This window comes from Pseudomonas alkylphenolica, from assembly GCF_016009175.1.
Lineage (GTDB): Bacteria > Pseudomonadota > Gammaproteobacteria > Pseudomonadales > Pseudomonadaceae > Aquipseudomonas > Aquipseudomonas alkylphenolica_B.
The window spans coordinates 171,721-226,136 of the sequence record NZ_JADUCM010000004.1 but is presented as its reverse complement, the minus strand read 5'-3'; the positions used below and the strand labels follow the sequence as shown (position 1 = coordinate 226,136).

The following is a 54,416-nucleotide window of genomic DNA, read 5'->3' as shown; positions in this document are numbered from 1 at the left end:
ACTCGCTGCGATCTCTCGTCAGCGGGAGGCGAATTCTACAGCGTTTCAATCCGCTGTCAACCACCTTTTTCACCGCTGCCGATCTTTCGATCGAAGCCCCTCCGGTACTACCTGGAACATCTAACTCGTTGAATCTCAAGGAGTTTTCCGTTCCGACTGCGCCGGAAGTGGGGCGAATTATAGACAGATCCACAGGGGCGTCAAGGGTTAATTAAGGAAACCATCAAAGAAAAGAAAACTGCGCACTATATTGCTCACTTTCCTGATATTCGCGCATCATACCCCGCCTACGCTGAACGTGCGCACCGCCTCGTCTATATATAAGGAACACTCGACCGTAATGAACGCCCAACCCCGTAGCCTGGCTGCCACGTTGTTTCCCATTGGCTTGCTGATGATTGCCATGGCCTCCATTCAATCAGGCGCCTCGCTGGCCAAGAGCATGTTCCCGATCGTAGGTGCGCAAGGCACAACGACGCTGCGGCTGGTATTTGCCAGCGTCATCATGCTGTTGCTGCTACGCCCCTGGCGTGCCCGCCTCACTGCCAGTACGCTGCGCACGGTAGTGATTTACGGCATGGCCCTGGGCGGCATGAACTTCCTCTTCTATATGTCGCTGCGTACCGTACCGCTGGGTATCGCCGTAGCCCTGGAGTTCACCGGCCCCCTGGCCGTCGCCATCTATGCCTCACGCCGTGCAGTGGACTTTCTCTGGATCGGCCTGGCCATCGTCGGTTTGCTGCTGCTGATCCCTGTAGGCCAGACCAACAGCGGTATCGACCTTGTCGGCGCCGGTTATGCGCTGGGAGCCGGTGTGTGCTGGGCGCTCTACATTCTCTATGGGCAGAAGGCCGGTGCCGAAAACGGCATTCAAACTGCTGCCCTGGGAGTAATGATCGCTGCGCTCTTCGTTGCCCCGATCGGAATCGTGCATGCTGGCAGTGCATTGCTCACACCGTCCCTGATACCAATAGCCCTGGGTGTCGCGATCTTGTCCACCGCCCTGCCCTACAGCCTGGAGATGGTGGCGCTGACACGCATGCCTGCCCGGACTTTCGGCACCCTGATGAGTATCGAGCCAGCCTTTGGCGCACTGTCCGGGCTGCTGTTTCTCGGAGAAGTACTGTCCACCGCTCAATGGTTGGCCATCGCCGCCATTATCATCGCTTCAGTGGGTGCTACCCTGACCATGCGCAAAGAAAGTCCCGCGCTGGTCGCTGCCGACTGACTTGAGAATTATTTCCATTTAAACCGAGAATTATCATTGTGCCGGGCATCTTCGGTCTTTAAGCTGTCATGCAACGACAACCTTGATGTTATCTAATAGGACGAGACAGGGACGCAAGGGAGCATCAGGACGACGCCACAGCTATCGGACCCGGATGACAGATCCGGCACGAATGTAAGGACGGGAATGAAACGAATTTTGCTCATCCTGGCCATATTGGCCATTGCTGGATGCGCGGCGACTGCCAAAACCGAAGTCAAGCGCGGCAAGAAAGGCCTGCACATCAGCTGCTCCGGCCTCTCGTCATCCTGGGAAAAATGCAACGAAAAGGCGACGACTGCCTGCGGCGCCAAAGGCTACAAAGTGATCGCCCGCTCTGGTAACGACGATGAAGAAGCCGGTGACTTCCTGTTTGGCCTCAATCCCGCCGGCTACACCAGCCGCAGCATGATCGTGATCTGCAAGTAACGAACTCCCCACTCAAAGGGCAGCCAGCAGGCTGCCCTTTGTGCACTGGCTACCGCCTTCAGATCGAAAGTGCTGCAGTTCGCTCATGCAACCATTGCAATGCAGCCCCACTGAGCAATGGCGATAGTCGTTCGCGCACCTGCTGGTGGTAGCCGTTGAGCCAGCCCAGCTCCTGTGCATTCAACAGCTCTGGCAACAGGCAACGGGTATCGATCGGACACAATGTCAGGGTCTCGAACGCCAGGAAGTCGCCAAATTCGCTGCGCCCCGCCTCACGGTTGAAGACCAGGTTTTCAATACGAACGCCCCAACGGCCAGGTCGGTAGGTCCCCGGCTCGATTGACGTGATCATCCCGGCCTGCATTGCCGTCTGAGGCGCAGCCAGCGCCTGATAGGCAATCACCTGCGGGCCTTCATGCACATTCATGAAGTAGCCGACACCGTGCCCGGTGCCATGACCATAATCCACGTGCTCAGCCCAGATTGGTGCCCGGGCGATAGCATCGAGCATCGGCGAAAGAATGCCGCGCGGGAAACGGGCCGCCGACAATGCAATCACCCCTTTGAGCACCCGGGTACAGTCCTGCTTCTGCTCCAGGCTAGGGGTGCCCACTGGCACCATGCGCGTGATGTCTGTGGTACCGCCCAAGTACTGACCGCCCGAGTCAATCAGCAACAGACCATCGCCTTCGATACGTGAATGGGACGCTTCGGTCGCACGATAATGCGGCATCGCACCGTTGGCATTGAACGCCGCTATGGTGGAAAAACTCAATGAAACGAAACCTGGACGACGGGCCCGGGCAGCACTTAGCTGCTCATCGATGGTCAACTCGGTGATCGTTTCCCGCCCTTGCGCCGCCTCCAGCCAGGCGAAAAACTCACACAACGCGGCACCATCCTGCTCCATCGCCCTGCGGATATGCAGCAGATCTTCTGTGCTCTTTTTCGACTTGGCCAGTGTCGTGGGGTTAAGCCCTTCAACCAATCGAACGTCGCTCGGCAAACTGTCGATCAACCCCCGGGTTACTCGCGCAGGATCCAGCAGCAGGCTGCTGCCCGCCGACACCTCGGACAAGCCCGTGTGTATATCCGCATAATCGCGCACCGCAATGCCATCGGCTTCAAGCACCTGACGCAGCGCTGCATCGAGTTTGCCAGGGGCAACGTAGAGCGTTGCCTGCGCCTGACCGATCAGGGCGAACGAGACAAACACCGGATTGTAGGAAACGTCGCTACCACGCAAGTTGAACAACCAGGCAATGTCGTCAAGGGTGGCAATGAAGTGCCAGTCGGCGCACCGTTCGCACATGGCCGCGCGTAACTGTTCGAGTTTATCAGCACGACTCACGGTCGCTTCGGGAGGCAGGTGCTGATAGACCGGACTCTGCGGCAAGGACGGACGGTCCTGCCACACCTGGCCAAGCAGGTCCCGAGTGGTGAGCAATCGTGCATTGCGGGCCTGAAGGCGCTCCTCCAGTTGACGTGCTGATGCCAGTGCCATTACCTCACCATCAACGGCCACCACGCCTGCCTCTGGCGTCTGCTCGGCCAGCCAGTCCAGCGGCCCCGGTTTTCCGGGTTGCAGCTTCATCAGTTCGATGCTGCTGCCGGCAAGCTCCTTCTCGGCCTGCTCCCAATAACGGCTATCGACCCACAGTCCGGCGAAATCTGGTGTCACGATCAAGGTGCCGACCGACCCATGGAAGCCGGACAGCCATTCGCGCCCTTGCCAATAGCCAGGCAAGTATTCGGAAAGGTGAGGATCGGCCGAAGGCACCAGCAAGGCGCTAACCCCTTCTTGCTCCATCACCTGACGAACTGCCGCCAGGCGTTCTTTCACCGCTCCCTGCGTTGAAGACTGAGTGTTCATGCTGACTCCTGCTACCACGGCATCCATCGATTAGGCGCAGATAATGGAACAGGTGTCAGCCTCCGGCAACTGCCCAGAACGGCTGCGGCTGCAACGAGGCCTTGATTGCCTGCACCGCCTGATCAACATCCTCTATCCGGGTGTAACGGCCCAGGCTCAGACGAATGCTCTGCCGTGCAGCCTGCGGTGTAAGTCCCAATGCAAGCAGCACATGCGAGGGCTGGCTACTGGAGGAGTTGCACGCCGACGTCGAGGAAAACGCCAGACGTTCGGCAAGGGCTGCAAGATCCGGCGCATCACCAGTAAAGGTCAGGCTAAGGGTGTGCTCAATGCGTTGATGGGGGCTGCCGTTGACGACCAGCCCGGGAATATCGCCAAGCAGGTCCAGCAAGTGTTGGCGCAACTGGCCTATACGCAGGACTTCGCCTTCGAGTAATTGGCCTGCGAGTTCGAAAGCTGTTCCCAGACCAACAATCTGGTGAGTGGCTAGCGTTCCAGAGCGCAAGCCACCTTCATGGCCACCGCCATGAATCTGTGCACAGAGCAAAGGCCTGGCACGCTCACCGACATACAAGGCACCAATGCCCTTGGGACCATAGACCTTGTGGGCAGAGAACGACATCAGGTCCACAGGCCATTGCTTGAGGTCGATGCGCAGTTTGCCAACGCCTTGAGCAGCGTCCACATGCAGCAACGCCCCGTGCTGATGTACCACTTCGCCAATGGCGGCAACATCGTTGACGGTACCCAGTTCATTGTTGACCAGCATCAACGAGACCAGCACGGTGTCATCGCGCAATGCTGCGGCCACCCCCTCCGGGCTGATGACACCTTGGCCATCGGGGACCAGGCGCGTCACCGAGAACCCGGCCTGCTCCAGCTGAAAGACCGTATCAAGCACCGCCTTGTGTTCAATCTGGCTGGTAATGATATGGCCACGCTGATGCCCCTGAGCCACCCCCTTCAGCGCCAGGTTGTTGGACTCAGTAGCACCCGACGTCCAGACGATCTGCCCGGCCTCGGCCCCCACCAGGGCAGCAACCTGGGCGCGCGCCCGCTCGACGGCCGTGCGTGCCAGCTGACCGTAGCGGTGCGAAGTGGATGCCGGATTGCCAAAGTTACCCGAGGCACCCAGGCACTCGACCATCACCTGTATGACTCGCTCGTCGACCGGTGTCGTGGCGGCGTAATCGAAATACAACGGGAGAGTATTCATTGCTGCAGGCCTCTGGTTGTCCATGCCTATATAGAGAAGACGCTGCCTGCATAAGCGCAGGCACGAATAACCCATAGTGCCTCACCGCCAATAGAACTATTAATTATATATTTCCATATACATATAACTTTAAGCGAAATAATTCGTACTCACTGAACTTCCGGGCGATGCGGCCTTCACAACAATACAGCCCGCCGAGGAAATACCATGCGCCGCGCCACCGACCATAAACAGGGTGTCGTGCTGCTCGATACGCGCGACCACACCCCGGAACACGAACACAGTGTGCACCTCAAGCTTGCCGAACGCCTGGCCCAATTGCTCGGTACGCAGGTCACTGAACCCGTGTACCCAGCTACGCACAGCGACAACTTCTATTTCCTGCCCACCGAAACCCTGATCGATCCGAATCGCTATCGGGATATGGGCATTACGTCGGCCCAGGATCTGTTCGGCGGAATGGTGAAAGCGCCTTACATGGCCACCAAGGCCATTTCCCACCCACTGCCGGCCAACGGTCGCTATCCCCTGGGCTGGACCGACGAATTTGCTCGCCGCGCAAGTGATGCGTTACTCAGTGGCTATACCGTATTCAGCCTTGAGGATGCCCACCGCGCTTCGGCACTGTTGTTGCGCGACGGGCCGCTGCGGATAAAGCCGGTGCGGGCCACGGCCGGGCGAGGACAAACGGTGATCACCTCGACCACCGACGTCGAGCAGGCGCTGGCAGGCCTGGACGAACGGGAGCTGGCGATCTGGGGCCTGACGCTTGAAGAAAACCTGACCGAGGTTCAAACCTTCAGTGTTGGCCAGGCCTTGGTCGCCGGCATTCTGTGCAGCTATTACGGTACCCAGCAATTGACCCGCGACCATACCGGCGAAGAGATCTACGGTGGCTCGGACCTGGTGCTGGTCCGCGGTGACTATGACGCCTTGCTGCAACTGGAGCTCGACGACCCGCTGCGCCTGGCCGTTACCCAGGCCAGGACCTACGAGCAGGCAGCCCTGCAGAGTTTTCCGGGCTTCATCGCTTCACGCCGAAACTATGACGTCGCCCGCGGCCTGAACAGTCGCGACAAGCCACGCAGCGGCGTGCTGGAACAATCATGGCGAATAGGTGGCGCCAGCAGTGCCGAGATTCTGGCCCTGCAGGCATTCGCAGCCGATCCGGCGCTCAATCGGGTGCGCGCCTCCACCCATGAAGTTTTCGAGGAGCCGGATCTGCCTGGGGATTCGACCATTTTCTATCAGGGGGACGACAGTGAACTCGGACGAATCTGCAAGTATGCACGCCTGCGCGACTATGACCATCCATAGCGAGTCCATCGAAATTCAGGTCGACGACGAACACATCGCCGCGACCATCGTCAGCCCCGGCGACAAGGTGCCCGGCATTTTATTCGTGCATGGTTGGGGCGGCAGCCAGCAGCGCGACCTGGCGCGGGCAAAACAGATCACCGGCCTTGGCTGTGTGTGCATGACGTTCGACCTGCGTGGCCATGAAAAAACCGAACACCAGCGCCTGAGCGTGACCCGCGAACAGAATCTGGCCGACCTTGTGGCCGCCTATGATCGACTGGTCAGCCACCCGGCAGTCGACACCAGCGCGATTGCCGTGATCGGCAGCAGCTACGGCGGCTATCTGGCGACCCTATTGACCGCCTTGCGGCCAGTTAAATGGCTGGCCTTGAGGGTCCCGGCGCTATATTGGGACGATGAGTGGACCACCCCCAAACAAGGCCTCGACCGGCAGAAGCTGAACGACTATCGCCGTCGCCCGTTGGGGCCCGCCGACAACCGAGCGTTAGGCGCCTGCGCCGAGTTTGCCGGCGACGTGCTGCTGGTTGAGTCGGAACAGGACGATTATGTGCCGCACAGCACACTGATGAGCTACCGCTCGGCATTCGTCAGCGCCCACTCACTGACCCATCGGATCGTCGATGGTGCGGACCATGCACTGTCCAGCGACCGCAGCCAGAAAGCCTACAGCTCGATTCTCAGCGCCTGGGTCAGCGAAATGGTCATCGGCGCGCGCCTTGATCGCTACCCTCACCATTCACCCTGGTATTCCTGAGCCTACGGCAATTGGCAATGCAATCCATCGGTGGCACTGCGCGCCAGGCTGCTCAGGGTTTGAAAGGCGGCGAAATTGACGCCTTTGGCCTGATGCTGCCGGATCAACTGCAAAAAGGGCTCCTGGGCAAAACTGCTGGCCGCCTTTTCCCAGGCATTGCGTGATTGCCACTGCAGGTACTGCAGTACGCGGCTGCCGTCATCGCTGGCCTGAACACTTGCGCCAATCAGGCCGACATGCTGTAAAGCCAACAGTTCGCTGCGTTCAGCCAGAGCCTGGGCCAAGGCAAGCTGATGCGCGGGTACGACCTCGAATTCGATCATCTGGGTAAAACACAGGCTGCGCTCTGGAGCCCTCATCGGCACGTTCTCCCTGTCAGTGAACTTGTGATGCAACGGCAGGCAGGGTAAAACCTCTAGTTAACTCAAGGTCAAGCGGATTTTTGTCATGATTACGCCCTGCACCGCCGAAAAGGTCCTGACCGTCGGCCAACTGGCAATCCGTAGCGGAGTGGCGGTGACGGCCCTGCACTTTTATGAAAGCAAGGGGTTGATCCACAGTACCCGCAGTAGCGGAAATCAGCGGCGTTACCCGCGTGAAACCCTGCGCCGGGTAGCAGTGATAAAGATGGCTCAACGCCTGGGCATTCCCCTGGCAACCATTCACGCTGCGCTGCAGACGCTACCCGTTGACCGCGCCCCCAGCGTCAGCGACTGGCAACGGCTGTCAGCCCAGTGGCGCCAGGACCTGAACCAGCGCATCGACAAGTTGCTGGCGCTGCGTGATCAGCTGGACGGTTGCATCGGTTGCGGCTGCATGTCACTGCAGAGCTGCCCGCTACGAAACTGCAATGACGAACTGGCCGAGCACGGTCCTGGTCCGCAACTGCTTGAGCCCGGTGCCGACGCTACGCCGTAGCCCCATTGTTGCGAAAGGCACCGGGCCTGATTTGTCGTTCGCGCCACCCCACAAGCGTACGGTTAACGCCTATAACTTTACCCACACCACAACGACGCCCTCCGAGAGGCCTCCGACATGAGCAAGCACGCACTGATTGTCATCGATATCCAGAACGACTACTTCCCCGGCGGCAAATGGACCCTGGAGGGCGCGGACCGCGCCGCCGACAATGCCGCCCGCATCATTGCCGCGAGCCGCAACAAAGGTGACCTGGTGGTTCATGTACGCCACGAGTTCGAGTCCAGCGATGCACCGTTTTTCGCCCCGGGCTCAGAGGGTGCACAGATCCACCCCAAGGTCGCGCCGCAAGGCAACGAGCCCGTAGTGCTGAAACACAAGGTCAATTCGTTCCTGAACACCAACCTCAAGGCGGTGCTGGATGAACACAACATCAATGCCGTAACCGTACTCGGCAGCATGAGCCATATGTGCATTGATGGCTTCACCCGTGCTGCCGCCGACCTGGGGTATGGCGTTACGGTGATCCATGATGCCTGTGCCAGCCGCGACCTGGAGTTCAACGGGCAAACGGTGCCAGCGGCGCAGGTGCATGCTGCCTACATGGCTTCCTTGGCCTTCGCCTACGCCCAGGTCATTTCGACCGAGGACTACCTGAAGAATTGAAGCATGCCGCAAAGGGCTGGCCTGGCAGCCAGCCCTGCACTAGATCACCACATTGCGCACAAAGCGTGTAGCCACTTCGCCGTCGTTGCGGTAAGCGTGCATGCGGTTGCTGGCAAAGCTGAAAAAGTCCCCTGACTGCAGGTGCTGTTGCTGGTCTTCGATGATCAGCGTCAGGCACCCTTCAAACACGTAGACCTGCTCACTCCAGCCATCGGCATCCGCCTCAGAAACGTAGGTCTCCCCTGGTTCCAGGCGCCATTCCCACAGCTCGACCTCGCGCGTAGCTGCAGAACTGGCCAGCAACACGGCTTTGCTTCCCGGCTGAACGCCGGTCCAGGCCAGCTCGTTTATCCGGCTCGGGTCGCGATTGTCTGGAGCCTGGATCAGGTCGGTAAAGGCAGCACCCAGCGCTTCGGCAAGGCGATCGAGCGTGGTCAGGCTGACGTTCTTCTCACCGGCCTCGATCGCCACCAGCATGCGTCGGCTGACGCCTGATTTTTCCGCCAGGGCAATCTGACTGAGGTCAGCAGCATGACGCAGACGACGAACGTTCTGGCTGACATGCTGCAACACGGACGCCCGTTGATTGAAATCTTTGTGCACTATATTGCTCACTGTCAGGGTTTGCGCAGTATACTGCTCACTTCTTCGCAATTGTGCGTTCCCTCTCATTTGTGTGCAAGTCCATGCCTCCAATCACTCCACCTGAGCGCCCTTCCGTTTCCTTCCGGCTGAGCAAGGCTGAACTGGTCCTGGTGTTTATCACCATGCTCTGGGGCGGTACCTTCCTGCTGGTGCACAACGTCATGACCGTCAGCGGCCCGATGTTCTTCGTCGGCCTGCGCTTTGCCGCCGCGACCCTGTTCGTTGGCCTGGTGTCGGCGCGTGTGTTGTCGGGGCTCACCGCCACCGAGTTCAAGGCAGGGGTTTTGATTGGGGTCTCGATCATGCTCGGCTACGGCTTGCAGACCTACGGCCTGCAAACCATCAGCAGTAGCCAGTCGGCCTTCATCACAGCGCTGTATGTGCCCTTCGTGCCGTTGTTGCAATGGTTCGTACTGGGACGCCGCCCGGGCCTGATGCCAAGCCTGGGCATCGGCCTGGCGTTTGTCGGGCTCATGCTGCTGGCCGGCCCCGAGGGGGGCTCACTGCAGTTCAGCGCAGGCGAAATCGCCACCCTGGTCAGCGCAGTGGCGATTGCTGCAGAAATCATCCTGATCAGTCGCTATGCGGGCAAGGTCGACGTACGCCGGGTAACGGTGGTGCAACTGGCGACGGCTTCGGTGCTGTCGTTCATGATGGTAGTGCCAACCCAGGAACCATTGCCTGACTTTTCCTGGCTGCTGTTGCTCAGCGCCCTGGGCCTGGGCGCCATGAGCGCCGCCATTCAAGTGGCCATGAACTGGGCGCAGAAGTCGGTATCGCCAACCCGGGCCACCCTGATCTATGCCGGTGAACCCGTGTGGGCAGGCGTCGTAGGGCGTATTGCCGGTGAGCGTCTACCCGGCGTCGCCCTGCTGGGTGGGCTGTTGATCGTGATCGCGGTGGTGATCAGCGAGCTGAAAATCAAACGCCGCGAGCAACCGGCCACGACACTGGACGTTCAGGAGCAAGGACGAGAAGCCTGAGCCCAGTGGGCAATATCCGTCTATTCTTTGAAAAAAACTGTTATAAAAAAAATGTTTGATACGCCGTGTTTGTAGGATTCTGCCACAGCTTCTCTGTTGGTGATCGACCGTACGCCACGTATGATCCCTTACAAACTCCTGCAGATTAGAAATCTATGTCCTTGATAGTGCTACTGCTTCTGCCGTTCATCGGCAGCTGCCTGGCGGCTGTCTTGCCGCACAACGCACGCAACAGCGAGTCGCTGCTTGCCGGGCTTGTCGCCCTGGCGGGCACCGTCCAGGTCGCTTTGATGTACCCGCAGATCGCCGACGGCGGCGTGATCCGCGAAGAATTCCTGTGGCTACCAAGCCTGGGCCTGAACCTGGTCCTGCGCATGGACGGTTTTGCCTGGCTTTTCTCGCTGCTGGTCCTGGGTATCGGCACGCTGGTGTCGTTGTATGCACGCTACTACATGTCCCCGCAAGATCCGGTACCACGGTTCTTCGCATTTTTCCTGGCATTCATGGGCGCAATGCTCGGCCTGGTGATCTCCGGCAACCTGATACAGATCGTGTTCTTCTGGGAACTGACCAGCGTTTTCTCCTTCCTGCTGATCGGTTACTGGCACCATCGCGCCGACGCCCGCCGCGGCGCCTACATGGCCCTGATGGTCACCGGTGCGGGGGGATTGTGCCTGTTGGCGGGGGTGCTGCTGCTTGGCCATGTGGTCGGCAGCTATGACCTCGACAAGGTCCTCGCTGCCGGCGAGCTGATTCGCAATCATGCCCTGTATCCCGTCCTGTTGCCGTTGATCCTCATCGGCGCATTGAGCAAAAGCGCACAATTCCCGTTTCACTTCTGGCTGCCCCACGCCATGGCGGCGCCCACCCCCGTCTCGGCCTACCTGCACTCGGCAACCATGGTCAAAGCCGGGGTGTTTCTCCTGGCGCGTTTGTGGCCGGTGCTCTCCGGCAGCGAAGAATGGTTCTGGATCGTCGGCGGGGCCGGTGCCTGCACCCTGCTGCTGGGCGCATTCGCCGCCATGTTCCAGAACGACCTCAAGGGCCTGCTGGCCTACTCGACCATCAGCCACCTCGGCCTGATCACTTTGCTGCTTGGTCTGAACAGCCCGCTGGCAGCGGTTGCCGCCGTGTTCCACATCCTCAACCATGCCACGTTCAAGGCCTCGTTGTTCATGGCCGCCGGCATCATTGACCACGAAAGCGGCACGCGTGATATCCGCCGTCTCAGCGGCCTGTTCCGGTTGATCCCGTTTACCGCAACACTGGCCATGGTCGCCAGCGCCGCCATGGCCGGCGTACCCCTGATGAACGGCTTCCTGTCCAAGGAAATGTTCTTCGCCGAAACCGTGTTCATCAGCTCCAGCGCCTGGATCGAAGCCTCACTGCCGGTCATTGCCACCCTGGCGGCCACCTTCAGCGTGGCCTACGCCTTGCGCTTTACCGTCGATGTGTTCTTTGGCCCACCCGCCACCGACTTGCCGCACACCCCACATGAACCACCCCGCTGGATGCGCGCGCCGGTCGAACTGCTGGTGCTGACCTGCCTGGTGGTCGGTATGTTCCCCGCCCAATCGGTCGGGCCGTTGCTGGCCGCTGCTGCCTTGCCAGTGGTGGGCGGTACGCTGCCCGAGTACAGCCTGGCCGTCTGGCATGGCTGGAACGCCCCGCTGATCATGAGCCTGATCGCCATGTGCGGCGGCGTCGTGCTCTACCTGCTGCTGCGCAACCAGCTCAAACTGGGCCGCTTCCCTTATCCACCACTGATCGAGCGCTTCAACGGCAAACGCCTGTTCGAACATGGGCAGGTGCTATTGATGCGCGCAGCCCGCCGCTTCGAGCGGGTAATGACCACCCGACGCCTGCAAAAGCAACTGTTCATGCTGGTACTGGTGGCCTTTCTGGCCGGCCTGCTGCCGATGCTGCACAGCGGCCTGAGCTGGGGCGACCGGCCAAAGATTCCGGGTTCCGGGGTATTCGTAACACTTTGGTTGATCGCGATTGCCTGCGCCCTGGGCGCCGCCTGGCAAGCCAAGTACCACCGGCTGGCGGCACTGACCATGGTCAGTGTCTGCGGCCTGATGACCTGCATCACCTTCGTCTGGTTCTCCGCACCGGACCTGGCCCTGACCCAGCTGGCGGTCGAAGTGGTCACCACCGTATTGATCCTGCTCGGCCTGCGCTGGTTGCCACGCCGGATCGAGGGAGTCTCGCCGCTGCCTGGCAGCCGGGAGCAGGCACGCCTGCGGCGCTTGCGCGACCTGATTCTGGCCGTCCTGGTGGGCGGCGGCATGGCACTGCTGTCCTATGCGATGCTGACCCGTCCGACCCCCAACGACATCTCCTCCTTCTACCTGAGCAGGGCCCTGCCCGAAGGTGGCGGCAGCAACGTCGTCAATGTCATGCTCGTCGACTTCCGTGGCTTTGACACCCTCGGTGAAGTCACTGTGCTGGTGGCCGTGGCGCTAGCGGTGTTCGCGTTGCTGCGACGCTTCCGGCCGCCCCGCGAGAGCATGCAGTTACCTGCCCAGCAGCGCCTTCTGGCACCAGACGTCGTCACTGACCTGGTCAACCCGCGCCAGGCGGCCGACACGGCCCTTGGCTTCATGATGGTCCCGGCGGTGCTGGTACGCCTCCTGCTGCCCATAGCCCTGGTGGTTTCGATGTACCTGTTCATGCGTGGGCACAACCAGCCGGGTGGCGGCTTTGTCGCAGGCCTGGTGATGTCGGTGGCGTTCATTCTGCAGTACATGGTCGCCGGCACACAGTGGGTCGAAGCACAGATGAGCTTGCGACCACTGCGGTGGATGGGTACCGGCTTGCTGTGTGCCACCCTCACCGGCGGCGGCGCAATGCTGCTCGGCTACCCCTTCCTGACCACGCACACCGCGCACCTGCACCTGCCATTGCTGGGCGACATCCATATCGCCAGCGCACTGTTCTTTGATATCGGCATCTTCACGGTCGTGGTCGGCTCAACACTGTTGATCCTCACCGCCCTGGCTCACCAGTCGGTGCGCGGACACCGTCCGGCCAGCCAACCCAAAGCCACCCCGACAGGAGCCGCCTGATGGAAGAAGTCATCGCAATTGCCATTGGTGTGCTCGCCGCCTCCGGCGTCTGGTTGATTCTGCGACCGCGGACGTTTCAAGTGGTGATGGGTTTGTGCCTGCTGTCCTATGGCGTCAACCTGTTCATCTTCAGCATGGGCAGCCTGTTCATCGGCAAGGAGCCGATCATCAAGGATGGCGTGCCGCAAGACCTGCTCAACTACACCGACCCCCTGCCGCAGGCCCTGGTACTGACCGCCATTGTCATCAGCTTCGCCATGACTGCCCTGTTTCTGGTGGTGCTGCTGGCATCGCGCGGGTTGACCGGCACCGACCATGTGGACGGCCGGGAGCCCAACGAATGAGTTTCATGAACCAACTGATTGTTGCTCCGATCCTGCTGCCCTTGCTGACGGCCGCACTGATGTTGCTGCTGGGCGAAAAGCGCAGGCCGCTCAAGGCCCGCCTCAACCTGCTTTCCAGCCTCCTTGGACTGGCGATCTCGGTTACCTTGCTGGTGTGGGTACAGGCTCAGGGCCAGGCCAGTTCGATCGGCGTTTACCTGCCGGGCAACTGGCAAGCGCCGTTTGGTATTGCCCTGGTGGTTGATCGCCTGTCGGCGCTGATGCTGGTGCTCACCGGGATCATCGGCGTCAGCGCCCTGATCTTCGCCATGGCCCGCTGGGACGGCGCCGGGGCGAGCTTCCATGCGTTGTTCCAGATCCAGCTGATGGGCCTGTATGGTGCCTTCCTGACCGCCGACCTGTTCAACCTGTTCGTGTTTTTCGAGGTACTGCTGGCAGCGTCCTACGGTTTGCTGTTGCACGGTTCCGGACGGGCACGAGTCAAGGCCGGCCTGCACTACATCGCGATCAACCTGTTTGCCTCGTCGCTGTTTCTCGTCGGTGCGGCCATGCTTTATGGCGTGACCGGCACCCTGAACATGGCTGACCTGGCCCTGAAAATCCCGCTGGTACCAGAGGCCGACCGCGGCCTGCTACATGCCGGCGCGGCGATCCTGGCCACGGCATTCCTGGCCAAAGCGGGAATCTGGCCGCTTAACTTCTGGCTGGTACCGGCCTACTCCGCAGCCAGCGCCCCGGTGGCCGCGCTGTTCGCGATCATGACCAAAGTCGGCATCTATACCGTGCTGCGCCTGTGGACCTTATTGTTCTCTGGTCAGGCCGGTGCTTCCGCGTTCTTTGGTGGTGAATGGCTGGTCTATGGCGGTCTGGCAACCCTGGGCTGCGCTGCCGTGTCGATCCTCGCCGCCCAACGCCTGGAGCGCATGGCCAGCTGGAGCATCCTCGCATCGGCCGGCACACTTATGGCGGCCATCGGCTTTGGTCAGGCGGCGCTGACGGCCGGTGCACTGTTTTATCTAGTCAGCTCGACCCTGGCGCTGTGCGCCCTGTTCCTGCTGGCCGAGCTGATCGAGCGCTCTCGCTCGGCCAACGAACAACCGCTTGAAGATGATGAATGCCAACCCCCACTGCTTGAATCGCTACACCCGCCGAAGGGCATCAACCTCGATGACGAGCAGAAAGCCGTTATCGGGCAAGTGATCCCCTGGACCATGGCCTTCCTCGGCCTGAGCTTCATCGCCTGCGCCCTGCTGATCATCGGCATGCCGCCGCTCTCGGGCTTCATTGGCAAGATCAGCCTGATTGCCGCACTGTTCAACCCTCAGGGCCTGGGCGTTGCCCCCGAGCAACCGCTCTCTGCTCAAGGCTGGGCCCTTGTAGCACTGCTGGTTCTGTCGGGTATGGCCACGATGATTGCCCTGACCCGCGTCGGCATCCAGCGTTTCTGGACACCCCAGGAGCGCCCTTCACCCGCGCTGCGCCGCTATGAATGCATCCCCATCGTGCTCCTGCTCGGGCTGTGCATTGCCTTGAGCGTGCGCGCCGAGCCGCTGCTGCGTTATACCCAGGACACCGCCGCCAGCCTGCAGGACCCTGAGCAGTACGTGAACGCAGTTCTCGGTACCCGCCCCATCCCCGGCCCTACCAGCCAGGCAGCCAGCGCGCAGGTGCAACCATGAAGCGCCTGTTCCCCGCACCGCTGCTGTCGTTGTCCCTGTGCCTGCTGTGGTTGCTGCTGAACCTCTCGGTGAGCCCCGGCAACCTGTTGCTGGCAGTGCTGCTTGGCATGCTTGCACCCTTGCTCATGGCGCCACTGCGGCCCGTGTCGGCACACATCCGCCACCCGTGGACCGTTGTGCGCCTGATCGTGCGTGTCGGTATCGATGTGCTGATTTCCAACCTGCAAGTGGCGCGCAGTGTGTGGACACTCAACCGTCGCCCACCGCGCTCGAAGTTCGTGCACATTCCGCTCGAACTGCGTGATGCTCACGGCTTGGCGGCCCTGTCGATGATCACCACCGTCGTGCCTGGCACCATCTGGTCGGAACTGGCACTGGATCGTAGCGTCCTGCTGTTACACGTGTTCGACCTGGACGATGAAGCACGCTTTATCGAACACTTCAAACAGACCTACGAGCGCCCTTTGATGGAGATTTTCGAATGACAGGACTGCTCGCCAACGCCATCCTCGCCAGCCTGTTCATTTTTGCCCTGGCCATGGCCCTGACACTGGTCCGGCTGTTTCGCGGCCCATCGGCACAGGACCGGGTCCTGGCACTGGACTACCTGTACATTCTGGCGATGCTGATGATGCTGGTACTGGGCATACGCTATGCCAGCGACACCTACTTTGAAGGTGCCCTGCTAATTGCGCTGTTCGGCTTTGTCGGCTCTTTTGCGCTGGCCAAGTTCCTGCTGCGCGGCGAGGTGATCGAATGAACAACCTGAACGAACTACCCCTATGGATTGAAGTACTGGTCGCCGCGCTACTGCTGCTGAGCAGTCTTTTCGCCCTGAGCGGTGCGCTGGGCCTGATCCGCCTCAAGAGCTTTTTTCAGCGCATGCACCCGCCGGCCCTGGCATCGACACTGGGCACCTGGTGCGTCGCATTGGCCTCAATCCTGTACTTCTCGGCGCTCAAGCACTCACCCGTGCTGCACGCCTGGCTGATTCCTATCCTGATGGCAATCACCGTCCCTGTGACCACCTTGCTCCTGGCGCGCGCCGCACTGTTTCGCAAGCGCATGGCTGGCGATGATGTGCCCGAAGAAATCAGCAGTGGGCGAGACAGAGGCCATTGATCACTGCCCGGTGAGCGCCTGCAACTCACGACGGACCATCGAGGCGTACTCCGGCGGGCTCAACTGATACAACTCAGTGGCAACCCAATTCAACCAAGCACCCTGCAGGCGCGCGCGTTGCGCAAACCAAAATGCCGCCTGTTCACGGGCCGGCCGTTGATACCGGGCATGAAAATCGGCACGACTCGACACGGGCTGGAACGACTCGCTCACTCGCTGGCCTTGAACGTCGTCAGCTCACCCTTGCGCCACTTGGCCGCTTTACCAGTTGCTGCCTTGAGGATCTTGCCCAAGCCTTCCTGCAACTGCTCGTGGGCAGCAAAGATCATCACCACGCCCTGGCCTTCGCGCAGCACAATACCTTCGCCTTCCGGTACCGAGACGAATGCGTAGTCGCCCAGGCCGTAAACTGTCAGTTTGATTTCACGAAAACGGACTTCCAGCTTGCCACCTTCGCGACTGGGTAATACGGCGGCTCGAAAGTGATCGCCTACCTTGAGTTCCAGTCGCTGTTTGTCGTCGACAACAAGGGCTGTTTCAGTGTCGATTTCGGCCATGTACAAGCCTTCCGCGTTTTGCTCGGTGACATAAACAAAACGCGATTGGAACTGTTTGACCAGTTTGGCCCGAAGATCGCCCAGCACAAACAGGGCATGTGTATCCAGATTACTGACTGCCAATGAAAAATTCCTCAAACCGATTACACGACGCTACCACGGGAACGGCATGGCTCCACGAAGGCAACGTCACTTCAATGTCGAAGTCTGAAAGACTAATAGGTAAAAGCATGAAGCGTCTGTGCGGGCGGGCGCCTCAGCGCGCAGGAACTGTCACTCCTGCACGTCAGCCAAAGCGACACAACAGGCACCCTGCGAATTTCCGTCAATGGAAACGTACTTTCTGACATCAAAACTGTCAGGAAAATGCGATAGATACATCCAGGCCCCTCGGCAGAACGGGGCTTCGGATCTCTTCTACATTTCACAGGGAAGGAATATGCACGAAAACACCGAAATCCGTCGAGAGGCTAGCAACATTTCTTACATCAACTACCGAAAAGCAAGCCTGGGCATAGACAGTGCTCGCTATGTTGTGATCCCTGCAGGGATCAACTTTTTTCACATCACCGAGCACGCGACCGGTCAGGTGAAAGGCTTTCGTTGCCGACACAGCGACGCCTGCGAACTGGCCCGCGCCCTGGAATGCTGAAATCAGCTGCAAACGGCCTGGCGCGCTGCCCCAGGTCGTTTATTGGCACGCAACTGCTCCTGCCAGGCAACCTGGCACTCAACGGCCTCGGCACGCGTAGCGAATGCCGTGCCCCGCCGCTCACCGTTGACCAGCACGACCCAACATACCCGCTTGCCGACCGCTTGCAAGGAAGCAGGTACTCCGCTCCCGATCATCACGGCGACATCGACTCGGCTATTCATAATTCCCTCCGGAATTTAGTTAGCAACCTAACGATATTGCCATCATACGCCCGATTTAGCTGCGGTAAAAGCTATTGCCGGTATAGCTGTGTTGCATCACAAGCAACAAATTCCGACGCTCATCCCCGACTGCAACCCTGCGTTTCACGCCGGATAGAAACGCCAAGGCCCCGAAGATTGCTCTACGGGGCCTTGGCGATAGTGCCGGTCAGAGTTGACGCTGGTGCTTGTCAATCTGCTCGTGGCGCTCTTGAGCTTCGATGCAGTACTTGGTGGTCGGGCTGATCAGCAAGCGTTTGAGGCCAATCGGCTCGCCGCTGTCATCACACCAGCCAAAGCTGTCGTCGTTGATACGGCCAAGCGCCATTTCCAGCTGCGGCAACAGGCGCTGGTCGCGTTCGATGGCGTTAACCAGCCAATGGCGCTCTTCCTCTACAGAGGCAGCGTCAGCCGGATCTGCAGGGCTGTCCAGGCTCTCGATGGTTATGCGGCTCTGTTCGATGCGCTCCTGGGTCTCGACTTTCATCGACTTCAGCAACTCGGTGAAGAACGCCAGTTGCTCGGCGTTCATGTAGTCATCGGCCGGCATGGCCAGCAACTTTTCCTTGGTCATCGATTTCTCTATGAAAATAACGTGCATTTAAGCGATTGGATTGCCATCACCGACAGTTCGCCGACAGCGGAATTCTTCAAGCACCCTTCGGCACTCTATTTACGAGGGGCGGCAGTCTAAGGCGCCACGTCCTGCTGGGCAACAAAAATGACAGTACAACGGTCCGAAACGGTCTGGAATCCGCCAATCAGTAGCATGGCAAGGTCCATCATGCTACCAAGGGATGCCAGTTTGGCCGGTACTGAAGCGAAAAGTGCATTACATGTAGTAACAATTCATGCTCAGCCAAGATCTACCCACACGTTTTTACGTGTAAGGCCCAAGCATCGGCAGCCACGAGCATTGTCACAGAGAGGACGCTGCGCAAACCATTGCAGGCTCGGCCAGCGCCCACTACGCAAAATCGCAGTGAGCGCTGTTTCAGCGTTTATCAGCGGTCTTTGAACTGAGCTTCGCGCTTGGCAACGAATGCTGCCATGCCTTCCTTCTGATCCTCAGTGGCGAACGCCGCGTGGAACACACGGCGCTCAAAGCGCACGCCTTCACTCAGGGTAACTTCGAAGGCACGGTTTACACTTTCCTTGACCATCATGGTCACAGGGATCGACTTGCTGGCGATGGTGGCCGCCACTTTCAAGGTTTCTTCAAGCAGTTCGGCTTGTGGCACTACCCGTGCCACCAGCCCTGCACGCTCGGCTTCCTCGGCGCCCATCAAGCGACCGCTCAGGCACAGTTCCATCGCCTTGGCCTTGCCGACAGCGCGGGTCAGGCGCTGGGTGCCGCCCATGCCGGGCAAAACGCCCAGGTTGATTTCCGGCTGGCCGAACTTGGCGTTGTCGGCGGCGAGAATGAAATCGCACATCATCGCCAGCTCACAGCCACCGCCCAAGGCAAAGCCGGACACTGCGGCAATGATCGGCTTGCGCCGGTTGGCAATACGGTCGGCATCGCTGAACAGGTCGTCGACGTAGATCTGCGGGTAGCGCAGGTCCGCCATTTCCTTGATATCGGCACCTGCGGCAAAGGCCTTGGCAGAGCCTGTGAGCACCACGCAGCCAATGTTCGGGTTGGCTTCAAGCTGGTCCAGCGCCTGGTTGATTTCACCGACGATCTGCGCATTCAGCGCGTTCAACGCCTGCGGCCGGTTCAGGGTGATCAGGCCGACCTTGCCATGGATGTCCAACAGGATGGTTTCGAATGCCATGCAGACTGCTCCTTCAAAGATTGCGCGCAATGACCATGCGCTGAATGTCGCTGGTGCCTTCGTAGATCTGGCAGACCCGCACATCGCGGTAGATCCGCTCCAGCGGGAAGTCGCTCAGATAGCCATAACCGCCGAGGGTCTGCAAGGCCTCCGAGCAGACCTTTTCGGCCATTTCCGAAGCAAAAAGCTTGGCCATCGAGGCTTCGACCAGCGCTGGACGCCCGGCATCACGCAGCGCAGCGGCGTGCAGAACCATTTGCCTGGCCACCGCTATCCGGGTAGCCATATCGGCCAGGCGAAAGGCCACGGCCTGATGCTCGATCAGGGGTTTGCCGAAACTCTGGCGCTCACGGGCGTAGTCACGGGCCACCTCAAACGCGGCGCGGGCCATGCCCACCGACTGTGAAGCGATACCGATACGCCCGCCTTCAAGGTTGGCCAGCGCAATCTTGTAACCTTCGCCCTCTTCGCCCAGGCGGTTGGCGAGCGGAATACGTACATCGTCGAATACGATCTGGCAGGTATCGGATGCATGCTGACCGAGTTTGTCCTCGACCCGAGCGACCTGGTAACCCGGCGAGTCCGTCGGGACGATAAACGCGCTGATGCCGCGTTTGCCGGCAGCAGGGTCGGTCACGGCAAAGACAATCACCACCCCGGCGTTTTGCCCGGAAGTAATGAACTGCTTGCAGCCATTGAGCACATAGTGATCGCCATCGCGACGGGCGCGGGTCTTCAGGCTGCTGGCGTCTGAGCCGGCCTGTGGCTCGGTCAGCGCGAAGGCACCGAGCATGGCGCCGCTGGCCAGCGGCGTGAGGAACTGCTGCTTCTGTGCATCACTGCCAAACTTGAGGATCGGCACACACCCCACCGAGTTGTGCACACTCATGATGGTTGAGCAGGCGCCATCGCCTGCGGCAATTTCTTCCAGCGCCATGGCGTAGGCGACGTAACCTGTGTCGCTGCCGCCCCACTGCTCGGGCACCAGCATGCCAAACAGGCCCAGACCGGCCATCTCCTCGATGGCTTCCTTGGGAAAGCGATGCTCGCGGTCCCATTGCTCGGCAAACGGACGCAGGCGCTCTTGTGCGAACTGACGGACCGCCTCGCTGATTTGCTGTTGCTCTTCATTGACTAGCATGGTGCACCTCAGTACAGACACTCGACGGCCATGGCTGTGGCTTCGCCGCCGCCGATGCAAATTGCTGCGATACCACGGCGCAGACCCTTCTGGCGCAACGCAGCCAGCAAGGTGACCAGGATACGCGCCCCTGAAGCGCCAATCGGATGGCCCAACGCGCAAGCACCGCCGTGAACGTTGACCTTGTCGTGGGGCAGGTCCAGATGTTTCATGGCCGCCAGGGTGACCACGGCAAAGGCTTCGTTGATTTCAAACAGGTCGACCTCGGCCAGGTTCCAGCCGGTACGCTTGATCAGTTTGTCGATGGCGCCGATCGGGGCTGTCGGAAACAGTGCCGGGGTGTCAGCAAACGCTGCATGGCCATGGATGACAGCCAGTGGCTTGAGCCCTTGTTTTTCAGCCTGGGAACGACGCATCAGCACCAGCGCTGCGGCGCCATCGGAAATCGAGCTGGAGTTCGCCGCCGTTACCGTACCACCGTCGCGAAATGCCGGCTTGAGCTGGGGAATCTTGTCCAGACGCGCCTTGGGTGGCTGCTCGTCGTCACTGATCAAGCGCTGGGTCTTGCCCTCGGTCACCTCAACCGGAACGATCTCACTGGCAAAACTGCCGTCCTTGATCGCCTGCTGGGCGCGGGTCAGCGAGGCAATGGCAAAATCGTCCTGCTGCTGGCGGGTAAAGCCGTTGTTCTCGGCGCAGTCTTCGGCAAAGGTGCCCATCAACCGGCCTTTGTCGTAGGCATCCTCAAGACCATCGAAGAACATGTGGTCGATGATCCTGCCGTGGCCCATGCGGTATCCACTGCGCGCCTTGTCCAGCAAGTACGGGGCATTGGACATGCTTTCCATGCCACCGGCCACCACTACATCGGCGCTGCCGGCCAGCAGCAGGTCGTGGGCCATGATGGCCGCCTGCATGCCCGAACCGCACATTTTGTTCAAGGTGGTACAGGTAGCGCTCTTGCTCAGGCCGGCGCCCAACGCCGCCTGACGCGCTGGCGCCTGGCCCAACCCCGCAGGCAGCACGCAGCCGAACAGCACCTGCTCGATGCTGTCCGGGGCAACGCCGGCACGCTCGACCGCTGCGCGAATGGCAGCCGCGCCCAGCTGTGGCGCGGTGAGGCTTTTCAGGTCGCCCTGCAGGCCGCCCATCGGGGTGCGTACGGCGCTGACGATTACAATCGGATCATTGGCGAGGGTCATGATAGGTACTCCTGCAATTACTTGGCGGCCATGCGCAAGGCGCCGTCGAGACGGATTACCTCACCGTTGAGCATGCTGTTTTCAATGATGTGGCGGGCCAGCGCGGCATATTCCTGCGGACGGCCCAGGCGTGGCGGGAACGGTACGCCGGCCGCCAGCGAATCACGGACCTCCTGGGTCATGCCAGCCATCATCGGGGTTTCGAAAATGCCGGGGGCGATAGTCATCACACGGATACCGAAGCGCGCCAGTTCGCGGGCGGCTGGCAGGGTCAGGCTGGCAATCGCGCCTTTAGAAGCAGCATAAGCGGCCTGACCAATCTGGCCGTCATAGGCGGCAATCGAGGCGGTATTGATGATCACCCCGCGCTCACCATCGGCGCTCGCTTCACCTTCGGCCATGGCCGCAGCGGCCAGGCGCAGCAGGTTGAAACTGCCGATCAGGTTGACGTTGATCACCCGGCTGAAGCTTTCCAGGCCATGCGGGCCATTTTTGCCGAGGACTTTTTCGGCGCCGACAATACCGGCGCAGTTGATCAGCCCATGGAGGCTGCCGAAAGCGCCTATGGCAGCATCCACCGCGGCTTTGGCGGCGGCTTCCTGGCTGATGTCAGCGACCGCAAATCGCGCCTTGCTCCCCAGTTCCTGAGCCTTGGCGGCGACGGCTTCGGCATTGAGGTCGACCAGCATGACCTGGGCACCAGCCTCGATGAGCATGTGTGCGGTGGCAGCACCCAGCCCCGAGGCGGCGCCGCTGACGATGAAGTTCTTGTTGGCAATCTGCATGATGGTTGTTCCTCAGGCGCTGGCAGTTGCAGCCGACGCAGCTTGTTGTTTGGCAATTTCCTGGTTGCGCAGGATGAAACGCTGCAGCTTGCCGCTTGGCGTCTTGGGCAGCTCGCTGACAAATTCGATTTCCCGTGGGTAGGCGTGGGCATACAGGCGCTGGCGGACATGCTGTTTCAGCGCTTCGGCTAGCTCCTCGCCGGGCAGCACACCGCTGGCCAGCACCACAAAGGCCTTGATCAGTTCGGTGCGCTCCGGGTCCGGTTTGCCGACCACAGCAGCCTCGATCACCGCCGGATGCTCGATCAACGCACTTTCAACATCGAAAGGCCCCACCCGATAACCTGAGGTAGTGATCACATCATCGCTACGACCGACGAAACTGATGCTGCCATCGGTGTTCAGCTCCACCGTATCGCCGCTCAAGTAGTACTTGCCGACCATGGATTTGGTTGGCACTCCGTGATAGCCGCCAAACCAGCACAGCGGGGACTGTTCGCGATCAACGGCAAGAATCCCGGGTTGCCCGGCAGGCAGTTCCTGGTTGTGCTCATCGAGTACCACGATGCGGTGGCCGGGAATGGCAAAGCCTGCCGACCCCAGGTGCACGGGGTGTTGCAAACCGTGGTGGTTGCACAACACCATGCCCAGCTCGGTCTGGCCGTAGTGGTCGTGAATGGTTACGCCGAGTTCGTCGGCAAACCAGCGGATGACCTCCGGGTTGAGCGGCTCCCCGGCACTGCTGACCACCCGCAGGCGTCCTTTGATCGGGCTGGAGAACGCATCGCCCGCAGCAATCAGCAGGCGGTAAGCAGTGGGCGAGCCGGCCAGGTTGCTGATCGCGTACTTGTCGATCACCCGGCAGGTGCTTTCGACACTGAACGGCCCATCGTAAAAGGTCGTGGCATGCCCCAACGCCAAGGGTCCGGTCACGGCGTAATACAAGCCATAGGCCCAGCCCGGATCGGCGAGGTTCCAGAAGTTGTCTTCATCACGCAGGTCGACGGCATCGCGCATGTAGCCCTGGAACGCGACGATGGCGCGCAGCGGCACCAGCAAGGGTTTAGCCGGCCCGGTCGTACCGGAAGTGAACATCATCAGGAAAGGGGCATCGCCATTGAGCAGTACCGGGTCGCACTGATCGCTGGCAGCATTCAGTGCAGGATGGAAGTCCAGGTCGGCGCTGTCGTTCTGGGCCCCGACGCAAATGATCGACGGACAATCGACAACATCGTCGAGCTTGGCCCGGTTGCCACGGTCGGTGATCACCACCCGCGCCTCGGATTGATGCAGACGATGTTCAATCGCCTTTGGACCAAACGCAGTGAACAGCGGTTGGTAGACCGCGCCCAGCCGCCAGCTGGCCAACACCGTGACCAGCAACTCGGGAGTGCGTGGCAACAGGCCGGCGACCCGGTCACCTGGCCCTACGCCCTGAGCGCGGAGCACATTGGCGAACCGCGCGGCCAGTTGCTGTAACTGTTCAAATGTGTACTGGGCATGCTCGCCGTCGCGGCTTTCCCAGTTCAACGCAACCCTGGCGTGGCCGACATGGCGGTCGCAGCACTCGACGCAGGCGTTGAGCGCATCGAGATCACCGTGCAGAGAAGCACCGGCCACCCGGGAATAGTCGAAGCCGCTGGCGGCCACGGAGTAATCACGCATTGTCAGACTCCTGGTTTGTTATTGTTGGAGTAGCACCATGAATCTGACGATAGTCGCGCCGCAGAGGCCTTGGGACAATGGCCAAAGCTGTCAAACTGGATGACTGGTTTGGCCGAAACCCTTAACTGGCTTCAGCGCCCTCCTGTATCTCCCTGATGGGTTTCCAGGGCCTCACGCGTCAAATCCAGCACCAGCGTCTCCACCGCCGACTCGCGCTCGCTGACCAGTTGCCTGGCGTGTGCCTGGACCTCGGCATCCTCCCCGGTTGCCAGCGCCTCCAGCCGATTCCAGAACGGTTGTTCGACTTCGTCAAAGCGTGCGCCATATTCGCTGCGCAGGTATTCCAGCCAAAAGTCCAGCTGGCTGATGTATGCGGCCAGGGCATCCGTGTTTTCGGCATCACGGACGGCCTGTGCAGCCTCCACCAACTGTTCATCACCTACCCCGGCAATGGCCTGAAATTGCATCGTAACGGGCTGGCCCGGCAACCTCAGTTCACGCGCCAAGCCGCTGCGATAGGCCAGGCTGACCTCGACTTCATCGACTCCTCGCCCCGCCGCCATGCGCGCGTTGATATCGTCACGCGCGATCTGCTCGACCCGGCTCAGTCGAAACAGTTGCCGGGCCAGGTCCAGACGAGCAGCCTGCGCCTGACCCGCTGCGCTGCGCTGTATCGCACGCGCGACGAAGACCCGCACTTCCAGCGCGCTGAAAGAGGAGGCGACACTGTCGACACAGGTACGCGGGACCGCCGCAAGGTTGAACAGCTCCTGACGTAACGCTGTGTTGTCCACCGCGGCGTCGAGCACCTCCCAGACACGACGTTCCAGGTCTTCCCGGGCCTGACGAAAATCACTGGTGCCCGTCAGTTCGCCGATCAGCTGGAAGAAATCCTCACTACCGGGTTCAGCCCGAATGCGATCCCAAGACACACGTCGTTGTTGCTGTACCCCGGCATCCGGGTGCTGAACCCATACCTCCCGGCCCACCCGCAAGTCAGACACGTAGGGGCGTGCTGACACCGGGTCGGGTGCACGCAAGCGCTCCAGGATGGCAACTGGCAGCGCATTGCCCTCTAACAGCAGTGTTCGGCGCAACCTGCGCGGCGCTTGCAGGATCTCCTCGGGGACGGTGGCGATCTGATTACCGCGCAGGTCGGCATGCTCAAGCATCGCGCACCAGATAAGCCCCGATGGCACGGTCTGCAGACTGCAATTGCGCATGTAAAGCTCACTCAATTGCGAAATGCTGTGAAAATGCAGGCTGATCAGTCCCAGTGGATTGTCGTTCAGGTTCAACGTACGAAGGCGTGGCAAGCTGACGAGCTGGGTGGCACTGAGCCCGGTCATTTGAATGCGATTGTTGTTCAGCCGCAACGCCTGCAAATCGCGAAGCTGTTCTAGCCCCGCAGGCAGTGTGGTAAACGCGTTACTGCTCAGGTTCAGCCAGCGAACCCCGCCAAAATGCTGCAGGAAACTCACCGGAAGCTGCTGCAACTGCAGGTTGACCAGCGCAAGGTCAGTGACATGGTTGAAATCAACGTGAGCAGGCAGTTCCGGCAATTCATGAATCGCAGCGCCGATCAGGCTAAGGCGCATGCCTTGAGGCAGGCCGTGGGCATCCACCACGGCCTCGCCCTGCAAGCGCCAACAACGCCGAAGCTCCTCTGCAACGGCCCGACGCGCGCGTAATCTGGATTGCTGGGTAGCGTCAATTTCCCAGTTGCTCAGGGCAACGTCCAGTTGCAGGTATTCATGTTCCTGGTTCAACAAGTTGTCGAACGCCGAGCCGTTGGCTTGCAGCAGGAGATTGAGGTAATTCTCCACTTCGTTTTCACTGAAGCCGACATACAGGGCACGAATACGTGCACGCAGCGTGTTTTCCGCAATGCTACGCGATTGCCCCCGCCCACTCAGTGGATAACCAACCCGGCCATCGGCAAGGCGCACGCCCGGATTGAACCACGGTTTGATCTCGCGCCAACCCATCATTCGCTCAAGCTGCTGCCGATCCGCAGGCATCCAGCGTAGCAAGTCGCGGCGCACCTGCTGAGCTGCTTCGGGCCCCTCCCACTTCAGGCGCGCGCGATCAGATGCCGGCAGCAATGCCAGGAGTACCTCCGGCAAATGCACCGGCTCAGCAATTTCAAGGTCTGACTCATAACCTTGAGGGCCGTACAGCCGAAAGCCCCCTTCGCGCCACACCAGGACATGTGTAACTGCATGCCGTGGGTCAAGTACGGTGAGCCGACGACCGCTTTCAGAACCTTCACGCAGTTCCAGATTAATGCTGCCAGGCCATTTCGCGTTTTTACGCAGCAGGTTGAACGCCAGTTCAATCGTATCGGCCTGATAACTATTGGTGAGAAACAGGCCTTCGCACATCCGGGTCAGCCTGGCCAGACGCAGCAGAGATCGCGCTTGCTCCGCCAGTGCCAACGGTAAGCGTTGCTCGTTGACCAGGCGTAGTCGTTGCACATCATCCGCCTGTTGCAACAGGTGCGCAGCGTAAGCATCCGGTAGCCCGGGAAAGTCTCGCTGGAGCACTGACTGCCCGTCTTCAGCCGACACGTAGCGGCTGGCGAAATGCTCAAATAGCGGTCCACGTAAACGATCCGCCTGGGCCAATACTTCGGTACGTTGCTCTGTGGCACCAAGGCCGTCCACATCAATCTGCTCAAGGCACCATGCGTAGTAAGGCGTATCACCTGGATCCGTTGAAGATTCCTCCAGCTGGGTAAAAAAACTGTTGATCTGCGCATCGACGTCGAAGCGCTCCAGCGTGTCGCGCAAGCTCACCGGCATAGGGCGGTTTTCCACCAGCAACCCACGCAGTGCTTCCTCGTCAATGCCTGCCACCTGCAGGATATGCTCGATTTGCTGCACGTCGAGGTTGGCCGCCTGCGGCCACAGCCGGCTCAGCAGCAATGCACTGCCTTGCCACTCAAGCGGGCGCTCGAAGCGTAAGCGCCAGCTGCGCTCACCATTGAACATCAACAAGGGGGCATACGCGTCTTCTCGCTGTGGATGCAACAACCGCCAGCGCCCCTTGAGCTGACCAACCTCATAAAAGGTGCCGCCGTGCTGCCACCAATGGCGCTGGCCGTCACTGTGCAGGCCGTTGTCCAGCGTCTGTGTCTGCTCGGGCACATTCTGCGCGGCATAGGGGCCAAGGTCTTCAGACCACAAACGCTTGCTTGCGCCTTCACTGTTGACGGGTACCAGACCGTCAACGAACGTACTGCGTGTGAAGCCCCGGGCGACAACCCCGGCCCCGGCAGTGACAGCGGCGCCGACCGCCACGGTTTCGGCCACACCTAGCAAATGCTCCATCGCTTCGTGCCGATGACCACGTGACCAGTCGCGCACACCTTCGAAGGTTTCCGATAGAACCTGTACAACCGTCTGCGCCAGCAGCAGCGATCCCACCACCGGAACGAACAAGCCGGCGACATTGAGCAACAGCAAGCCGGCATCCTTCATTTGCTCCACACGTTTTTCAGAGGCGGCGTGGTCGGCAGCTTCCGTCGGAACCAGCATCAGGCTTGCATCTTCCTTTAGACGACTTACCTGCCCGGCCGCCAGGCTGACGAACACATCGATGGCCGGCGCCGTGCCTTTCGGCTCCAGGTCAGGTGAAGGATCCTTGAGCCGTTTGCTCAAGGTGGTGAGGAAACCAGGCAATTGCTTGAGCGCAATTCTTTGGCGCAAGTACGCATCCACCCCCGCCTTTTTCACTTCCTTGGTCAATGCGTCGTTCAGCTGCGACCAAGTGTTGAAGCCATACAGGCAGCGCCTCGGCGCATCGGGCAGGTATAGCAACACGCGCAATACCTGCCCGTCAGCGTCGCACTGCTCAAATGCCAGTGCGCCATCGACTGTGCAATTCAACAATTTGAACAACAACACACGCAAACCCGGGACAGGCGCAGGAGGTTGCACAGCATCAGCAACCATTTTGCGCAACACCTCCAGGTCAGCCTGGCTAATCTCCCCCTTCACCGCCGCGATCTCGGCAGCGAGCGCCAGACCTTTGCGCTTGTCCTTTGCCAAAGTTGTGTGAGCTTTCTCATCGAAAACCAGGTCAAGATGGGCCTGGTAATCCGCGCCTATATCTTCTTCGTGACAGAACAGCGCAATCACGTCTGGCTCGGAGCAGACCAGGTCAGCCTGGCTGTCTACCGGCACAGGACCCTTGTCTGATGTAGCCAGTCCAGATCCCAGGTAAAAGCTCGCACCGGGCTCGAAGTTCTGCATCAGCCGCTGCAAGGCCGGCTGATGGAAAAAATACAACGTGTCGTCTGGCAGCGCCCCTCCGACCGGAACACGAAATGAACGTCGCAGCTCTCGCCAGTAGAGGTCGCCAAGCTTGTCCGCCACGCCCAGCGTCTGCAGAAAATGCTCAAGCCTGTTGACCGTATAGGTGTCCGGAGAATCGATCCTGGCGCTCAACGCATGCAGGTCGGCCTGACTGGTGGCATGCGCCCGCCAGCAATCACGTACTGCATTGACTTGCTCGGGCGAGGCAGCGGCCAACCAGCCGGGCAGGCGCTCCTTGAGGAAGTCATCCGTTGCGCTGGCGACTTTGGCTGCAATAGCGGTCGGATCAAGACGAGGCTGGGGTTGTTTCATGGCGGTCATCCACTTGATGGTCAGGGCCATCAAGCTTCCACCGCCCCCGTCGCTTAGTGCAGAAGGAAAGTTCTCGTGATCAACCGGCAGGCTGCCCTTGCAGGATCACTGTGCGATAGTGCCCCGGATTACACCCGAACCACTTGCGAAACGCCTTGTAGAACGAGCTGCTGTCAGCAAAGCCCAAGCGTTCGGCGATGTCTGCAAACCCCAGGTCCACCTCGGCCAGCCAGGTGATCGCCAGTTCCCGACGTACGCTGTCCTTGAGCCCTTGGTAGGTTTGCCCCTCCTCAGCCAGGCGACGGCGCAGGGTGGAGGCTGACAGGCACATATGGCGCGCCAGGCGATCGGCATCGGGCCACTGTCCGGGGTCCATCTGGCGCAGGTCGTTACGGATACGCCGTGCCAGGCTGGCCGGGTCGCGGTACTTGACCAGAATGTTTCCAGGCGCTTCGGCGAGAAAGCGCTGCAGTTCTTCTTCACTGCGCTTGAGCGGCAGATCAAGGCAGTCGGCAGCGATGATCATCCGTGAACGGGGGCGATTGAACTGCAGGTTCTCGGAGAACATCACCCGGTAGTCGTCACAAAAAGGCGGCTCGTCGCAGCGCAGTTCGATTGCCAGGATCGGAATGCGCCGCCCGGCCAGCCAGCAGGCGACGCCGTGTACGATCATCCAGAAGGTGAAATAGGTAAAGGCGCGACGCGGCTGCTCGCGTGGCTCGCCAATGACAATCTCGGCAAGGCTCTGCTGGCGCACCAGCGCGGGTTGCAGGTCTTCGAGCATCAACGACAAAAAGTTCAGGGCTGTGTCCAGGGCGGCCCCCAGCGTCGGCTGGGTCATCGACGCACGACAGAGGAACGCCAGACTACCCGTGCGCAGACCGCGCGGGTCCATGCCAAAGAACTCGTCATTGCACCGCTGTGCCAATAGCCGCCACAGCTGTGCGTAAGCACTGGCCGGCACCCGTGCATCCAGTTGTTCGAGCAGCGCGGGTTCAATACCGACACGACCGAGCAGCGCCTGAGTCGGTGCGCCTGGCGCGCAACTCTGCAGCAGTGCCTCGCGCACCAGTTGCATCGAGATGGTGTCTTTGCCCGCCATCAACTGTATTTCGCCTTGCCCGTCCGGTTTACCGGCCATCTTAGGGGCACCGGCAAAAAATGCCAGTGGTGCTTCACGCCGTCGGTGCCAGGCTCAGGAACGCCTGAATCAGGCGCAGTTCACGGCGGCGTTCCAGACAACCGATCATGTGCTGATTGACCAGGCCTGCACCGGCAATCGGGCGCGCCACGACGCGGGGATCATGGCTGACCTCCACTGACGAAACGATACCGATACCCAGGTTGGCAGCCACTGCCTCGGTGACCGCCTCACGGCTGTCCAGTTCCAGCAACACCCGGGGATGAATGCTGGCCTGAGCGCAGGCCTGGTCGAAGGTCCGCCGGGTGATCGAACTGGGCTCGCGCAGCACCATGATTTGCCGGTCCAGTTCGGCGATCGACAATGCCTGCGCGTCCACCGCCCAGGGGTGACTGGCCGGCAGCAGCGCACAGATGCGCGACTCACCCAGGCTTTGCAGGTACAGCCCCTTGCGCGGCTCTACCTCGGTCAACACCGCCACATCAGCATGCTCGCTGAGCAGCGCGGCGAGGGTCTCCTGAGCGTTGCCCAGGCGCAGGTTGACGGTGATTCCCGGGTACCGCGCGCGCAGTTGGGCAAGCATCGGCATGACCCGGTGCGGTCCGTCCGCCGCCACTTCCAGACGTCCGGTCAGCAACTGCCGGTTGGCCTCAAGCATGGCCTGCGCCTCTTCGGCCAAACCGAACATCGCGCGGGTGATGGCCGCGAGCCGCGTGCCCTCCTCCGTCAGCTCCACGCGCCGAGCGGTCCGCCGCAACAAGGTGATCTGGTAGTGCTCTTCCAGGGCCTTGATATGTCCGGTGACGGCTGGCTGGCTGATGAACAGCCGTGCCGCTGCACGGGTAAAACTGCCCTCACGGGCCACGGCATCAAACGCTCGAAGCTGGAACAAGTTCATTTCTATCGGCCTGACTTATAGCTGGCATAACAACAAACAATTTGATTGATGACGCGCAGAATTGCAACTTAGGTCCCGTAGATTCAGCCCACCGCTTGTGAGGACCACCGGAATGAGTAACGCCCCTATCCTGCTGACCCCCGGCCCCCTGACCACTTCGTCCCGCACGCGCCAAGCGATGATGGTGGACTGGGGGTCCTGGGACCGTGACTTCAACCAGTTGACCGCCAGCCTCTGCGAACAACTGCTGGCCATCGTCAACGGCGCCGACAGCCATCATTGCGTCCCTCTGCAAGGTAGCGGCACATTCGCCGTCGAGGCTGCCATCGGCACCTTGGTACCGCGCGATGGCAAAGTCCTGGTGCTGATCAACGGCGCCTACGGCCAACGCCTGGCCAAGATCTGCAAGGTGCTGGGCCGTGCCTACAGCACCTTTGAAACTGCTGAAGACCAGCCCACCACGGCGGCAGATGTCGATCGCCTGCTGGCGGCCGACACCGCCATTACCCATGTGGCGCTGATTCACTGCGAAACCAGCACCGGCATCCTCAACCCGCTGCCGGAAATCGCCCAGGTCGTGGCGCGGCATGGCAAGCGCCTGATCATCGACGCCATGAGCTCCTTCGGCGCACTGCCGATCGACGCCAGCGAAGTGCCGTTCGATGCCCTGATCGCGGCCTCAGGCAAGTGCCTGGAAGGTGTGCCCGGCATGGGCTTCGTATTCGCCAACAAGGCCGCATTGGCCGCCGCCGAGGGCAACTCGCCGTCCCTGGCCATGGACCTGCAGGATCAGCACGCCTACATGGCCAAGACCGGTCAATGGCGCTTCACCCCGCCCACCCATGTGGTGGCGGCGCTGCATGAGGCACTGCTGCAATACAACGAGGAAGGCGGCCTGCCGGCGCGCCACCAACGCTATGCCGACAACTGCAAGACCCTGCTCGACGGCATGGCCGCGATTGGGCTGCGCAGCTTCCTGCCGGCCGAGATCCAGGCACCGATCATTGTCACCTTCCACGCCCCCAACGACCCGCGCTATCAGTTCAAAGACTTCTACGAGCGGGTCAAGGCCAAAGGTTTCATCCTCTACCCGGGCAAGCTGACTCAGGTCGAGACTTTCCGCGTCGGTTGCATCGGCGTCGTCGGACCGGACGGCATGCAAGCCGCCGTGAACGCTGTGGCCCAGGTGCTGCGGGAAATGGAAGTACTGGACATCTGAATCGCTAAACCTCTTTCAAGGAACTCGCACATGAACTACAGCAATCCGACGCAACTGCAAGCCGCCATCCTTGACTGGGCCGGCACCGTGGTCGACTTTGGCTCCTTCGCGCCGACCCAGATTTTTGTCGAAGCCTTTGCCGAATTCGACGTTGAAGTCTCAATCGAAGAGGCACGTGGCCCGATGGGCATGGGCAAGTGGGATCACATCCGCACGTTGTGCGATCAGCCGCAGATTGCCGAGCGCTATCGCAAAGTGTTCGGCCGCACCCCGACTGACGATGACGTGACCGCCATCTACGAGCGCTTCATGCCCCTGCAGATCGAAAAGATCGCCGTGCACTCCGCGTTGATCCCCGGCGCCCTGGACACCCTGACCGGCCTGCGCAAGGAAGGGCTGAAGATCGGTTCCTGCTCCGGTTACCCGAAAGTGGTGATGGACAAGGTGGTCGAACTGGCCGCGCAGAACGGCTACGTCGCCGATCACGTAGTCGCTACCGACGAAACGCCCAACGGCCGCCCATGGCCTGCACAGGCGCTGGCCAATGTGATCGCCCTGGGCATTGACGACGTGGCCGCCTGCGTCAAGGTCGACGATACCGTACCTGGCATCCTTGAAGGTCGTCGTGCAGGCATGTGGACCGTGGCACTGGTCTGCTCCGGCAATGCCCTGGGCCTGACCTATGAAGGCTATCGTGCCCTGGCCTCAGATACCCTGGACAGCGAACGCAAGCGTATTCACGCACTGTTCGAGGGCTCCCGCCCGCATTACCTGATCGACACGATCAACGAGCTGCCGGAAGTCATCGCCGACATCAACAAGCGCCTGGCGCGGGGTGAGATGCCTCAAGCGGTGTAAAACCTTCAGGCCCTATCACCGGCAATACCGGTTATAGGGCCTTCTGATTATTTCTGGTGCCGTGCAACCCACTCGGCATACTTGTCAATGAAGGTCTGCAGGAACGGGCGGACTTTTTCGGACAGCTTGCCATTGTCGTCGAACAACGTAGCAGCGCCACCAATGTATGCTTCCGGCTGCTGCATGCACGGCACATCGAGAAACACCAGTGACTGGCGCAGGTGATGGTTGGCGCCAAAGCCGCCCACCGCCCCTGGCGACACACTGATCACCGCCCCCGGTTTGCCGCTCCAGGCACTTTGCCCATAAGGCCTTGAGCCAACATCGATGGCATTCTTCAACACGCCCGGCACCGAACGGTTGTATTCCGGGGTGACAAACAACACCGCATCGCTGTTGCGGATCTGTTCGCGGAAGGTTTTGTACGCGGCAGGTGGCTCGACATCGATGTCTTCGTTATAAAGTGCCAGATCGCCAATCTCGACTATGTTCAATTTGAAGTTCGAGGGGGCAAGTTCCGCCAGTGCAAGGGCGACTTTGCGATTGAACGAGGCCTTGCGCAAGCTGCCGACGACGACCGCTACCGAATACTCTTGGCTCATGGCAATTTCCTGACATGTAGGACAAAGGAACTTGTAGGTATAGATGATCTGCCCGGCATCTGAAGTTTTTTTCCGCCCGAACAAAACTTACCCCCCAAAACTGTGGTCTATGTCTGACAGAAAATTTTCAGAGGTTGCACGGTAAATGACAGCAGTACTGGTCGGACAGTTTCATGCACGGGACGCAGAAGGCCGCATCTACCCCGTCCATGAGTTCCAGGAAGCAACGCTCGAGGCCGACGGTAGTGCCGCATCCCTGCCCATCACAACCTACAAGCTGGCGATCGGCGACAAGGTCAACCACCTGGGTGACGACCGTTTCGAGCTGGCGCGCAGCGGCGTCGAAATCATCCGCATTCCTTGATGCAGTCGACGGTGTAGAGCCGCCCGTGCATACCGGCTTCATGCTGCAAGCCATGCACGTCGGCGACAAAGCCGGGAAAGCCGCTGTCGAACGCAGCGGCAAACACCAGGTAATCGATGATTGAACGGGTAGCTTCGGTAAAGCGCTCACCCGGCATGATCAACGGAATCCCCGGTGGATAGGGCACCAGCATCACCGCCGCGATGCGCCCGAGCAACCGGTCGATCGGCACCGCTTCCACCTCTCCGCGCACCATCCGGTCATAGGCATCGGCAGGCTTCATGACCACCTCGGGCAATACGGTGAACAAGCGTTTGAGCTGCTTGGCAGTGGCATTGCTGAGGTAGCAGGCGTGCAACTGGTCACACAGGTCGCGCAGCCCCAACCCCTGGTAACGTTGTGGATCGAGCTGGGCTACGCATGGCAGGCTTTCGAGCAGGCCGGTGTTGGCGTCGTAGTTGCGCTTGAACTCCAGCAGTTCAGTCAGCAAGGTATTCCACTTGCCCTTGGTGATGCCCATCGAGAACAACACCAGGAAGGTGTAAAGCCCGGTCTTCTCCACCACCAGGCCGCGCTCCCAGAGGAACTTGCTGACCACCGCTGCCGGAATCCCGTGATCGCTCAGCGCACCGCCAGCGTTCAGCCCCGGCATGACCAGGGTGACCTTGATCGGGTCGAGCAACACATAGTCATCGCTCACGTCACCAAAGCCATGCCAGTCCGCTTGCGGTGCCAACAACCAGTCGCCGGTGCTTACCTCACGCGCCCCTTCGACCTGTGGCGGCTGCCAAATGCTGAACCACCAGTCATCAGCTGCAATGTGCTGGCGAAGATTGGCCATGGCCCGCCGAAAGCTCAGGGCTTCGTCGAACATCTCCTGCAAAAGTGAGCGCCCCGCAGGCCCTTCCATCATCGCCGATGACACATCCAGTGAAGCCAGGATGCTGTACTGCGGCGACGTGGAGATATGCATCATGAAGGCTTCGTTGAAGCGGTCACGATCCAGCTGCCTGGCCCCGCCATCCTGCACATGGATCATCGAAGCCTGACTGAAGGCGGCCAAGAGTTTGTGGGTCGAGTGAGTACTGAACACCAACGGGCTGTCGGCACCCACTGACGTTCCCATGGCAAAGCGCCCGGCGAAAAAGGGGTGAAAGGCGGCATAGGCGTACCAGGCTTCATCGAAATGCAGCACCTCGACGCTGGTGCCCAGCACGTGCTTGATCATCTCGGCGTTGTAGCACAGCCCGTCATAGGTGGAGTTGGTCACCACCGCCATCTTCACCGTGGCCGCCCGCCCCCGGCACAACGGATTAGCCTGGATCTTGGCCTCGATCGCCTGCGGACTGAATTCGCTCAACGGAATCGGCCCGATGATGCCCAGCTCATTGCGTTCTGGGCACAGGTACAAGGGGATCGCCCCGGTCATGATGATGGCGTGCACCACCGACTTGTGACAGTTGCGGTCCACCAGTACCAGATCGTCGCGCCCGACCATCGAATGCCAGACAATCTTGTTGGCCGTGGACGTACCGTTGATGACGAAGAAGGTGTGATCGGCGCCGAAGTTCTTTGCCGCCCTGGCCTCGGCCGCCGCCAGCGGCCCGGTGTGGTCGAGCAGCGAACCCAGTTCCGGTACGGACACCGACAGGTCCGAACGCAGGGTGTTCTCACCGAAGAACTGATGAAAGGCCAACCCCACCGGGCTCTTGCGATACGCCACCCCGCCGCCGTGGCCCGGTGTGTGCCAGGAATAGTTGGACTGGGCCGTGTGCTGCACCAACGCCTTGAAAAACGGTGGCAGCAAACCGTCCAGGTAGTTGTGCGCCGCTCGCGCCACCTGGCGGGCAAGAAATGGCACCGTGTCTTCAAACAGGTAAAGAATGCCGCGAAGCTGGTTGAGCTCACTCATGACATCGGCCGGCGCATTTTCCAGCGTCACTTGTTCGCCCAGTACGAAAATCGGCAGGTGCGGCGCACGCAAACGGGCCAGTCGAATCAGCTCGACCATGTGCTGCAACAAGTGCGTGTTCTCGCCGGTGCCTTCTGCTGCGATCAACAAACAGGCCAGCCCGTGATGGCTGGAGGCAACCAGGCGGCCTTCGGCATAGTCCGTGGCCGACAAGATGGTGAAGCCGTCCTGGGCCAGTTCCTGGGCGATACCCCGTACCCGCTCACCAGCTACCGTATCGGACTTGCTCTCGCGGTGAACGATCAGAACAGGGAACTTGAGGTCCTTGTACATAAGGGGGCGCCTACTGCGAATGACGGGTCGGTCATTTCAGGGTAGAAGCTCGCCAGCCCCCTTGCGCGGTAAACCGCCTTAGTTGCCTGCGGACAACTGCTGCCACAACGCCGGGCCACCCGCCGATTTGGCAATGGCTTCCAGGCGTGCAATATGCGCTTCCAGTTCCTGCTCGGTGGCCTGGATGATACGCCCGGGCTGGCGCCCGGTCAGGCGGCGAATTTCGCTACCGCGGCTGTCGCCGTCGCTTTCCTCGCCATCAGCGCCCTGTCCGGCCAGAGACAGGCTGGTCTGGCCGCCGGTCATGTTCAGATAGACATCAGCCAGCAGCTCGGAGTCGAGCAAGGCGCCGTGCAGGTCACGACCGGAGTTGTCGACACCGTAGCGTTTGCACAACGCGTCGAGGCTGTTGCGCTGCCCCGGGTGACGGGAACGTGCCAACATCAGGGTGTCAAGGATGGTGCAGTGCTGCGAGATGTCGGCGCGTTCGTGCTGGCCGAGCAAAGCGAATTCGTTGTTGATGAAACCAACGTCGAACGCCGCGTTGTGGATGATCAGCTGGGCGCCCTGAATGAACTCGAAGAACTCTTCCGCAACTTCGGCAAAGCGCGGTTTGTCGACCAGGAAGGCGTCGGTGATGCCGTGAACGCCAATAGCGCCCTCATCACTTTCGCGGTCCGGTTGCAGGTAGACGTGGAAGTGCCGCCCGGTCAGGCGTCGCCCCATCAGTTCGACGCAACCGATCTCGATGATGCGGTGGCCGTCGGTGACGGGCATACCCGTGGTTTCGGTGTCGAGGACGACCGACCTGTTGCTCTGAATATCCACGCCGGTGGCCTCCTGTCGCGAACTGCTTGTCTGGTGAAAGCCGACCATTCTACCTCAGAGCGCTCGCCTGTGGCGGCCTGCGTGAAGGTCAGCGGCCGCGCAGTTCATCAACGCCACGGTTCGCCAGCTGATCGGCGCGTTCGTTGCCTTCATGGCCGACATGACCACGCACCCATTTCCAGGTGACCTTGTGGCGATTGACCTGCTCATCGAGCAACTGCCAGAGGTCGGCGTTCTTCACCGGCTCCTTGGCGGCCGTCTTCCAGCCGCGCTTTTTCCAGTTCACCATCCACTCGGTGATGCCTTTCATTACATACTGGGAGTCGGTAACCAGCAGCACCTCGCACTCGCGCTTGAGGGCTTCGAGGCCCTTGATCGCCGCCATCAGTTCCATGCGGTTGTTGGTGGTGTTGTGCTCACCGCCCCACAACTCCTTTTCCACACCCTTGCATACCATCAACACACCCCAGCCACCCAGGCCAGGGTTACCTTTGCAGGCACCATCGGTGTAGATCTCGACGCTATCGCTCATGCACAACCTTTAAACACAGTAAAAACCCGCGCCCAAAGGGCCCGGGTTCAGGGTTCGGAATGGCGCCGGTTGACCTTGGCCATCGGCAACGGCAGCAGCTTGCCCATCGGCTCGCGACGCTCCAGACGCAGCGGCCGCAGGCCGACCACCATCTTGCGCGCCACGAGCAGATAAACGCCACCACCGGCACCTTGCCAGCCACCGGCGACTCGCTCCCAACCGGCCAGGCGCTGTTGCCAGGCGGGGGGCGCGAGCGGCGGGCGATAGCACCCGAAGCGGCGTTTCTCCAGCGCGAAACCCAGCAGGTTGAGCCAGTCGGCCACGCGAGAAGGCGAAAAGCACCGAGCCTTGCGCAGGGCGTCATGGGCAAACACCCGCCGCACCCCCCAACTGCTCCAGGGATTGATGCCGATGATCAACAGGTGCCCACCCGGGCGCACGCTGCTGGCAGCCTCACGAAGCAGGCCATGGGGCGACAGGCTGAAGTCCAGGCCATGCTGCAACACGACCACATCGGCGGCGTGCTCGCTGAGCGGCCAGGCCTGCTCTTCACAGACGATTTCAACCCCCGGCAGGGGCGCCCCCAGACGCACGTTGCGCTGTACCTGCGGGGCCTTGGGAGGCGCCTCGGCACAAGGGCCGTAGTGCACAAGGTAACCACCAAAGTAGCGGCCCAGCTCTTCTTCGAGCAGGCGCTGCTCTTCGTGAAGCATCAACTGCCCCAGGGGGCCAGCGAACCAGTCGCGGGCCAGGCTGATCAGCTCCAGCCACTGCGGATCGGCCTGGGCGAAGGCTTGATCGGTCATTGCGGTCTCCCTAGAAGGTTCTCGACAGCGGACATAGCTACTAAGATGCACCCATGTCCAACGTTTGGCGAATCGCACCATGATACAGATCGATGCCCTGCCCGCTTTCACCGATAACTACATCTGGTTGTTACAAGACACTGCCAACCAGCGCTGTGCTGTGGTCGACCCGGGGGACGCGGCACCGGTGCTGGCCTGGCTTGAGCGCCACCCGGGCTGGCAACTGAGCGACATCCTGGTCACCCACCACCATCACGACCATGTCGGCGGCGTCGAACAGCTCAAGGCGGCCACCGGTGCCCGTGTATACGGCCCGGCGCAGGAGCGCATTCCCGGTCGCGACGTCGCTCTGGACGACAATGCCAGCGTGCGCGTTCTGGGCCTGGATTTCCAGATCATTGCCGTGCCCGGACATACTCTGGGACACATTGCCTATTACTGTGACCAGCCGGAAACGCCGCTGCTGTTCTGTGGCGACACCCTGTTCGCCGCCGGTTGTGGCCGCCTGTTCGAAGGCACTCCGGAACAAATGCACCACTCCCTGGAGCGCCTGGCGGCCCTGCCAGCCCGGACACTGGTGTACTGCACACACGAATACACCCTGAGCAACCTGCGCTTTGCCAAGGCGGTGGAGCCACAAAACACGCACATTGCCCAACGCTTCGACGACGTTACCCGGCTACGGGCCGACAATCGCATCACGTTGCCATCAACGCTGGCACTGGAAAAGCTGACCAATCCCTTTTTACGCGTCACCGAAACATCCGTTAAAGAAAAACTAGACGAACGGAACGGCCTCATAAACCCCACGCCAAGTACTGTTTTTGCTGGGTTGCGCGCTTGGAAGGACACGTTCTAAACAGCTTCTGTTAGGACCGTAAAGTTCTCAAAGGTTGACCACCGGGGGGCCGCTTTCTAGAATCGTCCGACATTTTTGCCCGGAACTTTGTCCCAGCCAATGTCGTCGAATAGCCGCAGAACCTTCAATTCCGTCGCCCTGACGCGCCTGGCCCAAGCCAGTGCGCTGGCCCTGGCCGCCACCTTGGTGGGCTGCCAGAGCACCCGTCAGCTCGACGAATCCGAGAGCGTTCGCGCGCACAACTACCAGGCGCGGATGAAGCAAAAACCGGTGTTTATCCCGGTCAAGCAAGCCGAGCAGGAGCCCCAGGATGTCTGGGAGCGCATGCGCCAGGGCTTTGCCCTGCAGGACAACATCGCCGTCAACCCGCGCATCGAACAGCAACGCCTGTGGTTCGCCAGCAATCCGTCTTTCCTGGAAACCGCCGGTGACCGCGGCAGCCTGTACATTCATTACATTGTCGAGCGTCTTGAAGAGCGCGACATGCCGCTGGAACTGGCCTTGCTGCCAGCGATTGAAAGCGCCTACAACCCGATGGCCTATTCACGGGCCCATGCGGTCGGGCTGTGGCAGTTCATTCCCTCCACCGGTCGCTACTTCAACCTGCGTCAAACCCGGTTTTACGACGGCCGCCGCGACATTACCGCGTCGACCAACGCCGCGCTCGACTACCTGACCCGCCTGCACGACATGTTCAACGGCGACTGGCTGCTGGCACTGGCCGCCTACAACGCCGGTGAAGGTACGGTCAGCCGGGCCATCGAGCGCAACGAGCGCCTCGGTTTGCCAACCGATTACTGGAACCTGCCATTGCCGCAGGAAACCCGTGACTACGTGCCGAAGCTGCTGGCCCTGTCACAGGTGGTAATGACGCCCCAGGCGTACGGCGTGAACCTCAACCCGATCGCCAACGAACCGTATTTTGAAGCAGTCGCCATCAAGGACCGTCTGGACCTGTCGCGGGTCGCCGCACTGGCAGACATGGATGAAGACGAGCTGTTCCAGCTCAACCCGGCTTTCAAGAAACGCATGACCGTCGATGGTCCGCAGCAATTGCTGGTTCCGACCGCCAAAGCGCAGTTGCTGACCACCAGCCTGTCGAACATGAAACCTGAAGAGCTGCTGTCGTTGCAGCCGAAAAAGGCCGTGTTCGACGCGGCACTGGCCGAAGCAACGCCACGCACCAGCACAACCCGCAGCAGCCGTTATCGGGTTAAGCGCGGTGACAACCTCGCCTCTATTGCCCGGGCCAACAAGGTCAGCGTCAAGGACCTGCAACGCTGGAACAAGCTCTCCGGCCATGGCCTCAAGGCCGGCCAGACCCTGGTCATGCAGAGCGCGCAGCCTGCCCAGGGCAAAGACCAGAAAAAATCGACCCAGTACAAGGTGCGCAAAGGCGATTCCCTGTACCTGGTAGCCAAGCGCTTCAACGTCGAGATGCAACACCTCAAGCGCTGGAACCCGCGTAGCGGCCACGCCCTCAAACCAGGCCAGACCCTCACTGTCTACCTGCCGCACTGATGTGAGCCCGGGGGCCGCTTTGCGCCCCATTCGCGGGTAAACCCGCTCCCACAGATCCGGTTTGGCCAAGGCCTATGGGAGCACCCTTGCAGGTGCTCTTTTTCCTTGCCCTGCAAGCTGTTACTGTTACCCGATCAAAGCCCAAAGCCTCTGGATCGGATGCCGACTTGATACGTCCCCTCCTGCTCTCACTCAGCCTGGCCTTGAGCTTTCCCGCAGCTGCGACAATCAGCGAAAGCCACGGTTACGCGCAGTTCGGCACACTCAAGTACCCAGCTACATTCACCCACTTCGACTGGGTCAACCCGCAAGCGCCCAAGGGCGGTACTTTGCGCGCCATGGCTTTTGGCACGTTTGACACGCTCAACCCCTACACCTTCAAGGGCTCAAGCCCGGTTACCACCCCTAACTTCCTGCAGTACGGGGTGAGCGAACTCAATGAAACCCTGATGGTCGGCACCGGTCAGTACGACCCTTCAGGTGACGAACCGACGTCCAGCTATGGCCTGATCGCCGGCTCCGTGGAGTACAGCGAAGACCGCAGCTGGGTGGTGTTCAACCTGCGCCCTGAAGCGCGCTTTCATGACGGTCATCCGATCACTGCCAGCGATGTGGCGTTTTCCTACCGGACGCTGGTCAAGGAAGGCCACCCGATCTACCGCACCAACCTTCAGGAAGTAAAACGCGTCGACATCCTCAATCCACAGCGCATTCGCTTCGTGTTCAAACGCGCCGGCAATGCCCTGTTGATCCTGCGCCTGGGCGAGATGCCGGTGCTGCCGGCGCATTACTGGAAAGACCGCGACTTCAAGGCCACCACCTTCGAGCCGCCGCTGGGCAGCGGCCCGTACCGGATTACCGACGTGCAGCCGGGGCGGCGACTGGTGTTCGAACGGGTCAAGGACTACTGGGGCAAAGACCTGGCGGTCAACCGCGGCAAGTACAACTTCGACCGGGTCGAGTATGAGTTCTATCGCGACAGCGCCGTAGCCTTCGAAGCCTTCAAGGCAGGCGAGTTCGACATCTATATCGAGCACCAGGCCAAGAACTGGGCCAATGGCTATACCTTCCCGGCAGTACGCCGTGGCGAGGTGATCAAGGCACAGATCCCGCACAAGATACCGACCCAGACCCAGGGCCTGTTCATCAACAGCCGGCGCGCCGCGTTCAATGACCCTCGAGTGCGTCAGGCCCTGGGCCTGATGCTGGACTTCGAGTGGACCAACCGCGCACTGTTCAGCAGCGCCTACCGCCGCGCCACCAGCTACTACCCCAACAGCGAATTTGCCGCCAGCGGACTGCCGGTGGGCAAAGAGTGGCTGTTGCTGGCGCCGTTTCGCGATCAGCTACCCGCCGCCTTGTTCACAGAACCCTACAAGGTCAGCCACACCAATGGGCGCGGCACCAGCCGCCAGACCTTGCGCCAGGCACTCGGCCTGCTGGCCCAGGCCGGCTGGAAACTCAATGGCCAGCGCCTGCTCGACAGCAAAGGCAACCCGCTGAAGCTGGAACTGTTGCTGGTCAACCCGAACCTTGAGCGCATCCTGCAACCTTATGTCGAAAATCTCGCCAGCATCGGCATCGATGCACGCTTGCGCACTGTTGACCGGGCCCAGTACAAACAGCGTCTGGACCAGTTTGATTTCGACATGATTCTGATGACCCTGAACCAGACCCTCAGCCCCGGTCTTGAGCAATGGTTGTATTTTCACTCAAGCCAGGCCTCGACCAAGGGCAGCAAGAACTATGCTGGCGTCAAAGACCCGGTGGTCGACCACCTGCTCGAGACACTGCTCGGCGCCCAGACCCGCGATGATCAAGTGGCTGCCGCACGTGCCCTGGACCGGGTATTGCTGTGGCAGTACTACATGATTCCCAACTGGTACCTGGACAATCACCGCCTGGCCTACCGTAACCGGTTCGCCTTCGTCACCACGCCGCCCTATACCCTGGGGCTCAACAGCTGGTGGATAAAGCCTTCGGAGAACGCCCAATGACGTCTATGCACAGCCTGCGCATGAAGGCCTGCGCCCTGCTGCTGGCCTGCTTCGGTGCCCAGGCACTGGCCGCGCCCCAGCACGCCCTGACCCTGTATGACGAAGCGCCGAAATACCCGGCCAACTTCAAGCATTTCGATTACGTCAATCCGGACGCACCAAAGGGCGGCACCTTCCGCCAGGCAGGCTTTGGCGGCTTTGACAGCCTCAACCCGTTCATCAACAAAGGCGTATCGGCCGATGACATCTCGCTGATCTACGACACCCTGATGACCCAGAGCCTGGACGAACCGTTCACCGAATATGGCCTGGTGGCCGGCAAGATCGAGAAAGCCCCGGACAACAGCTGGGTACGTTTCTATTTGCGCCCGGAAGCACGTTTTCATGATGGCCATCCGATCCATGCCGAAGACGTGGTGTTCACCTTCAACACCCTGATCAAAAGCGGTGCGCCGCTGTTTCGCGGCTATTACGCCGACGTTGCCGAGGTCATCGCCGAAGACCCGCAGCGGGTGCTGTTCAAGTTCAAGCACAGCAACAACCGCGAACTGCCGCTGATCCTCGGCCAGTTGCCGGTACTGCCCAAGCACTGGTGGGAAGGCCGCGATTTCACCAAAGGCAACCTTGAAATACCCCTGGGCAGTGGCCCGTACAAGGTCGCCGACGTAAAAGCCGGACGCTCGATTCGCTATGAGCGGGTCAAGGACTACTGGGGCAAGGACCTGGCGGTCAACCGCGGCTTCTACAACTTCGATGTCATGACCACCGACTATTACCGCGACAGCGCCGTGGCGCTGGAAGCCTTGAAAGCCGGTCAGTTCGACTACCGCCTGGAGACTGCAGCGAAAAGCTGGGCTACCGCCTACGACGTGCCAGCCGTGCGCCAGAAACGCCTGATTCTCGAAGAATTGCCCAACGGCAACCCCACCGGCATGCAGGGTTTCGTCTATAACCTGCGCCGCCCACTGTTCCAGGATGTGCGTGTGCGCGAGGCGTTGAGCCTGCTGCTGGATTTCGAGTGGACCAACAAACAACTGTTCAATGGCGCCTATACCCGTAGCCGCAGCTATTTCGAGAACTCCGAAATGGCGGCAACCGGCCTGCCGGATGCCGCCGAGTTGAAAATTCTCGAACCTTTGCGCGGCAAGATCCCCGAGCAAGTCTTTACCCAGCCCTTTGCCAACCCGGTTACCGATGGCAGCGGCATGATCCGAGAACAGCAACGCAGGGCATACAAACTGCTGCAGGAAGCCGGGTGGCGCATCGTCGATGACAAGATGGTCGATGCCCAGGGCAAACCGGTGTCCATCGAATTTCTTCTCGCCCAGACCGAGTTCGAGCGCGTACTGCTGCCCTTCAAGCGCAATCTGAGCGACCTCGGGATAGACCTGGTGATCCGCCGCGTAGACGTTTCCCAGTACATCAACCGGCTGCGCTCGCGGGACTTCGACATGATCGTCGGTGGCTATCCGCAGTCCAATTCGCCGGGCAACGAGCAACGCGAGTTCTGGCAAAGTGCAGCCGCCGACAACCCCGGCAGCCGCAACTTCATCGGCCTCAAGGATCCGGCCATCGACACCCTGGTCGAAGACCTGATCAATGCCGACTCCCGGCAAAGCCTGATCGAACATTGCCGGGCGCTTGACCGCGTACTGCAGTGGGGCTACTACCTGATCCCCAACTGGCACATCAAGACCTGGCGGGTCGCCTACTGGAACCACATCGGCCATCCTGAGGTATCGCCCAAGTACGACATCGGCATCAACACCTGGTGGATCAAGCCGAATGTCGAGCCCGCCGTACCGGTGACCACCGCGCCCGATGCGCAACCGACCGAAGGGGCGCAATAGCATGCTGGCCTACATCTTCCGGCGCTTGCTGCTGATCATTCCAACGCTGCTGGGCATCCTGATCATCAACTTCGTGATCATCCAGGCCGCCCCGGGCGGCCCGGTGGAGCAGATGATCGCCAAGCTTGAAGGCTTCGAAGGCGCCACCAGCCGCATCGCCGGTGGCGGTGCCGAGGTTTCGGTGGCCGGTTCCAACTATCGCGGTGCGCAAGGTCTGGACCCGGCGCTGATCAAAGAAATCGAGACGATGTACGGGTTCGACAAGTCGGCACCGGAACGTCTGTGGATCATGATCAAGAACTACGCCCACCTGGATTTCGGCGACAGCTTCTTCCGTGACGCCAAGGTCATCGACCTGATCATCGAGAAAATGCCGGTATCGATCTCCCTGGGGCTGTGGAGCACGCTGATCATGTACCTGGTGTCGATCCCGCTCGGCATCGCCAAGGCCACCCGCCACGGCAGCCACTTCGATGTCTGGACCAGTTCGGCGATCATCATCGGCTACGCCATCCCGGCCTTCCTGTTCGCCATCCTGCTTATCGTGGTGTTTGCCGGCGGCAGCTACCTGGACTGGTTCCCGCTACGCGGCCTGACCTCGAACAACTTCGACGAGCTCAGCACCCTGGGCAAGGTCCTTGACTACTTCTGGCACCTGGTGCTGCCGGTGACCGCCCTGGTGATCGGCAACTTCGCCACCATGACCTTGCTGACCAAGAACAGCTTCCTGGACGAGATCAACAAGCAGTACGTGGTCACCGCCAAGGCCAAGGGACTGAGCCCGAACCGCGTGCTCTACGGGCATGTATTCCGTAACGCCATGCTGCTGGTGATCGCCGGCTTCCCGTCGGCATTCATCGGTATCTTTTTCACCGGTTCCTTGTTGATTGAAGTGATCTTCTCCCTCGACGGCCTGGGCCTGATGAGTTTTGAAGCGGCAATCAACCGTGACTACCCGGTGGTCTTCGGCACCCTGTTCATCTTCACCCTGCTGGGGCTGGTGGTGAAACTGATCGGCGACCTGACCTACACCCTGGTCGATCCACGCATCGACTTTGAAAGCCGGGAGCACTGAGATGAACCTGTCCCCTCTCAATCGCCGGCGCTTCGAGCGCTTCAAGGCCAACCGCCGCGGCTGGTGGTCGCTGTGGTTGTTCCTGATCCTGTTCGGGCTGAGCCTGGGTGCCGAACTGATCGCCAACGACAAGCCGTTGGCCGTGCGCTATGACGGCGAATGGTACTTCCCGGCCATCAAACGCTACCCGGAAACCACCTTTGGCGGTGAATTCCCGCTGGAGGCCAACTACAAAAGCCCGTACATCCGCGAACTGCTGGCTGCCAAAGACAGCTGGGTGCTATGGGCGCCGATCCCGTTCAGCTACCAGAGCATCAATTACGACCTCAAGGTGCCCGCCCCCGCGCCGCCCTCAACGCAGAACTGGCTGGGTACCGACGACCAGGGCCGCGACGTGCTCGCCCGGGTGATCTACGGCTTTCGCATCTCGGTGCTGTTCGCCCTGACCCTGACCATCCTCAGCTCGATCATCGGCGTGATCGCCGGTGCCCTGCAGGGCTTCTATGGCGGTTGGGTCGACCTTGCCGGGCAGCGTTTTCTGGAGATCTGGTCGGGGCTGCCGGTGCTGTACCTGTTGATCATCCTGGCCAGCTTCGTACAGCCCAACTTCTGGTGGCTGCTGGGCATCATGCTGCTGTTTTCCTGGATGAGCCTGGTGGATGTGGTGCGCGCCGAGTTCCTGCGCGGGCGCAACCTTGAATACGTGCGCGCCGCACGCGCACTGGGCATGCAGGACGGCTCGATCATGTTCCGGCATATCCTGCCAAACGCCATGATCTCGACCATGACCTTCATGCCGTTCATTCTCACCGGCGCCATCGGTACCCTGACCGCCCTGGACTTCCTCGGCTTCGGCCTGCCGCCAGGCGCGCCGTCACTGGGCGAACTGGTCGCCCAGGGCAAGTCCAACCTGCAGGCGCCCTGGCTTGGCATCAGCGCCTTTGCGGTGCTGGCATTGATGCTCAGCCTGCTGGTGTTCATCGGCGAGTCCGCTCGCGACGCCTTCGACCCGAGGAAATAACATGAGCAACGACACCTTGATCGAAGTACGCGACCTGTCTGTCGAGTTTGTGACCGGCGAGCAAACCCAGCGCGTGGTCGAAGGCATCAGTTTCGACATCCGCCGCGGCGAAACCCTGGCCCTGGTGGGCGAGAGCGGTTCGGGCAAGTCGGTGACCGCGCACTCGATCCTGCGCCTGCTGCCCTATCCGCTGGCACGCCATCCCAGCGGCAGCATTCACTACGAAGGGCGCGACCTGCTGACCCTGGATGAAAAGCAGATGCGCCAGATCCGTGGCAACCGCATCGCGATGATCTTCCAGGAGCCGATGACCTCGCTCAACCCGCTGCACTCCATCGAAAAGCAGATCAACGAGATCCTCCTGCTGCACAAGGGCCTGCGCGGCAAAGAGGCAACGGCGCGCACCCTTGAGTTGCTTGATCTGGTAGGCATCCCCGAGCCGCACAAACGCCTCAAGGCGCTGCCCCATGAGCTCTCGGGTGGCCAGCGCCAGCGCGTGATGATTGCCATGGCCCTGGCCAACGAGCCGGAGTTGCTGATTGCCGACGAACCGACCACCGCCCTCGACGTCACCGTGCAACTGAAGATCCTCGAGCTGCTGAAATCGCTGCAGGCGCGCCTGGGCATGGCTTTGCTGTTGATCAGCCACGACCTCAACCTGGTCAAGCGCATCGCCCACAGGGTCTGCGTGATGCAGCGCGGCTGCATTGTCGAACAGGCCGATTGCGCCACCTTGTTCCGCAACCCCACCCACCCGTACACCCAGATGCTCCTGGGCGCCGAACCCAGCGGTGGCCCGGCCGACAACCCGCCGGGCAAACCGATGCTCGAGGTGGAAGACCTGCGCGTGTGGTTCCCGATCAAGAAAGGCCTGCTGCGCCGTACCGTCGATCACGTAAAAGCCGTGGATGGCATCAACTTCAGCCTGCCCCAGGGCCAGACCCTGGGGATCGTCGGCGAGAGCGGCTCGGGTAAGTCCACCCTGGGTCTGGCCATCCTGCGCCTGATCAGTAGCCGGGGCGCCATCCGCTTTCAGGGCACGGCGCTGCAAGACCTCAATCAACAACAGGTGCGACCGCTACGGCGGCAAATGCAGGTGGTTTTCCAGGACCCCTTCGGCAGCCTCAGCCCGCGCATGTGCGTCAGTGATATCGTCGGCGAAGGCCTGCGCATCCACCGCATCGGCACGGCGGCGGAGCAGGAACAAGCGATCATTGACGCACTGAAAGAGGTGGGCCTGGACCCGCAGGCGCGCCACCGCTATCCCCATGAGTTTTCAGGTGGCCAGCGCCAGCGCATCGCCATTGCCCGGGCCCTGGTACTCAAGCCGGCGCTGATCCTGCTGGACGAGCCCACCTCGGCCCTGGACCGCACGGTGCAACGCCAGGTGGTCGAACTGTTGCGCTCACTGCAGACCAAATACAACCTGACCTACCTGTTCATCAGTCATGACCTGGCCGTGGTCAAGGCCTTGAGCCATCAACTGATGGTGGTCAAGCAAGGCAAGGTGGTCGAGCAAGGGGCGGCAGCGGATGTCTTCGCGGCGCCGCAAAGCAGCTACACCCAACAGCTGCTGGAGGCGGCTTTCCTCGCGCCTGCGCCGCTTTAGTCAAACGGACTTGATGACACCCATCGCCGACCTTGCAGGCGATGGGTGTCGCCCTTATTCCTTTCTGATGCAACCCCGGCTTTCTGCCCACCTATACTGAAACCAATCAGGCCCCAACTCGCCAAGCACTCCGTCACAAGGGGGTAAACGCTTGTGAGCCCCCGCAACCTCCTCTTTCTCCTGCTTGCACTGTTGCTGACACTGGGCGGCTGCAGTTCCCGACAAAAGGCGCCCGAGCCCCCTCCCGTTCAATTGAGCCCCGCCACCTGGGAGCAGATCGACCGGGAAATCATCGACGCGTCGCTGGCCACGACCAGTTCGGTCAATGACTATGCACGGCGCTCGATGCGTGTCTGGAAGGACCGGGTGCAACAGTTCACCGAGAGCGATTTCATCCCCTGGTTCACCGGCTACTGGACCCAGCAATGGCTGACGATGAAAGTGGCCTGGTACAAGATCAACAGCGGCGAAGGCAAGGAACCACCGGAAAAGCGTCTGGCGGCGTACCTGCAAGAGCAGTATCACCAACGCGTGCTCGACCAGGTGGCGAAAGAAATCGACCCTGAAGGTATTCGCGACCGCGCCATGGAGCTGTATGTCCAGTTGCTCGGCCAGCAATTGCAGCAACTGGCCCAGCGCTACCGGGCACCACCCGAGCAGTTCAATCTGCGCCTGACGCGCATCCAGGCCATCAACCTGGGGCCACCCGCGGCACTCAACGCTTCGCTGCATCAATTGCTCTACAGCAAATCGCTGGCCGAGCAGCCCGCCTACGCGGCGCTGGTCAAACACATGCACAGCGCCGTGCGGGCGGGCAGCCAGCGCGCCGATGTCAGCCTGTCGTCAGTAGCACAAGACGCCAGTGAAAAGCTCAGTGCCACCCTGGCGCCCCGTGGGATCGCCAGCGCCGTGGCCTCCGCCGTGGGCCGGGTCGCCGGCGCACTGATTTCAGTGGCTGCCACCGGCTACGGCATCATGTCGCACAATCAGGAACAGCCGGCAATGATCGAGCAGTTGCGGGTGATCCTCAATGTGGCACTCAACCAGGAATGGCGTGAGCTCATGGAAAACCGCAAGACTGGCACCATGGCCGGGGTCTATTACCTGTCGGGCGAAGTCGAGGAAAGCCTGCTTGGCGCCAGGCGCCTGCCCGATGAACCGGAAACCGGGTCATTGCGCATTGTCCTGCCGGCGCAGTAACTCACCTCAGGCGGCGACACCACGGCTATCCACGGCCTGGGCCGATGTCGGCAAGCCGAAAATGCGATCGAACAGCCAGTTGTAGAGGAAGGTGTAGCAAGGGATCAGGATGATGAACGCCAGGTCCACCAGGAACGCCTCGACCAGGCTCATGTCCAGCCACCAGGCAATCAGCGGGATCAGGTAGACCACCAGGGTCAACTGGAAACCGATGGCATGCGCTACACGTCGGCCAACGCTGCGCCCGCGCTTGAGCTGGCGGCTTTCCCAACGCTCGAACAGGGTGTTGTAGATGAAGTTCCAGGCCATGGCGATGGTGGTAATCATCACCGCCAGCGGGCCGGTGCTGCTTGGCGCCGTGTCCGAGAGATAGGCCAGCCCCAGGGTCGACAGGCACAGGCCGATCAGCTCATAAGCACTCACATACACCAGTTTGCGTTTCACACCTTGCACTGCGTTACCTCGATTTTTCATGAAGCGCTGCCCGTACGGGCAGCAGAGGCGTGCAAGAATGCGTCAAACTTATTGACAGAAAAAGTCGACTGCTATCAGATTCACTGACAGGAGGCCCGCCTTGAATTTTTCCAGCGACAACATCGAACTGTTTCTTGCCGTGCTCGATCACGGTTCCTTCTCGGCCGCCGCGCGCGCACTGGGCCGTGTACCTTCGGCCGTGAGCATGGCCGTCGGTAACCTTGAAGCCGAACTGGGCTATGCGCTGTTCACCCGCACCCACCGTGAAGCGCAGCCCACAGCCCTTGCGCAAGCACTGGCACCGCAGGCGCGGATGATTGCCGCACAGCTGGGCCAATTACAGGTACATGCCCTGGAACTGTCCCAAGGGCTGGAAAGCACGCTGACCATCAGTGTGGTTCCGGATATCGATCACGCCCCCCTGCTGAACGCGATCAAGACCATCAGCGCCCAGTATCCGCTGCTGGAGGTCGAACTGCTCAGCGCACCGCAGGAAGAAGCACTGGCGCTGCTGCACAGTGGCCGCGCCAGCCTGTGCCTGGCGTTCGCCGGGTTGACGGTAGACCCGCGGCAACGCTTTCAGCAGGTCGGCATGGAGTCGCTGGTCGCGACCATTTCACCGCAGCACCCTGCCCTTGCGCATCGCCCCCGACAGATCGCCTACCTCGAAGACCTGGCCAATGTCCGGCAGATTCTGGTCGCCAGCCAGGACTTGCCGATCAGCGATCCCCGCGCCCTGATCGGCAAGGCACACTGGCGCACCAACAGCCTGAGCATGGCGCTTGAGATGGTAGAAGCCGGCCTCGGCTGGGGCGACTTCCCCTTGTCACGGGTCGCGCCACTGCTACAAGCCGGCCGACTGCTGCGCCTGGACTTCAAGAACACCCGCAACGAACTGAAACTGCCGGTTCACGCCTTCTGGCGGCATAACCTGCCACTGCAAAAAGCCGCACAGGCGCTGGTGCGGCTGCTCGGCGTCTAGTGCCTGGCGGGCGTGGGCCGCATCCCTCGACTTGCCCTGCGACAATCTGCCTTTCAGCTTTTCAAGCCTGCGGCCGATAGCCGTGAGGATAAGCCCGCGCATTGGCCAAAAGCCCCGCGCGGGCTCCTCCTTACTGGCACAAGGTCTCGGAACATGAACCTGAAATTTCGCCACAAGATCCTGCTGTGCGCCTGCGGCGTCGTGGTTCTGGCTTTCGCTCTGTTTACCCTCTACAACGATTACCTCCAGCGCAACACCCTGCGGCAAAACATCGAGTCTTCGGTCAAACAAGCCGGCGCGTTGACCGCCAGCAGCGTGCGCAACTGGATGGACGGCCGCGTCCTGCTGCTGGAAAACCTCGCCCAGGACGTTGCCCACCAGGGCAGCAATGCCGACTTCCCGGGGCTGGTGGACCAACCTGCGTTTACCGACAACTTCCAGTTCACCTATGTTGGCCAGGCCAATGGCGTATTCACCCAGCGCCCGGACGCAAAAATGCCCGACGGCTACGACCCGCGTCAGCGCCCGTGGTACACCGCTGCCGTCGCCGCCAACCAGACCATGCTGACCCCGCCCTACATGGCTGCCGTCGGCGGGCTGGTGGTCACCATCGCCATGCCGGTCAAGAACAAGTCCAGCGGCGAACTGCTGGGCGTGGTCGGTGGCGACCTGAGCCTGGGCACGCTGGTCGACATCATCAATGCCGTCGACTTCGGCGGAATCGGTCACGCCTTCCTGGTAGACGGCAAGGGGCAGGTGATCGTCAGCCCGGACAAAGACAAGGTGATGAAGAACCTCAAGGACATCTACCCGGGCAGCAACCTGAGCGTTGCCGCGGGCACCCATGAGGTCACGCTGAACAACGAAGAGCGGATCATTGCCTTCGCCCCGGTCAGCGGTCTGCCGTCAGCCGACTGGTACATCGGCTTGTCGATCGACAAGGACAAGGCCTATGCCGCGCTCAGCCAGTTCCGCACTTCGGCCATCATTGCCATGCTTATCGCGGTAGCCATGATTGCCGGTGTGCTGGGCATGTTGATTCCGGTACTGATGCGGCCATTGACCACCATGGGCCGGGCCATGCAGGACATCGCCCAGGGTGAAGGCGACCTGACTCGCCGCCTGGTTGTGGAGAACAAGGACGAGTTCGGCGAACTGGCCGCAGCCTTCAACCAGTTTGTTGAACGCATTCACGCTTCGATTGCGGAAGTGTCGTCGGCCACTCGCCAGGTGCATGACCTGTCCGAGCGCGTGATGAGTGCCTCCAACGCCTCGATCATCGGCTCCGAAGAACAGAGCATGCGCACCAACAGTGTTGCCGCCGCAATCAATGAATTGGGCGCTGCCACCCAGGAAATCGCCCGCAATGCGGCCGATGCCTCGCAGCACGCCAGCGGTGCCAGCGAACAGGCCAACGACGGCCGCCAGGTAGTGGAAGCAACCATTTCGGCCATGACCTCGCTGTCGCAAAAAATCAGCGAATCCTGCGAGCAAATCGAAACCCTCAATGCCAGCACCGATGACATCGGACAGATCCTCGATGTGATCAAGGGCATCTCCCAGCAAACCAACCTGCTGGCGCTGAATGCGGCCATCGAAGCGGCCCGTGCAGGGGAAGCCGGCCGCGGCTTTGCCGTGGTCGCCGACGAAGTGCGCAACCTGGCCCATCGCACCCAGGAGTCGGCCGAAGAGATCCACAAGATGATCACCACCCTGCAGGTCGGCTCCCGCGAGGCAGTGCACACCATGAACGCCAGCCAGGTGTCGAGTGAGGAAAGCGTACTGGTCGCCAATCAGGCCGGTGAGCGCCTGAACAGCGTGACCCAGCGCATTGGCGAGATCGACGGCATGAACCAGTCGGTGGCGGCGGCCACCGAAGAACAGACAGCCGTTGTCGAAAGCCTGAACCTGGACATCACCCAGATCAACGTGCTGAACCAGCAAGGCGTGACCAACCTCAACGATACCCTGCGCCATTGCGACGCGCTGGCCCAGCAGGCTGGCCGCCTGAAGCAACTGGTCGACAGCTTCAAGATCTGACCCATCACCTGACGGGGGCGTGTTGCGCCCTCGTCAGGTGCCGGCGGTTATACCACCACGGCCCGTTTGACCCGGCCCATGCGCACCCAGCCGACCAGTACGGCGAGCATCACCACGAAACCCAGGTAGCCGAAGAACGGATAGACCTGGCCGACCAGGCTGATAAAACCGATCAGGCTGCAAATGAACGCCGCCACCCCTGCTGCCACAGCCCCCACGCGAAAGCTGCGGGTACCCGGTGGCAACAGCCGCGCCAGAAATGAATAGTGCATGCCCACCGCGGTGTTGACGATCATGCCGAAGATGATCACGCACATGATCACGCCCAGCGCCGGGGAGATTTCGCTGGCAATCGACAGCATCGGCATCGGCAGGTCAGCGATCGAGTCCAGACGCGACAGCAACCCGGCACTCATCACCAGCATCAGGCCACCCAGGCCCAGGCCTCCGAGGATGCCACCCCAGATGGCAGTTTTTTCCAGACGTGCCGAACCGCCGAGAATCGCCAGCATTGGCGCGCCGGCCACAACGTTGTACGAGACATACAACAGCGCCCCCAGCAACCAGTGGCTGGCACCGGCCTCCTGCTGAGTGGCGACCTGATCCAGCGCAGTGAAACTCAGGTCACGGGTGAACACGGCGTACAGCGCGATCACGGTGGCCGCCAGGATCAGGAACGGTGTCACGGCGCCAATCAGGACAATCACCTTCTGCACATCCAGGCAAACCACCGCCACCACCAGCAGCGTCACCACCACGCTACCGGCCAATGCCGGGATACCGAACTGTTGCTCAAGCAAGGCGCCGCCTCCGGCCAGCATCACCACCGTCACGCCAAACATGAAGAAGGTAATCAGCAGGTCGACGAACAACCCCAGATAACGGCCACAGATGGCGTACACCACATCTTTGTGGGAGGTCGCCTGCAGGCGGTTGCCCAAGCCCGCCAGGGCCATGCCGAGAAAGGTGAACAGCGCCGCACTGACCAGCGTGCCGACCAGCCCCCAGATGCCGAAATTGACGAAAAACAGCAGTAACTCCCGCCCGGAAGCGAAGCCTGCGCCCACGATCACGCCGATAAAGGCGCCTGCAATTTTCAGCTGATCATTCATTTCGAACCCTCTGGCAGCTATGGCCCTGAACGGACCTTGTTGTTATTTCCCGGCACCACGCAGCAGTGTTGGCCTCAGTCGTTGCCGATCCAGGCCTGTACTTCGATCTCCACATCCACCCCCAGGGCCAACCCGGCACTGACGGTCGAACGCACCGGGAAGCCATTGGCGAAAAATGTCTTGTAGACCTCGTTGAAGCCGGCGAAATGCGCCATGTCAGAC

Annotated in this window: 51 protein-coding genes and 1 pseudogene (1 of these 52 running past the window's edge); 28 read left to right on the top strand and 24 right to left on the bottom strand. The window is 60.9% G+C overall.

Going from position 1 to position 54,416, the window contains the following annotated elements; genetic code table 11:
* The first annotated feature begins 340 nt into the window (after window positions 1–340).
* Together rhtA and I5S59_RS06970 are read left to right on the top strand one after the other, a co-directional pair.
* Complete coding sequence (gene rhtA / locus I5S59_RS06975) at window positions 341–1,228, top strand: threonine/homoserine exporter RhtA (RefSeq protein ID WP_197875962.1); 888 nt, start codon at window positions 341–343, stop codon at window positions 1,226–1,228.
* Window positions 1,229–1,414: 186 nt separating this feature from the next.
* A complete protein-coding gene (locus I5S59_RS06970) occupies window positions 1,415–1,696 on the top strand; it encodes a hypothetical protein (protein WP_128326292.1) in 282 nt (93 codons plus the stop codon).
* A 58-nt stretch (window positions 1,697–1,754) separates the two neighbouring features.
* On the opposite strand, the gene I5S59_RS06965 is transcribed toward I5S59_RS06970, so the two are convergent.
* Both I5S59_RS06965 and I5S59_RS06960 read right to left on the bottom strand, forming a co-directional pair.
* Window positions 1,755–3,569, bottom strand: coding sequence for an aminopeptidase P family protein (locus I5S59_RS06965; RefSeq protein ID WP_197875961.1), 1,815 nt, complete (start codon window positions 3,567–3,569; stop codon window positions 1,755–1,757).
* Between the two features lie 55 nt (window positions 3,570–3,624).
* Window positions 3,625–4,785 (bottom strand): cysteine desulfurase family protein, encoded by a 1,161-nt coding sequence (locus tag I5S59_RS06960; protein ID WP_197875959.1) that lies wholly within the window; start codon window positions 4,783–4,785, stop codon window positions 3,625–3,627.
* 207 nt (window positions 4,786–4,992) lie between these two features.
* On the opposite strand from I5S59_RS06960, the gene I5S59_RS06955 reads away from it, so the two are divergent.
* Window positions 4,993–6,102 carry a DUF3182 family protein gene (locus tag I5S59_RS06955; protein ID WP_197875958.1) on the top strand — a complete coding sequence of 370 codons (1,110 nt, stop codon included), beginning with the start codon at window positions 4,993–4,995 and terminating at the stop codon, window positions 6,100–6,102.
* Complete coding sequence (locus tag I5S59_RS06950; RefSeq protein WP_197875957.1) at window positions 6,089–6,859, top strand: alpha/beta hydrolase family protein; 771 nt, start codon at window positions 6,089–6,091, stop codon at window positions 6,857–6,859. The genes I5S59_RS06955 and I5S59_RS06950 overlap by 14 nt, the downstream gene beginning before the upstream one ends.
* Before the next feature lie 2 nt (window positions 6,860–6,861).
* Here I5S59_RS06950 and I5S59_RS06945 read toward each other — a convergent pair whose 3' ends face one another.
* Window positions 6,862–7,218, bottom strand: a complete 357-nt coding sequence (locus I5S59_RS06945) for an antibiotic biosynthesis monooxygenase (protein ID WP_197875956.1) — start codon at window positions 7,216–7,218, stop codon at window positions 6,862–6,864.
* Window positions 7,219–7,306: 88 nt separating this feature from the next.
* Here I5S59_RS06945 and soxR point away from each other — a divergent pair, with 88 nt between their 5' ends.
* Window positions 7,307–7,777 carry a redox-sensitive transcriptional activator SoxR gene (gene soxR, locus I5S59_RS06940; protein WP_197875955.1) on the top strand — a complete coding sequence of 157 codons (471 nt, stop codon included), beginning with the start codon at window positions 7,307–7,309 and terminating at the stop codon, window positions 7,775–7,777.
* A 117-nt stretch (window positions 7,778–7,894) separates the two neighbouring features.
* The gene (locus I5S59_RS06935; protein ID WP_197875954.1) at window positions 7,895–8,443 is read left to right on the top strand and encodes a cysteine hydrolase family protein; all 549 of its coding nucleotides are present in this window, start codon (window positions 7,895–7,897) and stop codon (window positions 8,441–8,443) included.
* Between the two features lie 39 nt (window positions 8,444–8,482).
* Here the strand turns inward: I5S59_RS06935 and I5S59_RS06930 are convergent, their stop codons facing one another.
* A complete protein-coding gene (locus I5S59_RS06930; protein ID WP_197875953.1) occupies window positions 8,483–9,046 on the bottom strand; it encodes a helix-turn-helix domain-containing protein in 564 nt (187 codons plus the stop codon).
* Between the two features lie 83 nt (window positions 9,047–9,129).
* Here I5S59_RS06930 and I5S59_RS06925 point away from each other — a divergent pair, with 83 nt between their 5' ends.
* The 7 genes from I5S59_RS06925 (at window position 9,130) to I5S59_RS06895 (ending at window position 16,287) form a co-directional block, all read left to right on the top strand.
* The gene (locus I5S59_RS06925; protein ID WP_197875952.1) at window positions 9,130–10,071 is read left to right on the top strand and encodes a DMT family transporter; all 942 of its coding nucleotides are present in this window, start codon (window positions 9,130–9,132) and stop codon (window positions 10,069–10,071) included.
* 155 nt (window positions 10,072–10,226) lie between these two features.
* The gene (locus tag I5S59_RS06920; protein ID WP_197875951.1) at window positions 10,227–13,142 is read left to right on the top strand and encodes a monovalent cation/H+ antiporter subunit A; all 2,916 of its coding nucleotides are present in this window, start codon (window positions 10,227–10,229) and stop codon (window positions 13,140–13,142) included.
* Entirely contained in the window at window positions 13,142–13,486 is a 345-nt protein-coding gene (locus I5S59_RS06915; RefSeq protein ID WP_010224297.1) for a Na+/H+ antiporter subunit C, read from the top strand. The genes I5S59_RS06920 and I5S59_RS06915 overlap by 1 nt, the downstream gene beginning before the upstream one ends.
* The gene (locus I5S59_RS06910; protein ID WP_197875950.1) at window positions 13,483–15,165 is read left to right on the top strand and encodes a monovalent cation/H+ antiporter subunit D; all 1,683 of its coding nucleotides are present in this window, start codon (window positions 13,483–13,485) and stop codon (window positions 15,163–15,165) included. Before I5S59_RS06915 ends, I5S59_RS06910 begins: the two co-directional genes overlap by 4 nt.
* Window positions 15,162–15,650: a Na+/H+ antiporter subunit E gene (locus I5S59_RS06905; RefSeq protein WP_197875948.1), complete on the top strand. Its 489-nt coding sequence runs from the start codon at window positions 15,162–15,164 to the stop codon at window positions 15,648–15,650. Before I5S59_RS06910 ends, I5S59_RS06905 begins: the two co-directional genes overlap by 4 nt.
* The gene (locus I5S59_RS06900) at window positions 15,647–15,925 is read left to right on the top strand and encodes a K+/H+ antiporter subunit F (protein WP_010224304.1); all 279 of its coding nucleotides are present in this window, start codon (window positions 15,647–15,649) and stop codon (window positions 15,923–15,925) included. The genes I5S59_RS06905 and I5S59_RS06900 overlap by 4 nt, the downstream gene beginning before the upstream one ends.
* Window positions 15,922–16,287 carry a Na+/H+ antiporter subunit G gene (locus tag I5S59_RS06895; protein WP_197875946.1) on the top strand — a complete coding sequence of 122 codons (366 nt, stop codon included), beginning with the start codon at window positions 15,922–15,924 and terminating at the stop codon, window positions 16,285–16,287. The genes I5S59_RS06900 and I5S59_RS06895 overlap by 4 nt, the downstream gene beginning before the upstream one ends.
* Here the strand turns inward: I5S59_RS06895 and I5S59_RS06890 are convergent, their stop codons facing one another.
* Both I5S59_RS06890 and I5S59_RS06885 read right to left on the bottom strand, forming a co-directional pair.
* On the bottom strand, window positions 16,288–16,500 hold the full coding sequence (locus I5S59_RS06890) for a hypothetical protein (RefSeq protein ID WP_197875944.1): 213 nt from the start codon (window positions 16,498–16,500) through the stop codon (window positions 16,288–16,290).
* The gene (locus tag I5S59_RS06885; RefSeq protein ID WP_128326277.1) at window positions 16,497–16,967 is read right to left on the bottom strand and encodes a hypothetical protein; all 471 of its coding nucleotides are present in this window, start codon (window positions 16,965–16,967) and stop codon (window positions 16,497–16,499) included. The genes I5S59_RS06890 and I5S59_RS06885 overlap by 4 nt, the downstream gene beginning before the upstream one ends.
* Window positions 16,968–17,283: 316 nt before the next feature.
* Between I5S59_RS06885 and I5S59_RS06880 the strand changes: the two genes are divergently transcribed.
* Window positions 17,284–17,496: a hypothetical protein gene (locus I5S59_RS06880; RefSeq protein WP_197875987.1), complete on the top strand. Its 213-nt coding sequence runs from the start codon at window positions 17,284–17,286 to the stop codon at window positions 17,494–17,496.
* A 2-nt stretch (window positions 17,497–17,498) separates the two neighbouring features.
* On the opposite strand, the gene I5S59_RS06875 is transcribed toward I5S59_RS06880, so the two are convergent.
* The 10 genes from I5S59_RS06875 to I5S59_RS06830 form a co-directional block, all read right to left on the bottom strand.
* Complete coding sequence (locus I5S59_RS06875; protein WP_197875942.1) at window positions 17,499–17,720, bottom strand: hypothetical protein; 222 nt, start codon at window positions 17,718–17,720, stop codon at window positions 17,499–17,501.
* 208 nt (window positions 17,721–17,928) lie between these two features.
* Entirely contained in the window at window positions 17,929–18,333 is a 405-nt protein-coding gene (locus tag I5S59_RS06870; protein ID WP_128326274.1) for a TraR/DksA family transcriptional regulator, read from the bottom strand.
* A gap of 430 nt (window positions 18,334–18,763) precedes the next feature.
* Entirely contained in the window at window positions 18,764–19,537 is a 774-nt protein-coding gene (locus I5S59_RS06865) for an enoyl-CoA hydratase (RefSeq protein ID WP_197875941.1), read from the bottom strand.
* Between the two features lie 13 nt (window positions 19,538–19,550).
* On the bottom strand, window positions 19,551–20,678 hold the full coding sequence (locus I5S59_RS06860; protein WP_197875940.1) for an acyl-CoA dehydrogenase family protein: 1,128 nt from the start codon (window positions 20,676–20,678) through the stop codon (window positions 19,551–19,553).
* Window positions 20,679–20,686: 8 nt separating this feature from the next.
* Entirely contained in the window at window positions 20,687–21,880 is a 1,194-nt protein-coding gene (locus I5S59_RS06855; protein WP_197875939.1) for an acetyl-CoA C-acyltransferase, read from the bottom strand.
* Window positions 21,881–21,897: 17 nt separating this feature from the next.
* Window positions 21,898–22,665 carry an SDR family NAD(P)-dependent oxidoreductase gene (locus tag I5S59_RS06850; protein WP_197875938.1) on the bottom strand — a complete coding sequence of 256 codons (768 nt, stop codon included), beginning with the start codon at window positions 22,663–22,665 and terminating at the stop codon, window positions 21,898–21,900.
* Window positions 22,666–22,677: 12 nt separating this feature from the next.
* On the bottom strand, window positions 22,678–24,330 hold the full coding sequence (locus I5S59_RS06845; RefSeq protein ID WP_197875937.1) for an AMP-binding protein: 1,653 nt from the start codon (window positions 24,328–24,330) through the stop codon (window positions 22,678–22,680).
* A gap of 131 nt (window positions 24,331–24,461) precedes the next feature.
* On the bottom strand, window positions 24,462–28,991 hold the full coding sequence (locus I5S59_RS06840; protein WP_197875936.1) for an NEL-type E3 ubiquitin ligase domain-containing protein: 4,530 nt from the start codon (window positions 28,989–28,991) through the stop codon (window positions 24,462–24,464).
* A 49-nt stretch (window positions 28,992–29,040) separates the two neighbouring features.
* Window positions 29,041–30,063, bottom strand: a complete 1,023-nt coding sequence (locus tag I5S59_RS06835; protein WP_197875986.1) for an AraC family transcriptional regulator — start codon at window positions 30,061–30,063, stop codon at window positions 29,041–29,043.
* Window positions 30,064–30,136: 73 nt separating this feature from the next.
* Window positions 30,137–31,000, bottom strand: a complete 864-nt coding sequence (locus I5S59_RS06830; RefSeq protein ID WP_197875935.1) for a LysR substrate-binding domain-containing protein — start codon at window positions 30,998–31,000, stop codon at window positions 30,137–30,139.
* Between the two features lie 112 nt (window positions 31,001–31,112).
* Between I5S59_RS06830 and I5S59_RS06825 the strand changes: the two genes are divergently transcribed.
* Entirely contained in the window at window positions 31,113–32,219 is a 1,107-nt protein-coding gene (locus tag I5S59_RS06825; protein WP_197875934.1) for a 2-aminoethylphosphonate--pyruvate transaminase, read from the top strand.
* Window positions 32,220–32,249: 30 nt separating this feature from the next.
* Window positions 32,250–33,077, top strand: coding sequence for a phosphonoacetaldehyde hydrolase (gene phnX / locus I5S59_RS06820; RefSeq protein ID WP_197875933.1), 828 nt, complete (start codon window positions 32,250–32,252; stop codon window positions 33,075–33,077).
* A 47-nt stretch (window positions 33,078–33,124) separates the two neighbouring features.
* Here phnX and I5S59_RS06815 read toward each other — a convergent pair whose 3' ends face one another.
* Window positions 33,125–33,679, bottom strand: coding sequence for an NADPH-dependent FMN reductase (locus I5S59_RS06815; RefSeq protein WP_197875932.1), 555 nt, complete (start codon window positions 33,677–33,679; stop codon window positions 33,125–33,127).
* Between the two features lie 145 nt (window positions 33,680–33,824).
* Between I5S59_RS06815 and I5S59_RS06810 the strand changes: the two genes are divergently transcribed.
* A complete protein-coding gene (locus I5S59_RS06810) occupies window positions 33,825–34,043 on the top strand; it encodes a hypothetical protein (protein WP_128326262.1) in 219 nt (72 codons plus the stop codon).
* Here the strand turns inward: I5S59_RS06810 and I5S59_RS06805 are convergent.
* The 4 genes from I5S59_RS06805 to I5S59_RS06790 form a co-directional block, all read right to left on the bottom strand.
* Window positions 34,027–36,288 (bottom strand): arginine/lysine/ornithine decarboxylase, encoded by a 2,262-nt coding sequence (locus I5S59_RS06805; protein ID WP_197875931.1) that lies wholly within the window; start codon window positions 36,286–36,288, stop codon window positions 34,027–34,029. The two genes, I5S59_RS06810 and I5S59_RS06805, sit on opposite strands and share 17 nt — an antisense overlap.
* 78 nt (window positions 36,289–36,366) lie before the next feature.
* Window positions 36,367–37,164 (bottom strand): DNA polymerase III subunit epsilon, encoded by a 798-nt coding sequence (dnaQ, locus tag I5S59_RS06800; RefSeq protein WP_197875930.1) that lies wholly within the window; start codon window positions 37,162–37,164, stop codon window positions 36,367–36,369.
* Between the two features lie 40 nt (window positions 37,165–37,204).
* On the bottom strand, window positions 37,205–37,648 hold the full coding sequence (gene rnhA, locus I5S59_RS06795) for a ribonuclease HI (RefSeq protein ID WP_128326259.1): 444 nt from the start codon (window positions 37,646–37,648) through the stop codon (window positions 37,205–37,207).
* A gap of 47 nt (window positions 37,649–37,695) precedes the next feature.
* A complete protein-coding gene (locus tag I5S59_RS06790) occupies window positions 37,696–38,454 on the bottom strand; it encodes a methyltransferase domain-containing protein (RefSeq protein ID WP_197875929.1) in 759 nt (252 codons plus the stop codon).
* Window positions 38,455–38,533: 79 nt separating this feature from the next.
* Here I5S59_RS06790 and gloB point away from each other — a divergent pair, with 79 nt between their 5' ends.
* The 8 genes from gloB (at window position 38,534) to I5S59_RS06750 (ending at window position 49,586) form a co-directional block, all read left to right on the top strand.
* Complete coding sequence (gene gloB / locus I5S59_RS06785; RefSeq protein ID WP_197875928.1) at window positions 38,534–39,313, top strand: hydroxyacylglutathione hydrolase; 780 nt, start codon at window positions 38,534–38,536, stop codon at window positions 39,311–39,313.
* A 99-nt stretch (window positions 39,314–39,412) separates the two neighbouring features.
* Complete coding sequence (locus tag I5S59_RS06780) at window positions 39,413–40,834, top strand: transglycosylase SLT domain-containing protein (protein ID WP_197875927.1); 1,422 nt, start codon at window positions 39,413–39,415, stop codon at window positions 40,832–40,834.
* 167 nt (window positions 40,835–41,001) lie between these two features.
* The gene (locus I5S59_RS06775; protein ID WP_197875926.1) at window positions 41,002–42,831 is read left to right on the top strand and encodes an extracellular solute-binding protein; all 1,830 of its coding nucleotides are present in this window, start codon (window positions 41,002–41,004) and stop codon (window positions 42,829–42,831) included.
* Window positions 42,828–44,681: an extracellular solute-binding protein gene (locus tag I5S59_RS06770; protein ID WP_197875925.1), complete on the top strand. Its 1,854-nt coding sequence runs from the start codon at window positions 42,828–42,830 to the stop codon at window positions 44,679–44,681. Before I5S59_RS06775 ends, I5S59_RS06770 begins: the two co-directional genes overlap by 4 nt.
* Window position 44,682: 1 nt before the next feature.
* A complete protein-coding gene (locus tag I5S59_RS06765; protein WP_128326253.1) occupies window positions 44,683–45,756 on the top strand; it encodes a microcin C ABC transporter permease YejB in 1,074 nt (357 codons plus the stop codon).
* A gap of 1 nt (window position 45,757) precedes the next feature.
* Window positions 45,758–46,777 (top strand): ABC transporter permease, encoded by a 1,020-nt coding sequence (locus tag I5S59_RS06760; protein WP_197875924.1) that lies wholly within the window; start codon window positions 45,758–45,760, stop codon window positions 46,775–46,777.
* Between the two features lies 1 nt (window position 46,778).
* On the top strand, window positions 46,779–48,386 hold the full coding sequence (locus tag I5S59_RS06755) for an ABC transporter ATP-binding protein (protein WP_197875923.1): 1,608 nt from the start codon (window positions 46,779–46,781) through the stop codon (window positions 48,384–48,386).
* A 153-nt stretch (window positions 48,387–48,539) separates the two neighbouring features.
* Window positions 48,540–49,586 (top strand): hypothetical protein, encoded by a 1,047-nt coding sequence (locus I5S59_RS06750; protein WP_197875922.1) that lies wholly within the window; start codon window positions 48,540–48,542, stop codon window positions 49,584–49,586.
* A gap of 6 nt (window positions 49,587–49,592) precedes the next feature.
* Here I5S59_RS06750 and I5S59_RS06745 read toward each other — a convergent pair whose 3' ends face one another.
* A complete protein-coding gene (locus tag I5S59_RS06745) occupies window positions 49,593–50,039 on the bottom strand; it encodes a PACE efflux transporter (protein ID WP_197875984.1) in 447 nt (148 codons plus the stop codon).
* Window positions 50,040–50,160: 121 nt separating this feature from the next.
* Between I5S59_RS06745 and I5S59_RS06740 the strand changes: the two genes are divergently transcribed.
* The 3 genes and pseudogenes from I5S59_RS06740 (at window position 50,161) to I5S59_RS26690 (ending at window position 53,082) form a co-directional block, all read left to right on the top strand.
* On the top strand, window positions 50,161–51,042 hold the full coding sequence (locus I5S59_RS06740) for a LysR family transcriptional regulator (RefSeq protein ID WP_197875921.1): 882 nt from the start codon (window positions 50,161–50,163) through the stop codon (window positions 51,040–51,042).
* Between the two features lie 153 nt (window positions 51,043–51,195).
* A pseudogene (locus I5S59_RS26695) lies at window positions 51,196–52,227 on the top strand (cache domain-containing protein); the annotation flags it as partial.
* Between the two features lie 69 nt (window positions 52,228–52,296).
* The gene (locus I5S59_RS26690) at window positions 52,297–53,082 is read left to right on the top strand and encodes a methyl-accepting chemotaxis protein (protein ID WP_420066442.1); all 786 of its coding nucleotides are present in this window, start codon (window positions 52,297–52,299) and stop codon (window positions 53,080–53,082) included.
* Between the two features lie 47 nt (window positions 53,083–53,129).
* Here the strand turns inward: I5S59_RS26690 and I5S59_RS06730 are convergent, their stop codons facing one another.
* Both I5S59_RS06730 and I5S59_RS06725 read right to left on the bottom strand, forming a co-directional pair.
* Window positions 53,130–54,194 (bottom strand): hypothetical protein, encoded by a 1,065-nt coding sequence (locus tag I5S59_RS06730; RefSeq protein WP_197875919.1) that lies wholly within the window; start codon window positions 54,192–54,194, stop codon window positions 53,130–53,132.
* Between the two features lie 74 nt (window positions 54,195–54,268).
* Window positions 54,269–54,416, bottom strand: the 3' portion of a protein-coding gene (locus I5S59_RS06725) for a RidA family protein (RefSeq protein WP_128326247.1). The gene runs 230 nt beyond the window's last position; 148 of the gene's 378 nt are visible here — the last part of the coding sequence; its start codon lies beyond the right edge, outside the window; the stop codon is at window positions 54,269–54,271.

Excerpts from the sequence above, each read along its gene's own strand:
- I5S59_RS06970 (WP_128326292.1), top strand. The coding sequence starts at position 1,415 with ATGAAACGAATTTTGCTCATCCTGGCCATATTGGCCATTGCTGGATGC.
- I5S59_RS06815 (WP_197875932.1), bottom strand. The coding sequence starts at position 33,679 with ATGAGCCAAGAGTATTCGGTAGCGGTCGTCGTCGGCAGCTTGCGCAAG.
- I5S59_RS06900 (WP_010224304.1), top strand. The coding sequence starts at position 15,647 with ATGACAGGACTGCTCGCCAACGCCATCCTCGCCAGCCTGTTCATTTTT.
- phnX (WP_197875933.1), top strand. The coding sequence starts at position 32,250 with ATGAACTACAGCAATCCGACGCAACTGCAAGCCGCCATCCTTGACTGG.
- I5S59_RS06850 (WP_197875938.1), bottom strand. The coding sequence starts at position 22,665 with ATGCAGATTGCCAACAAGAACTTCATCGTCAGCGGCGCCGCCTCGGGG.
- I5S59_RS06840 (WP_197875936.1), bottom strand. The coding sequence starts at position 28,991 with ATGGCCCTGACCATCAAGTGGATGACCGCCATGAAACAACCCCAGCCT.
- I5S59_RS06760 (WP_197875924.1), top strand. The coding sequence starts at position 45,758 with ATGAACCTGTCCCCTCTCAATCGCCGGCGCTTCGAGCGCTTCAAGGCC.
- rhtA (WP_197875962.1), top strand. The coding sequence starts at position 341 with ATGAACGCCCAACCCCGTAGCCTGGCTGCCACGTTGTTTCCCATTGGC.
- I5S59_RS06845 (WP_197875937.1), bottom strand. The coding sequence starts at position 24,330 with ATGCGTGATTACTCCGTGGCCGCCAGCGGCTTCGACTATTCCCGGGTG.
- I5S59_RS06935 (WP_197875954.1), top strand. The coding sequence starts at position 7,895 with ATGAGCAAGCACGCACTGATTGTCATCGATATCCAGAACGACTACTTC.
- I5S59_RS06905 (WP_197875948.1), top strand. The coding sequence starts at position 15,162 with ATGAAGCGCCTGTTCCCCGCACCGCTGCTGTCGTTGTCCCTGTGCCTG.
- I5S59_RS06810 (WP_128326262.1), top strand. The coding sequence starts at position 33,825 with ATGACAGCAGTACTGGTCGGACAGTTTCATGCACGGGACGCAGAAGGC.
- rnhA (WP_128326259.1), bottom strand. The coding sequence starts at position 37,648 with ATGAGCGATAGCGTCGAGATCTACACCGATGGTGCCTGCAAAGGTAAC.
- I5S59_RS06780 (WP_197875927.1), top strand. The coding sequence starts at position 39,413 with ATGTCGTCGAATAGCCGCAGAACCTTCAATTCCGTCGCCCTGACGCGC.
- I5S59_RS06960 (WP_197875959.1), bottom strand. The coding sequence starts at position 4,785 with ATGAATACTCTCCCGTTGTATTTCGATTACGCCGCCACGACACCGGTC.
- I5S59_RS06855 (WP_197875939.1), bottom strand. The coding sequence starts at position 21,880 with ATGACCCTCGCCAATGATCCGATTGTAATCGTCAGCGCCGTACGCACC.
- I5S59_RS06755 (WP_197875923.1), top strand. The coding sequence starts at position 46,779 with ATGAGCAACGACACCTTGATCGAAGTACGCGACCTGTCTGTCGAGTTT.
- soxR (WP_197875955.1), top strand. The coding sequence starts at position 7,307 with ATGATTACGCCCTGCACCGCCGAAAAGGTCCTGACCGTCGGCCAACTG.
- I5S59_RS06825 (WP_197875934.1), top strand. The coding sequence starts at position 31,113 with ATGAGTAACGCCCCTATCCTGCTGACCCCCGGCCCCCTGACCACTTCG.
- I5S59_RS06870 (WP_128326274.1), bottom strand. The coding sequence starts at position 18,333 with ATGACCAAGGAAAAGTTGCTGGCCATGCCGGCCGATGACTACATGAAC.
- I5S59_RS06965 (WP_197875961.1), bottom strand. The coding sequence starts at position 3,569 with ATGAACACTCAGTCTTCAACGCAGGGAGCGGTGAAAGAACGCCTGGCG.
- I5S59_RS06920 (WP_197875951.1), top strand. The coding sequence starts at position 10,227 with ATGTCCTTGATAGTGCTACTGCTTCTGCCGTTCATCGGCAGCTGCCTG.
- I5S59_RS06860 (WP_197875940.1), bottom strand. The coding sequence starts at position 20,678 with ATGCTAGTCAATGAAGAGCAACAGCAAATCAGCGAGGCGGTCCGTCAG.
- I5S59_RS06805 (WP_197875931.1), bottom strand. The coding sequence starts at position 36,288 with ATGTACAAGGACCTCAAGTTCCCTGTTCTGATCGTTCACCGCGAGAGC.
- I5S59_RS26690 (WP_420066442.1), top strand. The coding sequence starts at position 52,297 with ATGAGTGCCTCCAACGCCTCGATCATCGGCTCCGAAGAACAGAGCATG.
- I5S59_RS06770 (WP_197875925.1), top strand. The coding sequence starts at position 42,828 with ATGACGTCTATGCACAGCCTGCGCATGAAGGCCTGCGCCCTGCTGCTG.
- I5S59_RS06880 (WP_197875987.1), top strand. The coding sequence starts at position 17,284 with ATGCACGAAAACACCGAAATCCGTCGAGAGGCTAGCAACATTTCTTAC.
- I5S59_RS06945 (WP_197875956.1), bottom strand. The coding sequence starts at position 7,218 with ATGAGGGCTCCAGAGCGCAGCCTGTGTTTTACCCAGATGATCGAATTC.
- I5S59_RS06915 (WP_010224297.1), top strand. The coding sequence starts at position 13,142 with ATGGAAGAAGTCATCGCAATTGCCATTGGTGTGCTCGCCGCCTCCGGC.
- I5S59_RS06830 (WP_197875935.1), bottom strand. The coding sequence starts at position 31,000 with ATGAACTTGTTCCAGCTTCGAGCGTTTGATGCCGTGGCCCGTGAGGGC.
- I5S59_RS06835 (WP_197875986.1), bottom strand. The coding sequence starts at position 30,063 with ATGGCGGGCAAAGACACCATCTCGATGCAACTGGTGCGCGAGGCACTG.
- I5S59_RS06865 (WP_197875941.1), bottom strand. The coding sequence starts at position 19,537 with ATGGCATTCGAAACCATCCTGTTGGACATCCATGGCAAGGTCGGCCTG.
- I5S59_RS06950 (WP_197875957.1), top strand. The coding sequence starts at position 6,089 with ATGACCATCCATAGCGAGTCCATCGAAATTCAGGTCGACGACGAACAC.
- dnaQ (WP_197875930.1), bottom strand. The coding sequence starts at position 37,164 with ATGGTCGGCTTTCACCAGACAAGCAGTTCGCGACAGGAGGCCACCGGC.
- gloB (WP_197875928.1), top strand. The coding sequence starts at position 38,534 with ATGATACAGATCGATGCCCTGCCCGCTTTCACCGATAACTACATCTGG.
- I5S59_RS06730 (WP_197875919.1), bottom strand. The coding sequence starts at position 54,194 with ATGAATGATCAGCTGAAAATTGCAGGCGCCTTTATCGGCGTGATCGTG.
- I5S59_RS06765 (WP_128326253.1), top strand. The coding sequence starts at position 44,683 with ATGCTGGCCTACATCTTCCGGCGCTTGCTGCTGATCATTCCAACGCTG.
- I5S59_RS06875 (WP_197875942.1), bottom strand. The coding sequence starts at position 17,720 with ATGAATAGCCGAGTCGATGTCGCCGTGATGATCGGGAGCGGAGTACCT.
- I5S59_RS06895 (WP_197875946.1), top strand. The coding sequence starts at position 15,922 with ATGAACAACCTGAACGAACTACCCCTATGGATTGAAGTACTGGTCGCC.
- I5S59_RS06925 (WP_197875952.1), top strand. The coding sequence starts at position 9,130 with ATGCCTCCAATCACTCCACCTGAGCGCCCTTCCGTTTCCTTCCGGCTG.
- I5S59_RS06910 (WP_197875950.1), top strand. The coding sequence starts at position 13,483 with ATGAGTTTCATGAACCAACTGATTGTTGCTCCGATCCTGCTGCCCTTG.
- I5S59_RS06955 (WP_197875958.1), top strand. The coding sequence starts at position 4,993 with ATGCGCCGCGCCACCGACCATAAACAGGGTGTCGTGCTGCTCGATACG.
- I5S59_RS06790 (WP_197875929.1), bottom strand. The coding sequence starts at position 38,454 with ATGACCGATCAAGCCTTCGCCCAGGCCGATCCGCAGTGGCTGGAGCTG.